The 57,671-nt window shown below is 54.9% G+C and carries 43 protein-coding genes and 10 pseudogenes; 15 read left to right on the top strand and 38 right to left on the bottom strand.

All coding sequences use genetic code 11. The features are described 5' to 3' along the window. Positions 1–221: 221 nt before the first annotated feature. The 5 genes from AD930_RS02905 to AD930_RS02885 form a co-directional block, all read right to left on the bottom strand. Complete coding sequence (locus tag AD930_RS02905; RefSeq protein WP_061505044.1) at positions 222–1,526, bottom strand: hypothetical protein; 1,305 nt, start codon at positions 1,524–1,526, stop codon at positions 222–224. Next, positions 1,519–2,523 carry a nucleoid-associated protein gene (locus AD930_RS02900; protein ID WP_061505043.1) on the bottom strand — a complete coding sequence of 335 codons (1,005 nt, stop codon included), beginning with the start codon at positions 2,521–2,523 and terminating at the stop codon, positions 1,519–1,521. The genes AD930_RS02905 and AD930_RS02900 overlap by 8 nt, the downstream gene beginning before the upstream one ends. A 382-nt stretch (positions 2,524–2,905) precedes the next feature. Then, entirely contained in the window at positions 2,906–3,691 is a 786-nt protein-coding gene (locus tag AD930_RS02895; protein WP_061505042.1) for a hypothetical protein, read from the bottom strand. Between the two features lie 187 nt (positions 3,692–3,878). Continuing rightward, positions 3,879–5,156, bottom strand: a complete 1,278-nt coding sequence (locus tag AD930_RS02890; protein WP_061505041.1) for a hypothetical protein — start codon at positions 5,154–5,156, stop codon at positions 3,879–3,881. Between the two features lie 413 nt (positions 5,157–5,569). Then, positions 5,570–7,015, bottom strand: a complete 1,446-nt coding sequence (locus AD930_RS02885; protein ID WP_061505040.1) for an MFS transporter — start codon at positions 7,013–7,015, stop codon at positions 5,570–5,572. 95 nt (positions 7,016–7,110) lie between these two features. On the opposite strand from AD930_RS02885, the gene soxR reads away from it, so the two are divergent. Continuing rightward, a complete protein-coding gene (gene soxR / locus AD930_RS02880) occupies positions 7,111–7,557 on the top strand; it encodes a redox-sensitive transcriptional activator SoxR (RefSeq protein WP_061505039.1) in 447 nt (148 codons plus the stop codon). A gap of 214 nt (positions 7,558–7,771) precedes the next feature. On the opposite strand, the gene AD930_RS02875 is transcribed toward soxR, so the two are convergent. Together AD930_RS02875 and AD930_RS02870 are read right to left on the bottom strand one after the other, a co-directional pair. Next, the gene (locus AD930_RS02875; protein ID WP_061505050.1) at positions 7,772–8,665 is read right to left on the bottom strand and encodes an alpha/beta fold hydrolase; all 894 of its coding nucleotides are present in this window, start codon (positions 8,663–8,665) and stop codon (positions 7,772–7,774) included. A gap of 60 nt (positions 8,666–8,725) precedes the next feature. Beyond that, a complete protein-coding gene (locus tag AD930_RS02870) occupies positions 8,726–9,280 on the bottom strand; it encodes a cysteine hydrolase family protein (RefSeq protein ID WP_061505038.1) in 555 nt (184 codons plus the stop codon). A gap of 101 nt (positions 9,281–9,381) precedes the next feature. On the opposite strand from AD930_RS02870, the gene AD930_RS02865 reads away from it, so the two are divergent. Continuing rightward, the gene (locus AD930_RS02865) at positions 9,382–10,371 is read left to right on the top strand and encodes a GlxA family transcriptional regulator (RefSeq protein WP_061505037.1); all 990 of its coding nucleotides are present in this window, start codon (positions 9,382–9,384) and stop codon (positions 10,369–10,371) included. 18 nt (positions 10,372–10,389) lie between these two features. Here AD930_RS02865 and AD930_RS02860 read toward each other — a convergent pair whose 3' ends face one another. Further along, positions 10,390–11,328 carry a zinc-dependent alcohol dehydrogenase family protein gene (locus AD930_RS02860; protein ID WP_244150472.1) on the bottom strand — a complete coding sequence of 313 codons (939 nt, stop codon included), beginning with the start codon at positions 11,326–11,328 and terminating at the stop codon, positions 10,390–10,392. Between the two features lie 459 nt (positions 11,329–11,787). On the opposite strand from AD930_RS02860, the gene AD930_RS02850 reads away from it, so the two are divergent. After that, positions 11,788–14,019: a TonB-dependent siderophore receptor gene (locus AD930_RS02850; protein WP_061505036.1), complete on the top strand. Its 2,232-nt coding sequence runs from the start codon at positions 11,788–11,790 to the stop codon at positions 14,017–14,019. Positions 14,020–14,113: 94 nt separating this feature from the next. Here the strand turns inward: AD930_RS02850 and AD930_RS02845 are convergent, their stop codons facing one another. The 6 genes from AD930_RS02845 to AD930_RS02820 form a co-directional block, all read right to left on the bottom strand. Next, positions 14,114–14,719: a flavin reductase family protein gene (locus AD930_RS02845; protein ID WP_061505035.1), complete on the bottom strand. Its 606-nt coding sequence runs from the start codon at positions 14,717–14,719 to the stop codon at positions 14,114–14,116. Between the two features lie 207 nt (positions 14,720–14,926). Beyond that, the gene (locus AD930_RS02840; RefSeq protein WP_061505034.1) at positions 14,927–15,655 is read right to left on the bottom strand and encodes a pirin family protein; all 729 of its coding nucleotides are present in this window, start codon (positions 15,653–15,655) and stop codon (positions 14,927–14,929) included. Beyond that, positions 15,652–17,244: an efflux transporter outer membrane subunit gene (locus AD930_RS02835; protein WP_082781642.1), complete on the bottom strand. Its 1,593-nt coding sequence runs from the start codon at positions 17,242–17,244 to the stop codon at positions 15,652–15,654. The genes AD930_RS02840 and AD930_RS02835 overlap by 4 nt, the downstream gene beginning before the upstream one ends. Further along, positions 17,231–18,307 carry an HlyD family secretion protein gene (locus AD930_RS02830; protein WP_061505033.1) on the bottom strand — a complete coding sequence of 359 codons (1,077 nt, stop codon included), beginning with the start codon at positions 18,305–18,307 and terminating at the stop codon, positions 17,231–17,233. The genes AD930_RS02835 and AD930_RS02830 overlap by 14 nt, the downstream gene beginning before the upstream one ends. Positions 18,308–18,382: 75 nt before the next feature. Then, positions 18,383–19,411, bottom strand: a complete 1,029-nt coding sequence (locus tag AD930_RS02825; RefSeq protein ID WP_244150473.1) for a ferritin-like domain-containing protein — start codon at positions 19,409–19,411, stop codon at positions 18,383–18,385. A gap of 131 nt (positions 19,412–19,542) precedes the next feature. Next, positions 19,543–21,192, bottom strand: coding sequence for an MFS transporter (locus tag AD930_RS02820; RefSeq protein ID WP_082781641.1), 1,650 nt, complete (start codon positions 21,190–21,192; stop codon positions 19,543–19,545). 247 nt (positions 21,193–21,439) lie between these two features. Here AD930_RS02820 and AD930_RS02815 point away from each other — a divergent pair, with 247 nt between their 5' ends. Together AD930_RS02815 and AD930_RS02810 are read left to right on the top strand one after the other, a co-directional pair. Continuing rightward, positions 21,440–22,396: a LysR family transcriptional regulator gene (locus tag AD930_RS02815; RefSeq protein ID WP_061505031.1), complete on the top strand. Its 957-nt coding sequence runs from the start codon at positions 21,440–21,442 to the stop codon at positions 22,394–22,396. Positions 22,397–22,441: 45 nt separating this feature from the next. Next, entirely contained in the window at positions 22,442–22,837 is a 396-nt protein-coding gene (locus AD930_RS02810) for a hypothetical protein (RefSeq protein WP_061505030.1), read from the top strand. Positions 22,838–22,855: 18 nt separating this feature from the next. Here AD930_RS02810 and AD930_RS02805 read toward each other — a convergent pair whose 3' ends face one another. Next, positions 22,856–23,563, bottom strand: coding sequence for a FadR/GntR family transcriptional regulator (locus tag AD930_RS02805; protein WP_061505029.1), 708 nt, complete (start codon positions 23,561–23,563; stop codon positions 22,856–22,858). 162 nt (positions 23,564–23,725) lie between these two features. Between AD930_RS02805 and AD930_RS02800 the strand changes: the two are divergent. The 4 genes and pseudogenes from AD930_RS02800 to AD930_RS02785 form a co-directional block, all read left to right on the top strand. Next, positions 23,726–24,121: pseudogene (locus tag AD930_RS02800) on the top strand (LysR family transcriptional regulator); the annotation flags it as partial. A 220-nt stretch (positions 24,122–24,341) separates the two neighbouring features. Further along, entirely contained in the window at positions 24,342–24,530 is a 189-nt protein-coding gene (locus tag AD930_RS17325) for a hypothetical protein (RefSeq protein ID WP_082781640.1), read from the top strand. Between the two features lie 13 nt (positions 24,531–24,543). Further along, positions 24,544–26,223 (top strand): recombinase family protein, encoded by a 1,680-nt coding sequence (locus AD930_RS02795; protein WP_082781646.1) that lies wholly within the window; start codon positions 24,544–24,546, stop codon positions 26,221–26,223. 174 nt (positions 26,224–26,397) lie between these two features. Beyond that, positions 26,398–27,576, top strand: a complete 1,179-nt coding sequence (locus AD930_RS02785) for a site-specific integrase (RefSeq protein WP_061505028.1) — start codon at positions 26,398–26,400, stop codon at positions 27,574–27,576. A 244-nt stretch (positions 27,577–27,820) separates the two neighbouring features. Here the strand turns inward: AD930_RS02785 and AD930_RS17320 are convergent, their stop codons facing one another. The 13 genes and pseudogenes from AD930_RS17320 to AD930_RS17620 all read right to left on the bottom strand — a co-directional run bounded on the left by AD930_RS17320 (position 27,821) and on the right by AD930_RS17620 (position 38,559). Continuing rightward, a complete protein-coding gene (locus AD930_RS17320) occupies positions 27,821–28,222 on the bottom strand; it encodes a very short patch repair endonuclease (protein WP_035353463.1) in 402 nt (133 codons plus the stop codon). Continuing rightward, complete coding sequence (locus AD930_RS02780) at positions 28,219–29,151, bottom strand: DUF4928 family protein (RefSeq protein WP_061505027.1); 933 nt, start codon at positions 29,149–29,151, stop codon at positions 28,219–28,221. The genes AD930_RS17320 and AD930_RS02780 overlap by 4 nt, the downstream gene beginning before the upstream one ends. Then, on the bottom strand, positions 29,148–30,011 hold the full coding sequence (locus AD930_RS02775) for a hypothetical protein (protein ID WP_061505026.1): 864 nt from the start codon (positions 30,009–30,011) through the stop codon (positions 29,148–29,150). The genes AD930_RS02780 and AD930_RS02775 overlap by 4 nt, the downstream gene beginning before the upstream one ends. Next, positions 30,008–31,156 carry a DNA cytosine methyltransferase gene (locus tag AD930_RS02770; protein WP_061505025.1) on the bottom strand — a complete coding sequence of 383 codons (1,149 nt, stop codon included), beginning with the start codon at positions 31,154–31,156 and terminating at the stop codon, positions 30,008–30,010. The genes AD930_RS02775 and AD930_RS02770 overlap by 4 nt, the downstream gene beginning before the upstream one ends. Then, positions 31,149–31,364: a hypothetical protein gene (locus AD930_RS02765; protein WP_061505024.1), complete on the bottom strand. Its 216-nt coding sequence runs from the start codon at positions 31,362–31,364 to the stop codon at positions 31,149–31,151. The genes AD930_RS02770 and AD930_RS02765 overlap by 8 nt, the downstream gene beginning before the upstream one ends. A gap of 160 nt (positions 31,365–31,524) precedes the next feature. Continuing rightward, a pseudogene (locus AD930_RS02760) lies at positions 31,525–32,034 on the bottom strand (efflux RND transporter permease subunit); the annotation flags it as partial. A 164-nt stretch (positions 32,035–32,198) separates the two neighbouring features. Further along, positions 32,199–32,774 (bottom strand): annotated as a pseudogene (locus AD930_RS02755) (ATPase, T2SS/T4P/T4SS family); the annotation flags it as partial. 146 nt (positions 32,775–32,920) lie between these two features. After that, a complete protein-coding gene (locus tag AD930_RS02750) occupies positions 32,921–33,367 on the bottom strand; it encodes a hypothetical protein (RefSeq protein ID WP_061505022.1) in 447 nt (148 codons plus the stop codon). A gap of 7 nt (positions 33,368–33,374) precedes the next feature. Next, positions 33,375–34,205: pseudogene (locus AD930_RS02745) on the bottom strand (type IV secretory system conjugative DNA transfer family protein); the annotation flags it as partial. Next, a complete protein-coding gene (locus AD930_RS02740; protein WP_244150471.1) occupies positions 34,199–36,025 on the bottom strand; it encodes a ParB/RepB/Spo0J family partition protein in 1,827 nt (608 codons plus the stop codon). The gene AD930_RS02740 and the pseudogene AD930_RS02745, both read right to left, overlap by 7 nt. Positions 36,026–36,568: 543 nt before the next feature. Further along, complete coding sequence (locus AD930_RS02735; protein ID WP_208598553.1) at positions 36,569–37,330, bottom strand: hypothetical protein; 762 nt, start codon at positions 37,328–37,330, stop codon at positions 36,569–36,571. A 375-nt stretch (positions 37,331–37,705) separates the two neighbouring features. Beyond that, positions 37,706–38,086 (bottom strand): hypothetical protein, encoded by a 381-nt coding sequence (locus tag AD930_RS02730; RefSeq protein ID WP_156476822.1) that lies wholly within the window; start codon positions 38,084–38,086, stop codon positions 37,706–37,708. 2 nt (positions 38,087–38,088) lie between these two features. After that, on the bottom strand, positions 38,089–38,559 hold the full coding sequence (locus AD930_RS17620) for a hypothetical protein (protein ID WP_156476821.1): 471 nt from the start codon (positions 38,557–38,559) through the stop codon (positions 38,089–38,091). Between the two features lie 309 nt (positions 38,560–38,868). Between AD930_RS17620 and AD930_RS18245 the strand changes: the two are divergent. Beyond that, positions 38,869–39,087: pseudogene (locus AD930_RS18245) on the top strand (phage integrase N-terminal SAM-like domain-containing protein); the annotation flags it as partial. On the opposite strand, the gene AD930_RS18240 reads toward AD930_RS18245, so the two are convergent. Both AD930_RS18240 and AD930_RS02720 read right to left on the bottom strand, forming a co-directional pair. Then, positions 39,018–41,531 (bottom strand): type I restriction endonuclease, encoded by a 2,514-nt coding sequence (locus AD930_RS18240; RefSeq protein ID WP_244150470.1) that lies wholly within the window; start codon positions 41,529–41,531, stop codon positions 39,018–39,020. The pseudogene AD930_RS18245 and the gene AD930_RS18240 sit on opposite strands and share 70 nt — an antisense overlap. 510 nt (positions 41,532–42,041) lie before the next feature. Continuing rightward, positions 42,042–43,346 (bottom strand): hypothetical protein, encoded by a 1,305-nt coding sequence (locus AD930_RS02720; RefSeq protein WP_061505019.1) that lies wholly within the window; start codon positions 43,344–43,346, stop codon positions 42,042–42,044. A 595-nt stretch (positions 43,347–43,941) separates the two neighbouring features. On the opposite strand from AD930_RS02720, the gene AD930_RS02715 reads away from it, so the two are divergent. After that, positions 43,942–44,385, top strand: coding sequence for a hypothetical protein (locus AD930_RS02715; protein WP_061505018.1), 444 nt, complete (start codon positions 43,942–43,944; stop codon positions 44,383–44,385). Positions 44,386–44,463: 78 nt separating this feature from the next. Further along, positions 44,464–45,186: a class I SAM-dependent methyltransferase gene (locus AD930_RS02710; RefSeq protein ID WP_244150469.1), complete on the top strand. Its 723-nt coding sequence runs from the start codon at positions 44,464–44,466 to the stop codon at positions 45,184–45,186. 365 nt (positions 45,187–45,551) lie between these two features. On the opposite strand, the pseudogene AD930_RS17305 reads toward AD930_RS02710, so the two are convergent. Then, positions 45,552–45,755: pseudogene (locus AD930_RS17305) on the bottom strand (integrase core domain-containing protein); the annotation flags it as partial. A gap of 185 nt (positions 45,756–45,940) precedes the next feature. After that, positions 45,941–46,723, bottom strand: a pseudogene (locus AD930_RS02700) (IS1380 family transposase); the annotation flags it as partial. Positions 46,724–46,807: 84 nt separating this feature from the next. Between AD930_RS02700 and AD930_RS17300 the strand changes: the two are divergent. Then, positions 46,808–47,874, top strand: a protein-coding gene (locus AD930_RS17300) for an IS630 family transposase (protein ID WP_110571345.1) whose coding sequence is annotated in 2 segments (ribosomal slippage) — positions 46,808–47,294 and positions 47,294–47,874 — 1,068 coding nt in all. Because the reading frame shifts where the segments join, the coding sequence is not laid out codon by codon here. Positions 47,875–47,885: 11 nt separating this feature from the next. Here the strand turns inward: AD930_RS17300 and AD930_RS02685 are convergent. From AD930_RS02685 to AD930_RS02675, 3 genes and pseudogenes are all read right to left on the bottom strand, one after another. Next, positions 47,886–48,491 (bottom strand): annotated as a pseudogene (locus AD930_RS02685) (transposase); the annotation flags it as partial. A gap of 272 nt (positions 48,492–48,763) precedes the next feature. Then, the gene (locus AD930_RS02680; RefSeq protein WP_244150468.1) at positions 48,764–49,288 is read right to left on the bottom strand and encodes a hypothetical protein; all 525 of its coding nucleotides are present in this window, start codon (positions 49,286–49,288) and stop codon (positions 48,764–48,766) included. 362 nt (positions 49,289–49,650) lie between these two features. Further along, entirely contained in the window at positions 49,651–50,331 is a 681-nt protein-coding gene (locus AD930_RS02675; protein ID WP_061505016.1) for a DNA methyltransferase, read from the bottom strand. A gap of 276 nt (positions 50,332–50,607) precedes the next feature. Between AD930_RS02675 and AD930_RS02670 the strand changes: the two genes are divergently transcribed. Both AD930_RS02670 and AD930_RS17610 read left to right on the top strand, forming a co-directional pair. After that, complete coding sequence (locus AD930_RS02670) at positions 50,608–52,047, top strand: DUF6880 family protein (RefSeq protein ID WP_061505015.1); 1,440 nt, start codon at positions 50,608–50,610, stop codon at positions 52,045–52,047. A gap of 269 nt (positions 52,048–52,316) precedes the next feature. Next, positions 52,317–53,111, top strand: coding sequence for a hypothetical protein (locus AD930_RS17610; RefSeq protein WP_156476820.1), 795 nt, complete (start codon positions 52,317–52,319; stop codon positions 53,109–53,111). A gap of 191 nt (positions 53,112–53,302) precedes the next feature. Here the strand turns inward: AD930_RS17610 and AD930_RS02660 are convergent. The 3 genes and pseudogenes from AD930_RS02660 to recD2 all read right to left on the bottom strand — a co-directional run. Next, positions 53,303–53,894, bottom strand: a pseudogene (locus tag AD930_RS02660) (transposase); the annotation flags it as partial. Positions 53,895–53,979: 85 nt separating this feature from the next. After that, positions 53,980–54,897 carry a hypothetical protein gene (locus AD930_RS02655; RefSeq protein WP_061505013.1) on the bottom strand — a complete coding sequence of 306 codons (918 nt, stop codon included), beginning with the start codon at positions 54,895–54,897 and terminating at the stop codon, positions 53,980–53,982. 290 nt (positions 54,898–55,187) lie between these two features. After that, a pseudogene (gene recD2 / locus AD930_RS02650) lies at positions 55,188–57,367 on the bottom strand (SF1B family DNA helicase RecD2). Positions 57,368–57,671 lie beyond the last annotated feature (304 nt).

Here is a 57,671-nt window from a genome sequence, read left to right as displayed (position 1 = left end):
GGATTGAGATGAGGCTGACTGTCGAACCACGCCTCGCGCAGTTCCGCGGCGTCGGGCCGTATTTGCTCGCTGGCATACGTTGTTTTTTGATGATCAAGGCAGCGCCAGATCATGCTCGGTGCGAAACGTCCCCCCATCCCGACTGTCATCTTGATGCTAGACCACCAATAGGAACCCTCTGCAATCTAGACTTTACGGAAAATACCCCAGAACGCTACCTATTACTTCGGAGTCTGAGAGGGTTTCTTGATTGTCGATATAGGAGATGGAGGAATTGTAGAATTTGTTTTTGGTTCTACTGACTGGAGATAAGAAACCGACTGAATTTTTGTTATGGGTTTACCCAGAACACAGTCGCGTGTCCTAACAGAAGTTAGGTTGGCGTAGGCGACTGACGCAAGGACAGCTCCTCCGAAGGCGACAATGCCGATAACAGAAAGAACACATCTATGCCAGCATATCCGGCGACGCAACTCATTAAAGATACTTAGGAAGTCTTTGCTGATTGATTCGAAATCGGTTTCAAGCTTTTTACGTTGCCGTTCAATTTCCCATTTGATCGAGGATAACGTCATCCATTGGTTGATGATTGCGATTAGCAAAAGCAAAACAAATATCCATGCCCCCGCAAGCACGGCCACGTTGCTCCAAAAACTTAGATCGCAGGATGCAGTGCTCTTGAGTTGAGAGGCTACAACAAACGTAGCAATAGGTATGCCTAGAAGCTGAGTTTGTATATCGATTATTGTCTTGTGTATTTTTGTGACAAAATCGACTCTGGCCGCCTCTACATCACTTTTAATTTTCGTGTAGGAGAATTGAGAGACGTACAGGCGATAGCCTTTTGCGACTTCGTCAGTAACATCGTCAATATTTTCTACCAGATAGGAAAAACGTGCTTTTGGGCCTAATGATTTCGTCAAATTCACGACGGCACTATCGAGAAGACCTAATTTTTCGTCTCTATGAAGTTCATCGTGAAACAAGGCAAGGAGCCTATCGGCTTCGGCCATTTTAAAACGAACAAAGATGCCTTCATTGTAACGAATAGGCAGGAGAAATTTATCTTCGTTAATAAAGACTAGCTCTTGCTTTTGTGGGTCAGAGTATGCCGCAGCCTCGGCGAATAATTTATATATCTCCAGAATCTTCCGGTAAGCCTGAATTGCAGGCGGAACCACAGCAGCGTTTTTGTCGAAGCGATTTTCAATGATGTAGTAGGCCTTCGGCTCTTCGATTAAGGCCTGCTTGACAAGTAGCAATTCGCTGACTGATCTTTTCAGATAACCAAGCGCAACCCTGGGGGCTCCTATATTGATCGTGACCACATCGTTGACCTTGGACGCAGCAGGGTCAAACGGTAATCCAATTCCAGAGTCGTCAGCCACTCGGGAATCGTCATTGATGCGGCGAAGAGTGTTCAAAATTTCAGATGAGGCAATAGTTAGCACACCTTCATCACCAGTCTTATTAAACCGGACGTTCCTATATATCTCCAAAAGTTGGGAAAACGCGATATTACTCATCGATTGTTTCGCGCTTCAGCTCCATAGCCAGTTCAACGGGAAGACCCTTGAATGTGAGAGTATTAGCATCGGCGTCGAATATGATGGAGCCATCTGTCAACGCTTGGCGATCAAATTCGACTGACCAAGATGATGTTTTACCTTTGAATTTTTTGAGGGGCACAAGGGCACGACGGTCAGGAATGAACCCGTCGTTTAATTTTCGCTCCGGACTACCTAAGACTTCACTTAATTCGGCAGGTGCACTCGGGAATAGTTCGTTGGCGAATTCTTCGAAATCTATCTCGCGCTGGCTGCTAGCCAAACGCTCACATATACCCTTTGCCTTGGTAAGAAACTCTTCCCTATCGGCGGCCGACATTTGCTTTTGGAGTGTAAATTCCTTCAACGTTTCAACAAGTTGGCTGGTATCCTGTCGAGCTTGGATGACGGTATCGCAGCCCAGAAACTCCTTAAAGTATTCTGATACGCTTCCTTTACCTTTCAAGAAACCGATATAGCGTTCTTGTTGGTCCAACCAAGCGGTCATGTTAATACGTCCGGCGAACCTAAATCCATCGACGTCCAAATGAACTACATCTTGGACGTCAAGATTCCCGGTTAAATTAGCACCGAGTTTGTCAGTAATAATAGCAACCAAAAGATATTGATGATTGTCACGTTCAAAGTGAGCAAAAAAGACGTGACCACCGGCAGCCGCATTTCGGGTTCTTGCACTGTTCTGAAGTGTTACCATCATCTTTGCAGTAAGATCTGCGAAACCGTCCGGTCCTACTGCAAGATAATCCCCAAGGTAGGTCTTCGTTTCCGAGTATGTTAGCTGATCCGAGAATTTTCCATAAGACTTAGATGCTCTACGAGCATAGAGGTCATGAAGTTCGTTGATAACCCGCTGGACGGTATGTGTTACAATCAGCTTATCCTGCCCCTGAACGATCTTGAAACCTTGAGGTCCCCGCTGAAGATCGTGCACTGCGGCGTTTATAATATTATTCACGATTAGGGTTCTTTATCCATGCCAGAATTCCAATTAAATATCTTAAATGCCTATAGTGGGCATAGCCATGTTGCCTTTCTCTAATGCCAAGTGAAAAAATTTAACACAGGTTCGGTAAGTTGTAAGCACAGCCATAGATCACCGACAGGTGATCCAATTGAACACCCGCTATTTTGCGGTCGAGCCCCTGAACCCAATCTTCTACTCACCTGATATTACTCTGCATTGCAAATTCCGTTTGCCCCTCGAAGCAGCAGACCCAGGATCGGTATAACCGTTTGAATCTCTAAGCCGGAGAGAAGCATCGCCAAACTGTTTCAAAGCGCTTAATTCATACTTTCGAAACATACTCTGATTATATATTTATGTTGATCTCCGCAGATTATTTAGTTGATCCACCAGTAATAAGTTCAGCCGATGCGGCAATTATTTGATCAGGCTGGCCATTCAAGGCTTTAATCTGACCACCTATTCGATAGCGCTCTCCAGGATGGAGTTGTACTGATGAGCTAGGCCGCATGTATATAGGCACCCAATAATGATATCCATCTGGCTGGAAGTGAAACGCATCTCCGACAAGAGCAACCTCACCAGTAAGATTACTTTGATGCGCATCTTTCACCATTATTTCTATTTCAGGTAAATTATATTGACTTTTTACAATCTTAGTAATCTGCCTCTTCTCAGAAGCTCGCCCTACGGCTCTAATCTCATGCTTTTTTTTAATTTTCTTTGCGATGGCCTCGTTCATGACAACTGTAATTTTTTCGTTCGTAACCACGCTAATCTCGGTTATCTGGTGCTTGTCTATAATTTCGGCACCAGCTTTTGCTATGGGCGTAACGTCTTTCGTAGGCGACATGAGCCAAATTATTGCGCCCGCTATAGCAGCAATCAGTCCAGTGACCTTCACGCTACCGTCGATCGGCTTATCGCTGAATTCCTTGATAGCATTCTGCGCGATCTTCGACCGAGCGATTGCCCTGAGCTTCACCACCAGGCTTCCTTCGTGAAGCCCAACGATCACCAACTCACCTCCGTGACGTCTAGCGACACTGGAGACCAGCTTCAGGAAATTCGCGAGAGCGTCCAAATCAACGCCCTGATTTCCCGCGAAATAAAGCGCGAACTCGTCTGGTTTTAACTCAATGTTTTTGATCGATGTCATTTAGTAAACCCTTAGACCCATTCGAACTCTATGAACAAAAGACAGCGTAGCGGTGCGCATATCCACACAATGAGATGGTCAAAAGCGGATATATCCATGGTAAATACTACTTAAGATAAATATAACATTCCTGCTTTCCACACCCAGTCCGGACACACTCTCTCCCCAACCGTTCCTATCATTAACATCATACTGGCGTAAGCAGATGGGATATTGCCTGGATAGGCTTCAGTCCGTAACCAAAACGCTTGATTGCCTCGCGATCCTTCTCAAGCGCCCCATAAGGCAGATACCGGACTTTCAGATCGGCTATCCTACTGAAGGCCGGCCGCCGTAATTGTTCCCGCACATCGGCTTCCCGCTTGTCCGGCGCGACAAGAAACAGTCCCTCCAGAGCCTGCGCCTCTGACCCGAGAGCAAGATCCAGCATTCGCACGATGCCGGAATAGATGGTCGTTGAATGCTCGACCTCGAAGGCTGCAACAATCCGGTGGCTGTCCCGGTCAAGCCATAGGACATCGATCAGACGCACTGACTCCGCTCCCTGCGTTTCCGTCGTGAACCCCGGCAATACCGACAGGCAGCCATCCCCCAGCTTACCCTCCTGCCATGGACGACTGCGATCATTGGCCGCAATCCAGACATCGTAACCCAGAGAAAGCCCCAGATCGCGAAGCCAGCCCTGAATCTCGGTATGGGTATGATCCGTTTCCCGCTCCGTGGCGAGGATCCGGGCCTCTTTTGCGCTTTGCTCCCTCACCTGATGAAGATCGGCTTCCCAGAGTTTTCGCGCTGTTTCGTCATCCTCAAGAGGCGGCGCTGTATAGCGTCCGCTTCCGAGGTCAAACAGCAGTCCTCCAATGGCGCCCAGATCATTGGACAGCAGCGAACGGTAGGTCGCATTCAGCTTCAGGATACTCTGCCGCATGGCAAGATATTCCTCCCATCGCCCCAGCTTCACCTTTGATCCGGTCAAGGCGTTGTAGCCGTTCACGATCGCCGTATTGAAAGGCGGCATGATCGTCGGATGCAGGAAATACAGCAGATTGGCGACGGCTGGTCCCAGCCCTTTTATCTTCCGGGCATCGATTGCATGAATGGCCGAGACCACATGCTCTTCGGTATTGCAGCACAGACAGGTATCGAGAAGCCTCCCGAATGCTTTCTGGTTGGCAGGATTTTCATAGATATCGGGAATGCGGAGCTTCGGCTTCCACAGGAACGCATGATCCGCACCCTTGAAAATCTGACGCTGCTCCGCAATCGAATGAACAACCGTTTCCAGCGAGGAGCCACGATAGGCGACCCCGAATGTGCCTTCGGCAATCTCGGCGACGACCTGCTGCAGACCGCGGCGGATAGAGCGAAAGTTCTTGAGGCGCTCATCCCACAGAAACCAGCTCTGATAGGTGCCTGCCGGATCGTCTCGCCAGCGAAGGATAAGGTCTCGAATAAGGTCGGTCATCAATCCAGAAGCTAAAATTACATTCGCTTCTGAGCCTGATTGTAACAGCGTCTCACGTCAATGCGGATAATCGCAAGTGGTTGCGAGGTAGGATACCCCCGATTTGAACCTCCCCCACCTAAATACCTGAAATTAAACAGCTTTTCATAATATGCCCTCGGTTTACGCATAGCAAAACCCTGCTAAGCCGTTGACTTAGCGGGGTTTCAGAAACTGCAAGTGGTTGCGGGGGCAGGCTTACTTCTCAAATTGCAGAAATCGCAGGTTGAGAACAAAGCGATGTTAATATACTGTTTTGATGCGCTTTTTTCTGCCCATGCATGAACTCTTACTGAAATAAATAGCCCCTGCCCTCATAAAATGTAGAATTTAAGTTTTCAGATCTACGTCAGATTCCTCACTGATACCGGATGTCATACTCCCCTGTAATTCCAGTGGCCTACGAGGACCAGACGGGAAAGAAAAACAGAACAAAACGGGATTACCGAAAACACTGCGAACACCCAGAAGGCGGCATTCTGTATTCCGGTTGTCCCACCCGGACTGGCCAGACCGGCAGCATTCGCGATGGTTCCGGCCACGGCTGCTGCGACGGCAGTCGTATAAAGTTGCACGGTGGTCAGGGACGCTGAAGCCACGCCCTGTTCGGATTGGGGTGTTGCGCGAAGAATACTGCTGAGCAGATGGGGCCATGCCATTCCTACACCGGTTCCGACGAGGATGAAGGCCAGGGCAACCGGCAGGATGTCGGTAACACCACCACGGACATCGTGCGGCACCCACCATGTCAGGAACACAATTGCAGCCAGCCCCAGAACAGGAGCCGTAGCCAGCAATCGACGGGCGTTTCGCCCGGATGCACTCGCACCGGCAAAAGAACCAACGGACCAGCCCGCGGCCATCAGTGCGGACAGATAGCCTGCGACCAGAGGCCCCTGATGATGCAAGGTCTGCAGGAATAATGGTGCAAAGATTTCAATTACCTCCACAGTCAGGGCCAGTCCACCCAGCAGCCCATAGAGAGGCAGAAGCGGAGATCGAAGATGGAGCGTACCCATCGGGAGCAGCCGACTGGTATTGCGGTGCTCACACCGTATGAACAGGATAAACAGACAGGTTGCCAATGCGAGCCCCATCACGTTTTCGGTGAGATGCGGCATGGCGCTGCCGATGGACAGAACCAGCACCGACAGGACCAGAAGCATCAGTTGCTGCCACGCCACGGACGACTGCCCCTTGCTGTCATCAGCAAACCTGTCTGGCAGCACCCGTAACGCCAGCAGGGCGAAGAGGCCTGCACAGAGACACATGAACCAGAAAGACAGCCGCCATGCGCCCGCCTGAGCGAACAGTCCGCCGATTGCGGGTCCAATCAGTGTGGCTATACCCCACATGGACGACAGCATGCCCATGGCACGGGTCCAGAGTTGTTTCGGGAAAATGAGACGGATAACCCCATAGGCAAGCGAGACCAGCATTCCCGCCCCGATGCCCTGAAAGATCCTGCCGCCGAGCATGACGACCATTGACGGTGCCAGCGCACAGAGAAGGGCACCTGCTGCAAAAATCAGTGCGGCAGTGCCATAGGCCCGGCGCGGCCCCAGGGAAGCAAGCAAGGCAATGGAAAGCGAGGACCCGACGATGGAGGCTGTGATAAACAGGGTCTCGTTCCAAGCATAATAGAGCATGCCGCCAATATCCCTGACAGCGGACGGAAGGACCGCCAGGATCATGTAGAGATTGATGGCATGAAGGGCGACACCCCCGGCAAGGACCACCGTCTTGATCCCATTCTGCCCCGAAAACAGAAGTTTCCAGTCATTGCTCTGTGCAACTGGGCTGACTATTGTACCGTCCATGATGAAACTCCGGAATGCCGCGGCGCCAATTCGCTTGCGGGGCTTGCCGAGACATGCCGGTATCTTTCATAAAACCTCATGTAAGGTTGAGGTCAATGGAAAAACGAACGACAAAATCTGGACTTCCTAAGGAGCTATCCGTAGGGGACGTGGCACGACGGTCTGGTGTTACCGTCTCAACGCTCCATTTTTACGAAACAAAAGGACTTGTCAGCGGATATCGTAATGCGGGGAACCAGCGCCGATATCCCCGTTCGATCCTACGCCGTGTTGCTGTCATACGGATTGCCCAGCGGGCAGGGTTATCTCTCTCTGAAATAAGGGAAGCCCTGAAAACCCTGCCGGATGGACGGCCACCTACGATGCGTGACTGGCGCCGGATGTCAGGCACCTGGCGCCAAGCACTGCAGGACCGGATTGAAAATCTTACCAAACTGCGGGATCAGCTTGATCTCTGCATTGGCTGCGGCTGCCTGTCGCTTACAGACTGCCCATTACGTAATCCGGGAGATATTAAAGGGAAAAGCCCTCAGATCATATAAGAAAGACCGCCAGAGACCGGACTCCGTTACGCACGTGCGCTAGGCCGACCGCTTTCTCCCAGCTTCCGGCCGTCATCATCATAGTCGGGCAAACAAATGGAATAGACTTTAGCCCATGACCAAAGCGCTCAATTGCCTCACGGTCCTTCTCAATGCCCCCATAAGGCCGATAAACTAAAATTACATACCTGAATTTCTTTTATCTAAAAACAAATCACAAAAATTCATCAAGATTAAGCAAGAATTCATCTGGTGCCTCTTCCTGCGGACTGTGGCCACAGTCAAGCGCATGCCCTTGAACATGCCTGGCTTTTTCTCTCCATGTTTCCACGACATCATAGAGTGCGCCCACGGTCCCACGTGCGCCCCACAACGCGAGCACGGGCGCTTCAATGCGCCTGTCGTCATCCTCCGCGTCATGGACAAGATCAATGCCTGCCGCTGCACGGTAATCTTCACATGCGGCATGTCTCATTGCCGGATCAGCATAGCAGCGACGGTATTCGGCCATCACGCGAGGATCAACCGATCCCGGTATCTTGATCTGTCCCGCTATGTGATTTTCCAGAAAGAAATCCGGATCAGCACTGATCAGCTTCTCCGGTAATGGATCGGGCTGGATCAGGAAAAACCACCAGAAATAACGCCGCGCAAACTCCATATTGGTCCGGGCATACATCGTGGCGGTAGGCGCAATATCGATTACGACCAGCTTCTCGACTGCCTGCGGTGCATCGAGCGCCAGACGATGTGCCACACGACCTCCCCGGTCGTGCCCAATAACCCGAAACCGCTCAAAACCAAGCGCCTTCATGACGCCTATCTGATCGGCAGCCATAGCCCGTTTGGAATAGTTGATGTGCTCAGGGCCTCCGTCAGGTTTCTCACTGTCGCCGTATCCCCGCAGATCCGTAGCCACGACCGTGAAGCGCTCCGCCAATGCTGGTGCGACCTTGTGCCACGTCAGATGCATCTGTGGATGACCGTGCAGCAGGAGCAGAGGTGGGCCTTTTCCGCCTATTGCGGTACGAATGCGGATTCCACCCACCTCAATGTCGCGCCACTGGAATCCGGGCAGTAATTCCGGGAACTCCCTGATGAGAGCCATCATCACACCAGCCTCTTTCTATGACCAAACAGAGCAACAGAATGCTACAGGAATAACACCTTATTCCGGGCTGTGGATTACCTCGCCTGTCGCCACAACTTTTGCATAGGCGAATGCCAACGCCGCCATATAAGCAGCATGCACCTGCTTTGCCGGCACGTCTGTTCCATTAAACTCCAGATCACGCGTGGCGATCGCGTCATGCACCACGGTCACGTCGTATCCGAAATCGACTGCGGCACGGACGGTCGCATCGATGCAGACATGGCTCATAGCACCAAGGACCGTCAGTTTTCTGATGCCCTGCCCGTCCAGAAGCGTTTTCAGTTCCGTATCCCTGAACGCATTGGGATGGTGTTTGAGCACGACCGGCTCTCCGTTCTCCGGCAGGACGCACTCATTAATCTGCGCGCCAACAGATTCCGGAACAAAGAACGGCGCATCGCTGGTTTCAAACTCATGCCGGATATGGACGACCGGCGTTCCGGTGTCTCGAAAACGCGCAAGCACGTGTCCTGCGTTAGTGGCTGCCTCTTCAATCCCCACCAGTGGCCACCGTCCGCCGGGAAAATAATCGTTCTGCAGGTCAACAATAATCAGCGCCTGATCCGGCATGGTCTTTCTCCTGTGCGCATGAAGCATCTCACTCGACGCTAACGCCGTTCTGATTACGTCCCCACTGGCAGAAATGACAAAAACAGGGTCATATCTGACAAATGAACCGTCAGCCCCCACTGGACATTGTTCTTGTCGCCTATCCTGCCGCCCAGAAGGCCGCCCTTTACGGGCTGACTGATCTGTTCGCTGTCGCGGACGAAGTGAGTCGCAAACGTCAGGAAAGGGCTGCTCCCGTATTACGGGTTTTATCCATGGATCCGGATCGGTTCACAGGCGCCAGTTCCGGCAGAGAGGGAGATAGCACTTCTCTGCCCGACGCACCGTCCGTCGTGATCATTCCACCCAGCCTGACCGGACCACCCAACCCGGAAACCGTTCCGGAACTTTTGACCTGGCTTCGCACGTGTCATGAAGGCGGTAGCATTCTGGCAGCCGTCTGTGCAGGAACATTCCTCCTTGCTGCCACGGGCCTTCTGGACGGAAGACCGGCCACCACGCACTGGAGTGCCGCCGCAAGACTGCAGCAGGCCTTTCCGGCCATCAGAATCGATCCGGATCGCCTGCTGGTGGATGATGGTGACATTCTGACAGTTGGCGGCATCATGTCGTGGCCGGATCTGGGCCTGCGACTGATTGACAGACTACTCGGCCCCGCCGCAATGCTGGAAACGGCCCGTTATCTGCTGATTGATCCGCCCCGGCACGACCAGCGCCATTACCGGCATTTCGTACCAGACCTGACTCATGGAGACCGGACCATTCTGAAGGTCCAGCACTGGCTGCGCACGGAAGCTGCCCGAAACGCTACGGTCGCGGACATGACATCCGTGTCAGGACTGGAAGAGCGGACCTTCCTGCGGCGGTTCCATAAAGTGACCTCCCATACGCCACTGGACTATCTGCAGCGCCTGCGCGTGGAGAAAAGTCGCGATCTGCTGGAAACCACCGCTTTGCCGCTGGAACAGATTGCATGGGAGGCTGGCTACCAGGGCAGTGGAGCTTTCCGAAAGATCTTCACGCGGCTTATGGGACAGACACCCGCAGACTATCGGAGGCGTTTTAGCCCGGCAGGCAGCAGTCGGGAATAAAAACAACCCAATTTTTACTTATGATATGTTGATCACGACCTTGCCCATGCCACGCGTCCCCGCAAAATAGTGATACGCATCTCTCGCCTCATCAAAGGGAAAAACGCGATCAATCAGCGGGTGCAGACGATGTGTCGCGAGAGCTGCGTTCATCGCTGCAAACATCTCACGGGATCCAACATTGACCCCTTCGAGCAACAGATTCCGCCGCATGATATTGGCGGGATCAATCTGGCCGCCTGTCAGCACACCGATCAGGTGAATGGCTCCCCCGAACCGACAGGCCTGCATCGAATTGGGCAATGTGCCGGCACCCCCGACCTCGACGACATGATCGACACCACCTTGCTCCCCAATGACCCGCCCCCAGTCCGGGTGATCGCGATAATTGAGCATCTCCTGTGCTCCCATGTCACGCATCCGCACGAGTTTGTCGTCGTCAGAGGACGTTGCGATCACATGCGCGCCCGCCAGAACGGCAAACTGGAGCGCAAAGAGTGAGACGCCTCCCGAGCCAAGCAGAAGGACGCGCTGGCCGGGGAGAAGCGTGCGCGAGCCACCAAACAGCGCATGCCAGGCCGTGAGGGCCGCACAGGGCAGCGTTGCCGCTTCCTGAAAAGTCAGGTGATCTGGAATCTCGATCAGGCCATCCTCATCAAACAGGCGATATTCCGTCAGGACCCCATCAACCGGACCACCAAGCGCCGAGGCCGCCATCCGTTCTGATAGCGCACCGCCGGCCCAGTTTTGAAAGAACAGGCCCGCGACACGATCTCTCACCACATGTCGCGTCACACCATCGCCAATGGCCACGACTTCTCCGGCACCATCGGAAAGCGGCACGAGATCGACTGTTTTGGCACGGGGCAACCGTCCTCTGGCGACGGTCAGGTCCCGATAATTCAGCGAGGCCGCACGCATCCTGACCAGAACCTGCCCATACGCAGGTGTAGGCATCTGCCTTTCTTGGAGAATCAGATTGTCGATATTTGCCAATATCGGAAATAGATAAGATTTCATGATGCCAAAGCCCATTCGATTTATCGGGTGCCATATCTGAATCTGAACAGACGCAACACACCGCCGTTTTCGCTGCACTCGTCGTCCGTCATAGCGCCAGTCTCCTTCATCTCCTCATCAGATTTTCCTGACGATGGTATCCTGCGCCTGGATAATCTCGCCATCTACATCCCGCACGATCAGCGGTGCCAGAGGCTCCCCCTTTTTCCGGTCGACCAGTTCCGAATGTGGCTCCCCGGGGCTGTAGCAAAACGCCTCTCCCCACTGTCTCAATCCGACAATGACAGGGAACAGCGCTTCTCATGACGCATTAAACATCCAAACATCCTATGTATTGACTCTGCGACCGCTTCGCAGTTACGTTTGATCCAACCTAATTCGTTGGACAAATTTTCAATGACCCAGTTGATATGCGAATGCGATCACACGAGCCATAAGCGCCGTTCTGGTAATATTTTTTATGACCGACGCAATCCATTTTTCTGCATTCTGCTTGGATGCGGTGTGGCTCTACCCTGTATTGGCCAAGCCACTGAAGAGAAAACTCACGACAGAAAACCGAAAACAGAAACCATCGAGGTGCGTGCGCAGTATCAGCACAAGGCGAAAGGATATGTTGCTTTCGACAGCAGTGCCGCCACCAAGACGGACACCCCACTCCGTGAAATTCCGCAGTCCATTTCCGTCGTCACGCGACAACAGATGGATGATCAGGTCACCCAAAACGTCGCGCAGGCATTGCGCTACACGGCAGGAGTTTATTCCGAGCCACGTAGTGACACGATATTCGATACAACATTTATGCGTGGGTTCGGTGGTTTTGCAACGTCGGCCAATTACGTGGGATTTCTGGACGGCATACAGTTACAACAGGGTCAAGGATGGGCCATTCCAACGGTAGATCCTTCAACTCTTGATCGGGTGGAAGTGCTGCGCGGCCCAGCTTCCGTGATGTACGGAGACGCCAGCCCCGGGGGCATCATCAACCTTGACAACAAACTTCCGTCTCTTTCAGCCCCTCGACAGATTGCAGTCGAAAGCGGCAGTCGCAACAGGATACAGGGCACATTCGATGTCGGCGGTGCCCTCACAGGCGATCAGACACTCCTCTATCGAATCAGCGGCCTAGGGCGTCGGGTCGATACCCAGATGCGGGACGCAAAAGAGCAGCGACTGGCTCTCACACCCACGCTGACGTGGAAAGCTACGCCACGAGTGAGCGTTGATTTCGTACTGAATGTCCAACGTGATCCGGACAATAACTTTGCAGGCTGGATCCCCGCACAGGGGAGTGTTCTGCCTGGCCCGCACGGGCGCATCTCCACGAAATTCAATCCGAGCCAGTCAAACTACGATGGCTACAACCGAACACAGATCATGCCGGAATACCGCGTAAAATATCACTTTCTTCCGGGATGGAACCTACAGCAAACCGTTCGCTACGAATATCTGAATACGAGTTTCAAGGGACTTGCAGTCAATTTCTCCAATCCCTACGACACTGACGGAAATCTCAATCGTTACTCGTCCTGGTCACGTGCTGATCTCAACGGTGTGGTAGCTGACACACGCGTGGAAGGGCATGTGACATCAGGACCACTCCAGCACCGCATTCTTGCTGGCGTAACATATGACCGCTCGGAATCCTCAATGCGCCAGTCCGCTTACGGGCTGGTCTCGGCACTTGACTATAGCGCGCCTGTCTATGATGCCAGCATCGTGCCTCCTGCCTTAGCCCAGAGCACAAGACAGGACTCACAACGTATCGGGGGATACATACAGGACCAGATCAGGCTCGGTCACTGGTCCCTGCTTCTGGGTGGCCGCCATGACTGGCTTACTATAAGGACGCGCGATCGGCTTTCCAATACGACAAGCACCCAACATGATTCAGCGTTTACCGGACGTGCCGGGCTTGTCTATCTTTTTGAAAACGGATTATCACCCTACGTGAGTTATTCGACGTCGTTCCAGCCGGTCGTGGGCGTCGATTATGAGGGGAAAGCATTCCAGCCAACCCGGGCCAGTCAGGTTGAAGGCGGCATCAAATATCAGCCTGTCGGTTATAGCAGTTTCCTGACGATCGCTGCTTACGACATCAATGAACGACACGTCAGCACCACGGACCCGGCTCATCCCTACTACTCCGTCCAGCGCGGTGGCGTGCGGTCCTGGGGCGTCGAATTTGAAGCCCATGCGGCGCTCACGGACAATCTAGGACTGATTGCGTCCTACAGCTACACGGATCCGACTGTTACACATGATCCGGATACAAGTCTGATCGGAAAGCGCCTTTATGCCGTGCCCAGACATATGGCGTCACTTTGGACGAACTATGCCGTCACCTGGGGACATCTACAGGGCGTCAACGTCAGTGGGGGCGTCCGATACGTGGGTTCAAGTGCGGGCGATGAAACCAACAGTTTTGCGGTTCCCGGCGTAGTGCTGTTCGACACGACACTGCGTTATGATCTCTCTCACCTGTCACCCAGCCTTCATGGATGGACACTGATGTTCAACGGCACCAACCTGTTCGACCGGAAATATGTGTCATCATGCTTCTCGGCGGGAGGATGTTTTTACGGAAACCGACGGACGTTCAAGACCGGCATTGCGTTTCAATGGTAGTATGAAGTGCGTACATTCTAATGCTAGGGTTGATCGATAGATTTTTTGATATCGCATTATATTAAATATATATTCCACAAATTATGCAATTTCTTCAGGAGCGCACTACACGGGCCATACGGCCCAGTTCAGGTCCGACACCGCGATAAGTCCTATAACTGAATATAAGAGGTTCCCATTTTGCCGGATCGATCTGACCGGACGTTTCATCGAGAATCCCGACCGCAGCGTGCTGTGCGACAGCTTTTGCGATAATAACAGAGAACCCCTCCGGGTCGTCCGAAACATCAGTCATGGTATTTACGATTGCCTCAATCTGGATCGGACACTCAGCAACGCGGGACGGTCCACCTTCGGTCGATGCGACCCGCGTCAGTCCCGCAGCTTTAAACTTGTCCCGACAATAAGAGAACTGTGCTGCTTTATGGTCTGGAACAGGATTTTTTCCTGTAAAGGTTGCAATTTGTTCTATCGATTTCCGCAGATCCGCAGAAGGAAGATTTACTGTCAGTCGGGGACGATGATGTAAGTTTTCGACAGCCTGGGACGCACATCCCAAGCCAAGCACCACAAAATCCCTGAGTGACCACGACGACGACATTGGCGTCAGATTGTCCGAGCCGTCACTGTTCTGCGTACAGACCAAGGCAACCGGAGTACCGTAATACATGCTTCGGGAGGGAATACGCATTCTCTTCATTATTATGACTCCTGAAGATACAGGTCGATTAGCGGAGTTCATTTGTTCGGGGCGCACTTTCCAAAATTATCGGGACTTCACGAGTTGATCCCTCTATGACGCGCCCCAAGTCTGGAGTCCCGCCTCCAAAAACTCCTCAACCTTTATGAATCAATTTGTTTCTGAACGAACTCTCACTTTAACATGCCCCCGGAAACACTCTTGACTTCAGACCGCATCAATCAGCAGGACGGTGGTATCAGTTTCTCCGTGCAGCCTTACCTCTGTTTCGTTGCAAATTGCCGCTCCCGCCCCGCTACTGACAGGCTGATCATTGATCTTTATCACGCCCGAAAGCACAACGAGGTAAAGCAGCCGTCCCGCTCCTGTGGTGTAGTGCGTCGTAACTCCCGACTGCAGGATCATGCCCATGATCCGCGCAGACGCACGAAGCGGAACTGGTTCGTCTGCTTGTCCGCTATCGGTGTCTTCGGGTGAATCCTCGGCGAAGCCACTCGCCAGAATGGCGAGCGCATTTTGCCCATGCCGAACCGGGCGGTGATGAACCACACTCTCCGGCACCCCGCCCTCCTCGTCCGGCAGCAACCATACCTGCACGAACGAAGATCCCGGGCTGGCAGCCCACCACGTTACGCCCTGAATTCCCTGCCCTGCACTGAGAAGATGGATGTCACCCTCTTGAAACTGGAGCGGCTCCCGACCGTCAACCTCGGCAAAAAAAGTGCCTTTGAGAACAATTGTGACAATATCCTTGGCATCCTCCTCCCTCAGCCGGAATTCGGCAAACGGCTCGAAGACAGCGGTATTGATTGCACGAATTTGCCCCCAGTGGACGTGAGCGGGATCGCGATATTCGGCGAAAGAGAAATGACAGCTAATGGTCACGCCAGGCTGCGTCACCGTCCCCAGATCCCGGGCAGAGCGAAGGGTGATCATGATTTTCCCTTTGGCGCTGATGTCGAGTCAGCAGCGTAACGTCGCTCCTGAACTGGGAACTGCCGCTCCCATCCCCCACCGAGCGCACGGTAGAGACGAGCCACCGAAGTGGAGACGTTGGTTGTGGCCTGCACAAGCTGGTTCTGGGTCGCCAGAAGCGCATTCTGCAAGGTCAGGACGTTCAGGAAGTCGGACGATCCCTGCACATACTGGGCCTGAGCCGTTTGCACGGCAATCTGGTTTTCCTTGACGGCTTCAGCGAGACGATCCCTCTGATTCTGCGCCGCCGAGAGATCAGCCATGGCGTCGTCGATTTCCTGCCAGGCTTTCAGGACTGTGCGCTGAAGCATGACAGCGGCCTCCCTCTGCTGCGCCTTGCGCAGGCGAAGCTGCCCCGTCAGGCGACCGCCTTCGAAGATCGGTAGTGTCGCTGTCGGTCCGAACCCGTACTGTCGCGATGCCCATGACCCTAACCCGCTGAACTGGAGCGCCTGCACATCCAGACTTCCCGACAGCGTGACACGAGGGAAGAAGTCGGCGATGGCCACACCGATATTGGCCGTCGCGGCATGCAAACGCTCCTCAGCCATACGGATGTCCGGCCGCCGTTCGGCCAGCTCGGACGGCAGACCAACCGGCACAGACACTGGCACGGGCGGAACCGGCGCAGGTTTACCAAGCTGCGCCGTGAGAGCACCCGGCTCGCGTGCAACCAGAAAACTCAGCGCGTTGATCAGATGCACTTCTTGGCTTTTCAGAACGGGAAGACGGGATTCAAAACTGTACAGTTGGCCCGTGGAATCTGCGACATCCAGGCGGGTCGCCGCACCTTGAGTAAAACGTAAAGTCGTTAGTTGCACGCTATGGCGCGCGATCCCTATGTTATTTTCGACAATCCCGATCTGGGCCTGCACCCCCCGCAGTTCGAGGTAGTCCTGCGCGGTTTCCGCCATGAGCGATACCAGCACGTCGCGCCGCATATCCTCGGTCGCGTGCATGGCCGCTGTCGCAGCCTCGACCTGTCGGCGGACATGACCCCAGAAATCCACCTCCCACGAGGCATTCATACCATATTGCGGCAGGTTGAAGGATGAAGCGCCTGCGGCCCCCGGAAGGCGTGTGGGACCAAATCCCTGCGTTCCACTCGCGATTGACCCTGCACCCTGCTCTTCCATGGTGCCAAGCAGACCCAGCACACCATTGGGACTGGCCCGCTCCCGCGCATAGGAGGCATTGGCTTCAGCGTGCGGGAACTGGGCAGCGCTCGCAATCCTGCGCTCCGCCATGCTCTCGGCGAAGCGATAGGCTGCTGCACGCAGGTCAAGATTGGCTCCCGCCACCTGCTGTTCAAGTGTGGTCAGGACGGGATCATTATAGATGTTCCACCATTCCGGATCGAGCGGCGCCTGTACCGGATGACTTTCAGCGGACACGACACTCTGATGCCAGGATGTTGGCGAGGCCGGTGATGATTTATGGTAATCAGGTCCGACCGTGCATCCTGCAATGGGTAGGCCGAGAGCCAGCCATGCGGCCAAGCGAGAACTTACTAGACGCACGGTGGCGATCATCGTCTTACTGCCAGACATAGCGCTCGTCCCTGGCCTTGCTGCCTTCCGGCGTTGAGGACGTATCGATGCGGACCTCAACGGACATGCCCACCCGCACACGAGCAGCCAGGGGCTGACCGGGATCAAAGGTTACACGAACCGGCAGACGCTGGACGACCTTGGTAAAGTTCCCGGTGGCATTGTCTGGCTGGATGGGGGCAAACGCTACACCGGTCGCGGGCGGTAAGCTGTCCACATGGGCGCGGAGCGAGTGACCAAGGAACGTATCCACCCATACCGTGGCTTTCTGTCCCGGCAACACATGAGTCAGCTGCGTCTCCTGAAAATGCGCCACAACAAAGGCATCCTGCACGGGCACCACGGCCATGAGAGCGGTCCCGGCATGGACGTAATTGCCGACGCGTACGCCACGCACACCTACAACACCATCGATAGGCGCAGGAATCGTGCAGTAGGACAGATCCAGTTCCGCCTGACGCAATTCTCCCTCTGCCCGGACGAGACTTCCTTTTGCCCGGTCAAGTTGTGCGGTCAGGACTGCTACCTGGTCTTTCGCGGCCTGGACACCAGCCTCATCCCTCGCCAACGTCGCGACTGTCTGCCGCGTCCCGGATGCTGTCCGCTGGCGCTGCTCGACCGTGCCAGCACCTCCTGCGGACAGATTCCGGTAACGCGCTTCATCCTGACGGGCGAATTCGAGGGCTGCCTCGTCGGCCTGCACTGTTGCGGCGGCTGCCGCGATGACTGCGTTCTGTCTGTTCAGTTCAGCCTGCAAGTTGGCGATATCTGCCCGCGCGACCGCGACGTTCCCCTGCGCAACTTTTAGTGCGGCACGGTAATCATCGTCCTCGATATGGGCGAGTTCTTCACCCGTATGGACCCGCTCATTGTCCCGCGCTTGCACCTGATCGATACGACCCGAAACCTTCGGGGCAACCAGCGTGGAGTAAGCCGTAACGTAAGCATCGTTGGTTTCGACATGGACACCGTCACCGAGAATGAGGTGGTCCGCGAACCAGGCGGCGGCGCCAAGAGCGACGACGCCTGCGCCGATCAGCATAAGATTTCGTGTACGTGGCATTTCAGCTCCAGAAATCCTCGGCAGCGTACTTGAACCGGTGCGTCAGCGAGGCAGGCAGGATGTTGGAAAGCGGGGTCACATCGTCCGCGCGTAAAGAACGAGAAGACCCGCAAAGCATAGGCCACCGATCTTCTCGACCAGGTTTGGTCGTGATGCGGCGACTGTGGGAGGCTTTGAACGGGGAAGAACGTAGCGAAGGCATCGGGAGAGGCCCGGCATCATCCGGGGTCGGCGCAATCTCACGTCATACCCAGCAAACCGTCGGTTGTTTTCGACGAGGCAGATGCCCAGAAGCTCCCGCAGGCTGACGTCGATGCTGGACACGTCTTTTGCTCCCGATACGGTGAAATTCGCGTCCTGCTCGCGCACATTTCCGTCGGCATCCATGCTTCTGACCATGCCGATCCGCTCCCATGCGAGGAACAGCCAGACACCGACCACACGGGCCTCGAACCATGGGCGCTTCCACAGCGGCACCGTGGCGCGATGCCACGCCAGCCAGTTGGCGAACAGGAGAATATGGCGACATTCTTCCTGCATGACCGGCTCGAACGTCTCGACCAGTTCGGCGGGAAAGAACCCGGAGCGCTTTGCCAGTTCGAACAGTCCGAAAGCAAAGAAGCTGTCTACGCACTCGGAAAAACCTGTGACCATATAGGCCCATTCCGTGTCACGCGGGGTGATGTACGGCGGCTCCTTGGCCATCGGTATCCCATAGGCCTCCACCAGCCGGGAGAGGACTTCCTTATGGCGATTTTCCTCCCACGCATTCCGGGCGATGGCATTCTTCATGTCAGGGTCGGCAATCGTCGCAGCGTAGGCCGCCATCCTGAGACGCGCCTTACCTTCGGTTTCAACCGCGACGTCCCAGATCGGCAGAGATGAGATGCGTCGCAATGTATCAGGATCAAGCCGGGGCCAGTCGATGACGGAAGGCCGGTACGGATTGAACGTATCGCGGAACATGCGCGACACCGCCCGCTTATGAGCAAGACTGCCCGGCTTCAAGGGGCCCGGTTCGCTACTCTGCCAGTGCCGGCTACGATAATCTGCATCGGCGAGCGCCTTGCTCCCGGCCTGCCCAATATCGCCAGCCTGGGGCATGTTCCCATAAATCCGCTCAAGATCAGTCCTGAATACTTCGATACTTTCATTGGGTGATAGGATGTTTTTAAACTCAGGAGTAGAGCGTGACACGGGATGCATCCTGTCTGACATGGTTTCGATCCTATGGCTTATTTGGCCGGGGTGCTGGCTGACGGCGCTCGTGGCGGATAAACCCGCTGGGGCAGGACCAAATTGAGGACAATGAAAGCGGCGCAGAGCCCGATCATCATGTAATAAATGTCCGCGCAGGCCAATACGAGGGATTGTTCGGCGACCTTGCCGTGGAGAAGAACCTGCGTATTCCACGTCAGGCGATCAGGATCGGCGATGTGGGGGGCCAGCAGCGTACTCGTGGGATCGCCCATCCCGTCCAGGGCATTCTGGTTATAACCGTAGATATCCAGCAACATGGTGGAGTGGTATTGCTCCCGCCGGCGCAGAAGCGCCGCGATGACTCCAGCCGCAATCGCATTGGCAAATCCCTTGGTCATATTAAACATGCCTGAGATGAAGGGGCCGTCCGCTGGTCCCAGCCCCATGGTGGCCAGCATCAGGATCGAAATGACCATCATCGGCTGGCTGACGACCTGCATCAGCTGGACAATATAGAAATTCTCACGCACCCAGTCTGAATCGATCCATGTCCCCAGCCAGTAGGATGCCCCCTGTATGGCCAGCCCGGCCATGAGGACAATCCGGCAATCAACTTTGCGAATATTACAGAGCGCAGACACCAGTGGCAGCGCGATCAGTTGGGGAACCGCCAAAATCAGCGCGATGGGCGCAGTCTGGATGGGCCGGTATCCCCTCACCTCTTCAAGGTAAACCGAGGGGATCTCTATGGTGACAACACAAAGAACGAGTACGGCCGCCAGGGTCAGCAGGGAGTCCGAGACATTTCTCTGTTTGAGCAACTGAATCCGGAAGAACGGCAGTGGATGGAACCATTCATTGATAATGAAAAGGATAAACAGAAAGCCACCACCACAGAACAGATGTGTAATAAGCGGTGAGCGGAACCAGTCGAGCCGGTCACCCTGTTCGAGAGCAATGACCAGCGAGCAGATCGCAGGCAGACCGGTCAACAGTCCCCTCCAGTCGAACTGCCTGAAGCGCTCCAGCCGCAGCGGATCCTGCGGTAGCCCCCATGCCACACAGATCATCGAAATCACGCAGAGCGGAACGATCTGCCAGAACAGGAACTGCCAGCCCACATATTCGAACCAGAAGCCAGCCAGTGGCACGCCGAGATTGGGACCGAACGTCGCCGTCAGCGCATAGGCGCCAAGACCATAAATCTTGATGTTGGGAGGGAGGAAGCGCAGCGCCACCGTCATGAGCATGGGAGGCAGGCAGCCACAGGCGAACCCCTGCAGGGTACGCAGAATCAGAAGAGCGCCAAGGTTCGGCATGAAAGGAGCCACGAGCCCAAGCACCCCAACCATTCCTGTCATGACGATAGTCAGACGTCGTATAGAGAACGTCACGGAACACCATGGCGCAAAGGCCATCGCTGAAATATTGAAGGCCTCGAACAGGGCAATAATCCACGTTCCCTCGTCGTGCCCGATATGGAGTTGCCCCTTGATATCGGCCAGTGCCATTTCGGTTGTATGCTCGTTGAAACCGGCCAGCAGCACGGCCAGCAACACACCGATCAGACCGGTGGCGAGACGCAGGCCGAACGCCGGACCTTTCGGAGGCGGTGGAGGTGGCGACGGCGCAGCAGGTATCGGTGCAGCCACCGCTTCCGCAAGGGGAAGGTCGATCCGGGTCAAACGACGCCTCTTTTAGTTGCAATAGGGATGTCTGCGGCGACTGTGATCGCAAAGACCGGGATCGGGAACACTCAAATATGAAAACATGACTCTCACCAACCGTAACGGTGAGAACGCATAAAATTATTGCAGCATCCTCATGCTTCTGGCAGGGTCACTTGTCACAAACATCCTATGTTCCTATCTATTTGGATACTACCAAGCAGATGGGTATGATCCGCCTTCAGTGCGCGGGAGGACTTTATTGATGACGCGTGGCTACGACCTGAACCTGTTACACGCCATGAATGTGCTGATTGAGGAATCGAGCGTTACGGGTGCCGCCCAGCGTCTTCAGGTCAGCGCGGCGACAATCAGCCGCACCCTGTCCAAGATCAGGGCAACCTTCGATGACCCGATCCTTGTACAGATGGGCCGCAACATGGTGCCGACCCCGCGCGCACTCCAGATGCAGCCGCGCATCAGCCGTATCCTCGCGGGCATGCATGACCTGATGCGCAGAGACGAGGAACTGGATCTTACGGGCATAAAACCTATCTTCACGATCCGGGCCGCAGATGTCGTCGTGGGACCATTCGCGACGAAGCTGCTTCAGACCTTACGGGGAGACTGTCCAGATGCTGCCGTTGTTTTTGCCAGTGAAACCGACGGAGACGATAGCGATGCTCTGCGGCGTGGGGCGATCGACCTGTATATCGGTGCAACCGAAAACCTCCGTCCAGAAATTATGCGACAGACACTATTCGAAAGCCGGTTTCATGCGGTCGTGCGCGCAGGCCATCCGATCCTGCTTGGTGAGATCACGCCCCAGTCCCTGGTTCAATACGACCACATCAGTGTGTCACGGCGCAGCCGGCGACATGGTCCCATTGATGACGCGCTGCAGGAAGAATTCGGCCTCAGCCGGAACGTGGCCCTTCTCGTCCCCTCGTATTACACCGCGATGCAAGGCCTGCACCGGACTGATCTGATCCTCCCGGTGCCCGATGTCGCGATAGAGCGTGACACACTGGACCGTCTTGGGTTGTACGCTTTTCCCCTTCCGCTCAAGCTCACACCCGTCAACGTCTTCCAGGCATGGCATCCCCGCCACGATTCAGATGTGGTGCATCGATGGCTGCGCCGCACAGTTCTCACTGTGACGAGTGGATGGCGCAACCGCTCACATGAGACCGTCCCGGAAGGAGACGTCTTCGTTCATTAAAAAAGGTCGGATGATCTGCCCTTTAACATCTTATGGAGAATAGACATGACTACTTCAGATGCTTCGAAAGTATTCGATACAACCGGTTTTCCACTGGTCTGTCTGAATCCGGACAAAGTAGTCCCAGGTTACGCGGCAAGCTGGAAAGGCGAGATGACCGCCCTTCTGGAGCGCGGCACCCCGTTTGCCCTGATTTACCCACCTGCTCCAGAAGAGGATCACGATGACAGAAAGGAGCGAGGACTCTGGCTTAAGACAAACCGCGAGCCCCTTTCCAGATTATGCAGGGTCATGATCCTGATTGAGCCCGATGCGACACGACGTTCGGCTCTGGAAGAGATGTTTCCGGGCGCGGAACGCGCGTTCGGTGTTCCTCAGATGGCCACCGCGTCGAAGGCAGAAGCCGAAATCCTTGCCCACCATGTTCTGGCCAGCAGGTAGATGACCGTGGCATGCGGCTCAGTCCCTGTTCCCAGTATGATCGGAAAGGGCCTGCACGAGCGGCCGGACGACCGCGCTTGCCGCACGAGCCGCGCGCGTGCCATCTCCCTGCTCGATTGCCCGGAATATCCGTTCATGGGCGGCGTATCCGGGTTCAGGCAGCCCATGCTCTTCCATGACGGCACGCCCTGCCTGACGCGCCGCAACAAGAAAGTATCGATAAAGTTCAACCAGGGCTTCATTATGGGTCGCTTCGGCGACCGCCAGATGAAATGCCGTATCCGCTTTGAGAAACCGATCAAGGTCACCGCCCGCAGCCCACTCTCCGCGCACCTTGAGCGTTTTCTCCAGCTTCCGAATATCCCTGGCGGTCCGATGTCCTGCAGCCAGTCGGGCCGCTTCCGTTTCCAGAATGACACGCAGTTCAAAATGATCCCGGAGGCTGGATCGCGTGACACGCCGCATAACTGCGGCAGGGTCAAGTTCAAAGCGGACATAAGTTCCGTCCCCCTGCCGGACTTCCAGCACGTCAGCATGGGACAGGACACGAATAGCCTCCCTCACCGTATTCCGCCCAACCTGCAACATCTCGGCAAGTTCGGTTTCTTTTGGGATACGCTCTCCGACGGGCCAGGCCCCGCTTTCGATTTTTTCCCGCATGGCATCAATCGCGCAATCGACGAGGGAAAGACGGGGAAGTTGGGAAAGTGAGGATGATCCAGACATAGGAGGAATTATAGCCTGAAATGATATGTAGTCCTATGGGTTATCGCCCAGTTCTGAATGGATAAAGCAAAAGGTTACAAAAACATGAGAAAAAATGGACTTTGCAATGCCGATCTAAAATATGTGTTACGACCACATCAGAGCAAGACGGTGTGACGGGTCATGCGCCGCCCGCCCTTCGATCTGTGGCAACTGCTATGCGTGCGGGCAATCGCCGAGCACGGCAGTATCCATGGCGCGGCGCGTTTCCTGAACACCCGCCAGTCGGCCGTCAGCCGCTCCCTGCACAACCTGGAGGAGCGGCTTGATGTCAGGCTGTTCACCCGCTCTCCGGTCGGTGCCGCACCAACTGCGTTCGGCCAGGAATTCATCCGCTGGACCCAGACGATCCTGGATAATGTGGCGAGCATGAACGCCCGAGCACGACGGACAGGTAAGGGCGAGAATGGCCAGATTTCCATCGGCATCCAGACCTGCGTCCTGCCTGGACGACTCTCGGATTTCACAGCGGAGTTCCGCGCTACACATCCTAATATCGTGTTTCGCTATTCCGAGGGTATTCTCATATCATTCATGACTCGCCCTCCCCTCCCGTGCCGCCGTCATACGCCAGTATTTGTGCGACGCGCCTGTATCCGGGACCACCCATAACTACGATTCCGCACGCTGGAGCCCGCGCGGGCACGACTTCCCGTATTGCGTATTGCCATTGAAATAACAGTCATCTGTCCGGATCGTATGTCTGTTTTCCTTGCCTTGCGGTCGGAAGAGAGCAACGATGACGGACAGACCCAGCCAGTCCATTGCCCCGGCGTATCGGCCGCCAGAGCCCGAGTTGCGGCTCGTCCTACGGCCCAATACCCCCGACCCGCGCCTGATAGCGCTGGTCCGCCTCATGGCCCGTCGTGCGGCACGGGACTGGTTCCGGTCGCAGCAACAGGAGCAGCGCCGCCGCTCCGGACCGTAAGGGATACCCCGTCATGAAGGTCGCGCTCTACGCCCGCTATTCCTCCGACAACCAGCGCGACGCCTCGATCGCCGACCAGCTTCGGGTCTGCCGCACCCACGCGGAGAAGCAGGGCTGGAGCATCGTCGAGGAGTATACCGACCACGCCATCTCGGGTGCCTCCCTGATGCGGCCCGGCATCCAGGCGCTGATCGCGGATGCACAGCGCGGACGGTTCCAGATCGTGCTGGCCGAAGCGATGGACCGTTTGTCCCGAGACCAGGAGGATATCGCCGGCGTCTTCAAGCGCATGAACTATGCCGGCGTGCGGATCGTCACTCTCTCCGAGGGCGAGGTTTCCCACCTCCATGTCGGCCTCAAGGGCACGATGAACGCCCTGTTCCTGAAAGACCTGGCTGAGAAGACCCATCGCGGCCTGCGCGGCCGGGTCGAACAGGGCAAGTCCGGTGGCGGCAATGCCTACGGCTATGATGTCGTACGCAGGCTCGACACCAATGGCGAGCCCATCCGGGGCGACCGCACCATCAATCCAGCGGAAGCCGAGGTCGTCCGTCGTATCTTTCGCGACTTCGCAGCCGGGCTGGGACCGCGCGCCATCGCCTTCCGTCTCAACGACGAAGGCATCTCCGCACCGGGTAGCAGTGCCTGGGGTTTCTCGACCATCAACGGCAACCGGCTACGCGGCACCGGCATCCTCAATAATGAGATGTATGTGGGCAAACTGGTCTGGAACCGGCAGCGCTTCATCAAGGATCCCGATACCGGCAAACGCCAGGCCCGACCCAATCCGGAAGCCGAATGGGTGATCCAGGAGGTGCCGGAACTGCGGATCGTCGACCAGGAACTATGGGACGCGGTCAAGGCGCGGCAGGCCAGCGTCAGCGCCAGCCGGGACACACGCGATACATCCTCGCCCGATCATTTCCGTGAGAAACGCCGTCCCCGCTACCTGTTCTCCGGCCTCAGCAAATGCGGCTGCTGTGGTGGCGGCTATTCGATGATCTCCGGCACCTTGCTCGGCTGCTCGACGGCCCGCAACAAGGGCACCTGCGACAATCGCACCAATATGCGCCGCGAGGAACTGGAACGGCGCGTTCTCGACGCCCTGCGTCATCACCTTATGGACCCGGACCTGTTCGCCGAATTCTGCACAGCGTTCACCACTGAGATGAACCGGCTGCGCATGGAGGCGTCGGCCGACATCGGCGCGGCTGAGTCAGAACTGAAGCGGGTCGAGCGCGACATCCAGCGCCTGATGGATCTCTATCTTTCGGAAGCCATCTCGATCGAGACGGTCAAGGAACGCGGATCGAAGCTCGAAGCCCGTAAGGCGGAGCTGACGGAGTTTCTTGCGACCGCCGAGGCGCCCCCGCCCCTGCTCCATCCCCAGATGGCGGAATTCTACCACCGACAGCTCGCGCGCCTGCACGACATGCTGCATTCCGAGCTGGACGAGAAACGCCAGGAGGCGGCCGAGGTGATCCGTTCGCTGATCGAGGCCATCATCCTCACGCCATCCGACAAGGGACTACAGATCAATGTCCGGGGCGATCTCGCCGGCATCCTAACGGTTGCGTCGGTCGGACAAACGAAAACCCCAGTCCGTTTCCGGACTAGGGTTCGTGATGCGTTGGCATCGCAAGTTCAGATGGTTGCGGGGGCAGGATTTGAACCTGCGGCCTTCAGGTTATGAGTTTGACAGCAGGGCCTACGCCACACCGCGAAATATCCGTATACCCTACGCCAATATACGACTATCCTATTATTTTAATTGCATAAATCGTGCAATTCCGCTCAACTTCCTACGCTCGCTCACGCTGACGTTTCAGTCCCATTTGCATCCTATACGCATCCTGCGGAGGAAGCCATGCCCCGGATTTCAAAGCGCATCATCGCAACCCTTCAACCTGCCGAGAAGGACTACATCGTCTGGGACGATCAGGTCGCCGGCTTTGCCTTACGGGTCTGGCCTTCCGGCCGGATGAGCTATGTGGTTCATTACCGGACCAACGGCAGATTCCGCCGTTATACGATCGGCCATCATGGCCCGTGGACGGCGGATAAAGCGCGGGATGAGGCGATCAAGATTCTCGCCCGCGTGAAGGATGGCGGCGATCCCAACGTCGAACGCGGAGAAGAGCGCTCCTGCCCGACCGTCAACCAGTTCAGCAAAACTTTCGTCGAACGGCATGTGAACACGCATCTGAAACCCACGACTCAAGCCGAGTACAAGCGCGCGATCGACCTTTTCATCAAGAAAAAGATTGGCAACCGGAAGATGGCTGCCCTTACCCACTCCGATGTGGTCGCTTTCCATCATGCCTATCGCCACATTCCATATCAGGCCAACCGGACCCTGGGCGTTCTGTCAAAAATGTTCTCGCTGGCAATCCTGTGGGGCGTCCGGAAAGATAACGTGAATCCCTGCCGGGGCGTGAAACGCTACAAGGAGCTAAAACGTGAGCGTTACCTCACGGCGGACGAACATCAGCGCCTTGGCCAGGCGCTCAATGATGCTCGCTCTACGATGCCTGAAGCCGTCAATGCGCTCCAGCTCCTGCTTTTAACCGGCTGTCGCCTGCGGGAAATCCAGCGCCTGAAATGGGAATACGTCCATCTGGACGAAGGGGTAATAAGGCTGCCGGACACCAAAAGTGGTGCCCGCACGGTTCAGTTGGGCGAGAGTGCGATCGGCTTGCTTGGAGACATCCCAAGGGTCGAGGGCAATCCCTATGTTATCACGGGACGGAAAGACGGTGGCCACCTGACTGATCTGGAGAAGCCGTGGCGGCGCATCCGAAAGGAAGCCGGGCTGGAGGATGTCCGGATTCACGATCTCCGCCATTCCTTTGCATCCGATGCGCTGGAACTCGGCGAGGATCTGATCATGATCGGGAAACTGCTGGGTCACCGGGATCTCAAATCGACCGCACGTTACGCCCACCTCAAGAAAGAGCCCATCCAGCGCGCGGTCAAAGGGATCGACCTAAAAATTTCTGCTGCCCTTGCCCTACCCAGAGAAACACTGGAGGCTACGATTGATTAGCCTGCGTCACGCAAAGTGGTGTCAAAACGATTAATGATACCCCGACCGTGCAAGCCTCTGTCAGACGTTCGCGAAACAATCAAGTCGTCTTTGCACCAGTACGAATAAAAGAGAACAGCACCGTCGCGTCCAAATCATAAAGGAGAGAAACGACGACGATATTCAAATCCACGAGACCGCTAGAATTATACAAATAATACTTTAAATATACATCATTAATATACCTCTAAAGGCCTAATCCATTCTATAATTCCATGAGACACTTGATATTTACTTCAAGGCGTTCCCTATCCTTAATCTCACATTCCCATATAACATGGACACGCCAACCTAACTTCTGCAATGCGATCAGCGTCTCTTTATCTCGCACGCGATTGCGTTCAATTTTTTTTGTCCAATACTCTGTGTTGCTTTTCGGAATCCGTGCTCCTCGTGGACAATCATGCCCATGCCAAAAGCATCCATTCACAAATAAAGCCAATTTTCGACCTGGAAAAACCAAATCTGGAGAGCCAGGAAGATCTTTACGATGGAGCCGAAACCTGTATCCCATTGCATGGATAAGCTTTCTTACCACCAATTCCGGGCTCGTATTCTTCGACTTAACTGCCCTCATAGTTCGTGAACGAACAGGATCTACTTTCATCCATCAAATTCAATTCTGAGGCTTGGGTCGCTCTCGCACTCGGCGATAATTTTATTATAATGATCGATAATATCCCTCACCGCCGTCTGTCTGGCGTCCCGTTCAAAGGTACTCCACTCATAAACATTCGTCGCTAAAAATTGCTCGATTTCAATAATATCAAGGCGATCGTCTACTCCAACCTGCTTGGCGAGTGCTTTGGCGCCACCTACCCCATCTTCTGTAGTCACAATAAGAGGACGTAAACCGGAACTGAGATTGTCCTGGCATTTCCGAATAAGCGCTTCTCCAGGCGCAGTTGTGACATGAATAGCCACATCTCCGATCAAAAAATCTCCTGAGCGATTAGATGGCGCATCCGCAACCGAAAAACCGTGATGACGAATACTACCTTTTGTGATCACATTTAGTTTGGCTCCGACCAGATGCTGCATAACAGCGCCCGCATACATGGTGCCGGAAACCTCACGTTGACGTTCTACGGCCTGCGCCAAAAGATCTCTTACACAAGCCCGTAAAGAGCGTGATGGATCAAGTTTGAAAGTAAACGGAAGAGCATCAAAATACGCCTGAACACGCTCTACCCAATATTTCTCCGCAGCGTCTAAATCCAATAAATTGTGAAAATGCAGATCGTTTAAAACATCAATGTATGCATTCATTCTCTCCATATTCCCTCGACTGGTTCTACCCCCTTCACTAGAGAGAATACGCTCAATGCCATGGTCTTTAAGTATTTTCTTTACCGCCCCACCACCCAATCCGGCGACTTGCCCACCTTTTGTTGTTACGAACGAATTTTTATCTAACGGGAACTGCTTCGATGCCGCATTCCTCGTTAGGATCAGAGCAAGAGATAAAGACCCTTTTGACAAGCCAATATAATCATCGTCAAACGCCGCCAATACTGCTCGTTGTGATAACATCATAAATCTTTCTCAACTCGTCGAATTGCCGTCATTTCTGAGACCTGTTCTATCGTGCCAGCACGTCGCACAACTGTCTGACGCATCAACTCACTTCCTCGCATTTCCATCCGAAAGTCGACATGATGGATTTCCTCGGCATATCCACCAAAAGCAGCATTAAAAGCCGCGAGAATTTCAACTTCTCCAATATCCCGTCCTTTAACGAAAGGAATAGAAATTGAAGGGATATTCTCAGGAAACAGATAGATACACGGAGGAGGCACACAAAAAGGACCAAGATTGGTCAACCGATCACCGTCTACGGATTTTGGGCAAGGTCTACCAATTGTCGCACAAACCATATCCCACAACAGCACCCCATCCACCTGCTGGTTCCGCGCAATCATTTCAGCGCTAAGACGTGTGTGAATGCCCGACCAAGCGTTTCGTTGAGGATCTGCACCAGGATTGGAACAGATACTCCAGATCACAAACTCATCAGCGAGTGGCGGTCGTTCAAAAATATTCGTGTTATTCCCATCAAGACAGCCCTTAAGGTCAATAACAGCAACACGTCCACTATTTAGACGAACAATATAATCATTACGGTTTGCATTATCTGTCAGATCCCATCCAGCAATAAAACCGCCGTCTTCCATATGATTCAGCGCATGCTGAACAAACTCTCGTTTGCCACGCATAGTGGCCGAAAACTGGCCACGGACACGCTCTATCGCGCCACGGAACAAACCAGACTGATAGAACTCTCGCTCACCTAAACCATGATCGCCAAGTTTATGTGCTTCTGTTTTAAGTGTTTCGGCAAATCTCTCGATTTGATCGCGCAATCCCTTGTTCTGTTTACAGGGAATAATGGTCATGCCGCTTCCTGTTTCCCTTCGGAAACCATGCCAAGTAGCGGTTCCAGGATATGCTGCGCCAGATGACGAACGACAGGCACAGCTACGCCATCCCCTGTCAGGTGATAAGCTTCATTATAATTCTTAGGCAGCTTGTAATGATCTTCGAGCCCCATCAGCCTTGCTGTTTCACGAGTGGAGATTAGCCGCGACCGAACCTTTTGGCCGTCAACAACAATAATCGTCTGACGGCTTGAACCTCCTGCCGGCGTCCGAAGACAACCAGCGATATCGTCAAACCGCACTTCAGCACGCTGAACCTTCGCCCCGTTTTCATCAAGACGTGTTCGTCTATAGATGGCTCCCACCATGCGCCTGCCCGCACGTTTTGCAGCATTTACTTTGGCAAGATTGGTGGCGGACATCATCGAAATCAATCTTTCGGTTTCGCTGGCTGTATGCCAAAGCACTCCAGTAGGCGCTTCCTCAATCAGATCAGCGAAAGTTGTATGCCGATGCGATGGAGTGGGGATATTCCACCACAAAAATTGAGTTTGCGCCTTTTTTGATATTCCCTGAACAGCCCTCTTCAATCCATTGGTGTGAAACGGGTCAAGCGGTTCAGGAGATAACAATGAAGGATGAATTTCCACATCCTTATGCACCCCGATCATGAACAAGCGAGGACGTGACTGGGGCACAAACAATGAGGCGTTGATTACGAGCGCTCCATACCGATATCCGGTCTCGACAAGAGCCCGACAGATAGCGTCGAAGTCCTGTCCCCCATGAGAGGTCAGCGTGCCAATGACATTTTCAAGAGCTATAATTTTCGGGGATCTTCCCTCTGAAACGAGCTCTCTCACGACATTCCAGAAAGGATAGAAGGTGCCAGAACGCTCTCCTTTGAGACCTGCGCCCCCTCCAGCCAACGACAAATCCTGGCATGGGAATGAACCCCATACGAGATCCGCAACACCAGGTAAGTCTTCAACACGGACATCATTGACGTCCCCAACCCGCAATTCTCCTCCCGTCCCCCAGTTGGCCTGATAACTCAGACTTTTTTTATGATCAAAATCATTGGCGAACAGACACGTCCAGCCGGCCCCCAGTCCCGCACGGGCCATCCCGCCGCCAGCAAAAAATTCGTAAAAACTAGGCATTGGCTGCAGACCTGACGGCATCTTCTTGTAACGACACCACCTCACGCGCGAGCTTTTCTTCAATCGCTTCCGCTATCCAAGTGTTACGAGACACTCTTCCAGCCCTTTTTGCGCGCGCGTCATCAATCGCACCAAATGTCTCCGTAGAGAGACGCAGATTGATCCGGTCCATCGCGCGAACTCCCGAATTTTCTGTAGCATGGGTCATGGCGCCATGATGGCGCCAAAATATTCGTATGTCCAGACGAATGTTCCTGACTTGTTCTCAAAAATAAACCTGAAAAAGAAATCATTCGTATCAGACGATATCGACGATCTATCGGAGCCTATCAGACGTATATGTAGTGATCGTGGCAACAAAGAACCTATTAGTAAGTGCGAAAACGATTTTTTGCGGCCCCCCTTGCCACCAGCAGATAGAGTGCTGGCGTTGTGAACATGGTCTGGGCCTGACTGACCAGTAGACCACCGATCAGCGCGATGCCCAGCGGCTGGCGCAGTTCCATGCCGTAGCCCCCCATCAGCACCAGCGGCAGTGCCCCAAGGGCGGCAGCAAAAGTCGTCATGACGATCGGCCGCAACCTTAGCAGGCAGGCCTCACGAATGGCCTCCCGTGACGTCAGGCCGCGTTCGCGTTCGGCATGGATGGCAAAATCCACCAGCAGGATCGCGTTCTTGAGCGAGATACCAGTCAGCAACAGCATGGCGATCACCGCCATGCCCGAGAACGGCAACCCGAAGAGATCGAGGGCCATGATGGCCCCGATCCCGGCCGAGGGAATGGTGGAGAGAATGGTCAGCGGATGCCACACGCTTTCATACAGCATGCCCAATGTCAGATAGACGGCAAGCACAGCGCCGATGATCAGGATCTCGCTGTCATGCGTGCTTTTGCCAACATCCCCTTCATCACTCTGCAACTCGCCGGTGACGGTCTCGATCACCACAATGGCGTCATCCACCACCAGGCCCGTGACCACCGTCAGCGCCATGAGCGAGAGATTGTCCAGCCCGAACCCCGCCAGACGCATCGGCCCGAGGCTGCGCGGCATTGCAGTTCGCGCATATCCTCAATCAGCACGACCCGGTCGTCAGTTTTCGCGACCTCGGCCAGCAGGGCGTTGACCAGAGTGGTCTTGCCGGTGCTGGTTCCCCCAGCGACCAGTATGTTTTTTCGGTCGGATACAGCCCGGCGCAGGACATTCGCCTGGCCCGCTGTCATGGTCCCGGCTTCGACATAATCGTCGAGCGTGAACACAGCGACAGCGGGCTTGCGGATCGCGAAACTTGGGGCGGTCACAACGGGCGGCAGCAATCCCTCGAACCGTTCGCCGGTTGGCAACTCGGCCGAGACACGGGGTGCTGCCTCATGCACCTCAGCCCCGACATGGTGGGCCACGAGACGCACGATGCGCTCGGCATCGGCTGGCGTAACCCTGTCGCCGGTATCGCCCAGCCCCTCGGACAGACGGTCGATCCACAACCGCCCATCGGGATTGAGCATGACCTCGACCACGGTAGGATCAGCGAGATGCCGGGCAATCGCTGGCCCCATCGCCGTGCGCAGCATGGACATGCCGCGTACCGTGGCCCTTTCATGGATGCTGGAAACCGACATGCTTTTCCCCGCTACGGGCCGAACGCGATGCGCGGACAGCAACGGGGACAATTAAGAAAGGCAGGAAACCACGCGGTTCAACAGGAATTCATGCGTCGTAGGACGGTAGGGGAACGCAGGGCAAAAATACTTGCAGGGTGCGGAAATTACGAATCCGGTTCATCCTGTATGGCAGGATCGGAAACGTCGTCTGGAATTTCCTGCTGGAGTCTCGGTCCCTGGGCCAGCCTACGACCAAGGGCCGCGACAAAATTATCGTAACGCGCCGCAGCCTGTGCCCGCGCTGCTTTCGCGGCCGGTTCGGGCAGCTGTGGGGTCGTGGTCAGCCAGAAGCGGATGAACAGCGCCAGGGTCTCCACCGTGATGCCAATATCACGCTCCAGCCGCGCAAGGCGCCGGTCCTGCCGGTCGAGGCGCTTCGATGTTGCAGCCTCGCGGCGCTCCTCCCCGTCGGGCGACAGGAAGGAGGCGACAGCGGCCTCGACGATCAGCGACATCGGCTGCGCGCGTCGCGCGGCATAGGCGGAGAGGGTCTTCATCACCTCGGGATCGAGATAGACGGAGATCTGGGCTTTCTTTTTTGCCATCGCCATACTTGCCTCACAGTTCCAACTCGTCGCCACGGTCGAGCGATGCCTGTCGGGCGACACCGCGCATGAGATCGTTCATCCGGTTGTTACGGGGCGCGATGTCGTCGAATTCGTCAGTCGGGTCGGGTGCGAATTCATTTTCCATCGGCTCCTTCTTCTCGACCGTTCCCTCACCCAGTTCTGGCTGGCGACGTCGGACAGACTGCTTCGGGTCTTCTTCATCGTCGTCCATCACCGCCGCTTCAGTCGCCGCGTCTGACGCAGACGGTCTGGGCGGAAGAGGGTGGTTGCTCCAGTCATCCGGGCAGCCATCTTTGGGACGTGTGGTCTTCGGCGGCGGCAGAATACGCTCCTGAAAGCGGGCGTCCTCGAAATAGCGGGCCTTCTTCGCGCGGATCGGATAGAGGCCGGAGACCATGACGATCTCGTCCGCTGGCGGGAGCTGCATGACTTCTCCCGCCGTCAGCAGCGGGCGTGCCGTCTCCGAGCGCGAAACCATCAGATGGCCCAGCCAGGGCGAAAGCCGGTGCCCCGCGTAGTTCTTCATCGCCTTCATCTCCGTGGCGGTCCCGAGCGCGTCGGAGACACGTTTCGCCGTCCGCTCATCGTTGGTGGCGAAGCTCACCCGGACATGGCAGTTGTCGAGGATCGAATTGTTCGGCCCATAGGCCCGCTCGATCTGGTTGAGGGATTGCGCAATCAGGAAGCTCTTGATCCGGTAGCCCGCTATGAAGGCCAGCGCCGATTCAAAGAAATCCAGCCGACCAAGGGCCGGGAATTCGTCGAGCATCAGCAGGAGCCGCCGCCGCTGAGCCGCCGCATCAAGATCCTCCGTCAGCCTGCCTCGACCAGATCGAGGCTGAGGGCTGCGGCCAGACGGTCTGCCCGCTTGAGGCGCTCGGTCACGCTGCGCTGGGACACCGCGCCATAGGCGGGCATGCGCTCATAAAGCGCGTTGACCCCGAAGGACAGGCAATGGGCCAGTAATGCCATGCGACTGGCGTCGTCCAGACCGTCGATCCAGCGCCACAGCGCGTCCTCGTTCTCCGGCAGATCGTGCTTCCAGCCCTCATTGCGCTGGCGCAGTGCATGCGCTGGCAGGCTCCCCGGCATGTCAGGCGAATGGACCGGCAGCGGGATTTCGCGGACATAGGCTTCCAGGCAGTCCGCACCCGGTGTCTGCCAGTACACGTCACGCACCAGCGTATGCAGCAGTTCGGTCAGGGCGATGTGCGGTTTACTGGCAAACGCGTCCCGCAGGGCCAGCGTGCGCCAGGCTGTCAGTTCGGTGAGCAGCCGGTCAGGCAGCGGCCTGATCCCGTCTTCCTCCTCGGGCTCGACGTCGGGGACAATGCTATCGCCCTCTCCGCCTTCGTCGCCACCATAATCAGCAATACGTTCCTCTCGCCCATCATACGTGGGGTGATCGTATTCATCCGAACCATCCGCATTATCGATCACTTCCGGCTCAGCCGGCATGTCCTCGGGCAGTACGAAACCCCGCTCCACCTGCAGCGTGCCATCGCTGTCGAGGCTGACGAAGGCGCCTGCCCGCGCCATGTCAGCGGGATCGAACGCCAGTGGCCGTTCTTCCAGGGCAAGAACAGCCTGTTCGATCTCGCCCAGCCTTGCATCCACCGCGTCCGGATATTCGTCGGCCTGGGCATATTCGGCCTCGATGGTTTCCTGCTCGCTATGCAGGGCTTCGAGACGGGCTGTCTCTTCATCGGTCAGCGGCACTTCCGTGCCATCGATCTCCGCGAACTGCCGTGTGTGGCCCCATGGAAAAGACAGGGCAGTTTCAACCCACTTCCAGCCCTCGGCGCGGAGCTGTTCAGCCGCCTCCTGCAGCTTTTCCATGACCAGCCGGTCCAGAACAGCCGGATCCTGCAGCCAGCCGCCGTCATCGACCTCGAACAGGTCGCGCATGATAGGACCACCGGCCGCGATATAGGCCTCCAGCCCGACAAAGCGCACGCGACGATCCGAGGCCCGCACGGTCTTTTCTGTCAGCATGCGGCGGATGACATAGGGTTCGCGGTTATGGCTCTGGTTGACGATCTCCCAGACCTGTTCCTGACGGGCAGGATCATCGCTGATGGAAAAGGCCATCAGCTGTTCCAGCTTCATGCCATCCTGCTCGTAGATATCCAGCAATTTGTCCGACACGGTCATCAGCCGCAGACGCTGTTTGACCACGGTCGGTGCGACGAAGAACGCTGCGGCGATTTCTTCCTCGGACATGCCCTTCTCCAGCATGTCGCGAAAGGCCCGAAACTGGTCCAGCGGATGCAGGGCCACCCGCTGCACGTTCTCGGCCAGGGAATCATCCTCGGCAAGAATGGCCGATCCGGCCTCGCGCACGACGCAGGGCACCGGGGCGGTCTTCGCCAGTTTCTTCTGCTTCACCAGCAGTTCAAGGGCACGGAAGCGCCGACCGCCAGCGGGGACTTCGTAAGTGCCGGTCTCAGCCCCGGTGTCGTCGAGAACGGGACGGACATTCAGGCTCTGCAGCAGCCCGCGGCGCTCGATGTCGCGGGCCAGTTCCTCGATCGACAGACCGGACTTTACGCGCCGCACGTTAGACTGGGACAGCACCAGACGGTTGAACGGGATATCGCGGGACGAACTCAGGCTGATTTTGGGAATAGCGGTCGCCATGGCGAAAAACTCCATGACGGGCGGACAGGAGACTCTCTCCCACCCTCTTAACCCGTCACGAAAATCCCCGCAGCCCTCTGACTCTAAAAGCCCCGGACGCGCCCAAAATCCGCAGCCTTTTCCCGGCAGGAAACGACGGCAATGGGGGGCAAGCGGAATGTCTTCTTTTGATCTCCACAATCAAAAGCCAAGTAATCTACCATTATACTTAACGTCGACGATCATGTTTTGCTGTGTGATAAAATATCATAAACAACGATATTAATAGTATTGGATCAAATGAATAAGTCCAGTTTGCCGGGTAAATATCATGATGGTTGGCTGATATTTTGATTTCGCCACGTGGAAAAATTAGCAATTGATTTTTCCACGAGAAAATCATTGGAAATATGCTTCAAAGCAGCATGCCAGAAAACCTATTTTCCCCAGCACTATATCAGTAGCACAGACACAAAGGTCGACTCCCTGATAGAGAAAAACATGTTTTCCATGATTGACATGAGGCGCATACTGCCAGCGTAATATTTTCTAATAACATCACAATTACGAAATATTAACGTCAAGGACAAAAGCAGGAACTTCCTTTGATGGAGACCCTCCACTCGAAGACCAGTTTCCATACACCTTGCTGTTGCAGATGAACGTTTTTCTTACAAGCCTAATTTTAGCACCGCTTGCAAAAACAACTTCTTTCTCGTTCCCCTTTTCACCGTCTAAGCTTAATATATAAGCTTTTGATTGTGGTTGGCAAACTCGAACAACCATCAGATTTATTTCACCGGCATTGTAAGCTTTAGCATTCCATTCCGCATTCCTTAACGCCACTTGCGGACAGAATGATGTCGAAAATGGACGTGATGTGGTGATGACTGTGTCAACAGGATGTCCCCAAAAACCTCCATGAAACAACATTTGGCCATCCGCCAACGTGACTCCACACTGCTTGATGGCAATGTCAGCCGCAGCCATATCCTCTTTTGTGAATTTATTTTGGTATGCGACGAGCGCATCGGGATCCGGTTGCGGCATACGTCGGCGCAGCGCAGCGTATTCTGCGCTTTGAGCAAGAGCCCAATTAATATGGTTTTCCAAGCCATTATCAACCCCTGTTCGCAACATGGATGATGCGGCTTGAAATGGATTGGTAACGTTAGCCTCCAGAGTATCCTGTACGTACATAGCCTCCGCAAAATGAAGACCTGAACTCATACAGGAGGAAAACTCCACATCTGTCGCCTCGCGGCAAGACCATCGCTCATATGGTTGGGAGAATACATCCACGATGCCTGACGCTTTGATCACCATTGTGACTCTTTCTTTGAGGGTCCTATTGAAGAATAATTGTTAAGGGCTTTTTGCTGATTGAGCTAGTCGCCGACCGAAAGTCGACAGTTCGCTGTCCGCAACGGTACTCTGCTTATGTCCAGTTTCTGGAGTGTGAGCTGCTACTCCCTACGTCAGAGTAGAGGCGTCTGCCGTCTGTCTGCTCTGTTTATGTGTCTGTTGAGTAGACAGGCGAATTATGGAGGCGCAGACAGTTTGTATCAAACTTGATGAGCTAAGATCATTATTCCTTTCATACCGAGTTTGTAGCGACCATGGAGCATGTTTCCCCCAAAACTAGTCTAGCTGGGCGATTCAGATTAATAAAATATTCTATGTTAAAGATGTATTTTATATTTATTCGGTTTCTCCAATAATATTGTATCCGAATTCCTCTTCTATTCTATCAAGAAAATCTGGATTTTCTTCTTTTAAAAACCATGCTTTAAAATTTCTGAAATCTCCAGCATAATACGCGGTGAATAATGGTTGTTTTTCTCCGATATTTAACCTGGAAAACACAATTTTATATGTGTGCTTTTTAACTTTAATTATCTTATCATAGTAAACATTATCTTCATGGAAAACCTTTACTTTATACTCATCCTTTAGTCGTTTATATTTATTTTTCAATATATATAATTGTCCAACAATATAATAACCATTTTCTGAAGATTCTATTGCGGTTATCAATGATCCATCCAACGGAGATCTCTCAAGATAATAAATATTTTCCATAATCAAATTATACCATGACCATCAAAGCAATCAGGTATTTTATGAAAGTTTAAGTATGATTGCGAATTTAATGTTTGAAATTTCCATTGCTTGGCGCAATAATATCTTGGGTTTCCAACTATGAAACCTCTAATACAATCATGCGCACCTATAGAATTATTCCACATTTTTTTTCTCTTAATTTTACCAAACATTCTTTGAGATGCCGTTAAAGTCAAATCATTATTTGAAAGAAATTTCTTGTATTTAGTTTCATCAACTTCAATAAAAAAAGTGTTATTTCTCATCCTCATTGCACTATTTGCGGTTCCAGATATTCTGTGGGAAGCATGATATCCTCTTCTTTTTGCCAACCTTTTACTGGTTCCCATATAAAACCCTCGACCAAATTCACCTCCACCTAATGTAATATCAACGCAACCATTGTTAAGTTTTGTAGCCGTTTGAGGGTCAGTTCCGTGGAATAGCTTCATGTGTCTTCTCCTTTCTTTGCTATTTGAAACGAATAGTGTTTTCGAGGCAATACCGTTGCGGGCTGGAGCTTTGCCTTACAAGCCCTCCCCCTTTCCAAGGATATGACTGCGTTTATAATTGAAGACGAAGACTTACACGTCTGCTATGAGGCGAAACCGGTAAGTCCGCTTAGCGCGTGATAGAACGAACCCGCTGCGCGGGATTGGTGCGGTGTGCAGGTCTGTCACCACGGCGTGAGCGATCTGTTTTATTTGGAACTGTCCTGATCGGGCCAAGCACTCTGGCTTCTTCCCACCAGAAGGAGCCGGATGATGACAGAGTCCCTGTGCATTGCTGCAATCAGTCCCCTTCGCCAGCGCCTGCTTGATGACATGGCGGTGCGGCGGTTCTCCCGGGAGACGCAGCGCAATTACCTTCGAGATGTCGGCCGTTTCGCCACGTTTCTGGGCCGCTCACCTCACACGGCAACAGTCGAGGATGTGCGCCAGTTCCAGATTGCGCAGAACGCGGCTGGCATGCCGACACCGACCATGAATGCCATCGTGTCGGCGCTGCGGTTTTTCTTCACCCAGACGCTCGACCGCCCCGACCTTGCACGCAAGTTGGTCCGGGTGGCGCAGCCCCGCAACCTGCCCGTCGTGCTGAGCCGCGATGAGGTTGCCCGTCTGCTCAACGCGACCGTATCCTCGGCCCACGATGCGGTTTCCACGTTGGCGGAGGATGCCAACATCCGCAGAGCAATGCCTAACCGGGCTGTGAGATGGATGCTGTCAAGCTTCATAGCGGCGTTGATGAAGGCCTCCTTATCCTCACAACATTCTGTACTTAGGTATTTAAGCATCGATTGCGTGATCCCTTCCGTGATGCCGGCCATGTGGCACACGAATTGCCCGCCATCCTCGGTATTGTGCGTGGGTAGGCCATCCATTAGGAGGTCATTTCGCGGCTGGCGAAGCACGAAGTCGGCCGTCCCGACCTTTAGGAGTATCTGGGGATCGAGCCGCACCGGGCTCCCGTCGCATTCCACGACAAGTTGACAAGACGCCAACTGTGCCAGAATCAGCCAACCATGGATGTTGTCATAGATGCCGCTTTCATGTCCCGCTTCTTCAACAAGGTGGTCCTCTCCGTCGACGGTCAAGATAGCCGTGCCATCTTTCTGTGGACGGATCTTGTAGGAGCCAAGGCCTTCAACCCATCCCATCAAAACTTGGCCAACTTTGACGACCTCGCGCTTGGGACGCATCTCAAGCAACGTGTCCAAAAATGTCCAGGGCACATGCTCGTTGCCTGCTACGAAATCGAGAACCGTCTGTGCCGCGATCACATCCCCGAGCACGAAATTGCTGGCCGCACCCACAAGCCATTTAGCGGCTAGCTTCGGATCATTATCAACTATCGCTCGCAGTTCGACCGCGAGATGGCGCGACAGTTCGCTCGCCAGAAGTTCCGGAAATGCGACCGTCACGATCGGGGTATTTTCCTCACCGATCGACGGTGTGAGGTAGCCTTGCCTTAGAAGCCAATCCACGTCCGTCGACTGCAGCATCGCTTCCATCGTCGCTCTACGAACAAAGAAGTGGTTCGTCAGCTGCAGGGCCATTCCATCGGGCTTGGACTGATCCTGCGCGTCGGCTGCCATGGCACGCGCCAGCGCACCGTACCGTCTGCGCAATTCGGGGTCATCGAAGTGGGCTCGGGCCTGAGCAAGGACTTCCAGCCCAGGCACAGAGGGGAGCACCCCGAATTCCTCGCGTTTAATCCCGGACAGGCGAGCGGCCATCGCTTGAAGAAGCCATGGTCGTCGTAGATCCGGGCTGTGTTGGCCGCCGTGCATAATGCCCATGCTCAGCACCGCTAGTGTTTTGACTGCCCAACGAAATTCCAGCTCGGCGAAATCTGAAACCTCTACCACTTCGGCCCGGCGGCCTATCGGCGATTCACGACGGCCATCAGGACTTCGCAAGACCTGACCCATCACGCCTTCGTCCAACCCAACAATCACCCGCAGCCCCGCTCCGAAGGTGCTAGACGTTAGATCCTCAATCATCCGGACGTCCTCGCCATTCTCTGGATCGAGCTTGTCGATAGCGAGAACCAAGAGAGGACTATTACTCTGAGAAATGGAGCTTACCCAGTTTCGTGCGGCCTCCGGGTTCACCGGCCAATCAAGTGCATCGGCCAACAGATCGGCGATCATCTGAAAAACGTCGTGGGCAGCACATTCGAGGAACAGCCCGCCAGCGACTTGCGGATTGAGCATACGGACGACCTGTTCGAGGACATTTGTCTTCCCGCTCAACGGGGGGCCTGACACAAGCACGAGCCGGCCTTCTGCCGCAAACTTACTGACGGCTTCGCGCGCTGCCAGTCGTGGAACCTTGAGCGGTCCAAAGGGACGTAGTGGACAGTCGGCGGTGGCGGTCAGTTCGGCGATCGCACCTTGTGATGCAGTGATTACGGCGCTGGTCCAGACTTGCGGATCCGATCCCATGAGTGTGGCGATGGCCGCATGGCGATCGGCCGCAGCGACCTTCGTCGCCGCGGTAATAAGGGCCTCGAATGCTCGCTGGTCTGGTGTTTCTGGAGTCCAGGTCTTGCCCGAGAAGGTTTCAATGATACGAGTGCTCTTGCCATTGGTCACGACCACGAACGGAGCCATCGTTGGCAACAGCCGGGCGTAGGAAATACCCTGGTCGTCATCATCCGCCTGTAACGGTAACGCTGGCCTCTTGAGTTCAAGTATCGCGAGCGGCTTATCGAGATGGGTGAGCAAAATGTCTGCGCGACCGCGTCTAATCCAGCTCTCGCGACCATTCGCGGTGATCTCGGCATGGCCGAGCCTGATCGTGAATTCAATCTGATGCTTGATATCCGCAGAGCGGAGACGAGGAAACGCAGTGGAGATCGCCGCAGTGATCCCGCTCTCCAGATCCGACTCTGTTTGGCTCTTCGCGGCTTTGCCTCGCATTTTCATCCTCGCAACTGAAGCCCACCGTTGATGCCCACAGTACTCCAAACATGATGGGCCGTATCAGCGAACTCGGAGCCGGATCACAGGCAAGCGTAACATAGCTCGTTGTGGCGTGGTTGGAAGGTAATGGAGAATCTCGCGACAGGACAACTCGACCTTGCGCTGATCTGGGAGGAAACTGGACAACACGCTGAACGGACGTTTCTCGTCGATCTCCCGATGGTGTGAGTCGGACCGGAAGAAGGCTTCATCCACAATCCTGATAAACCTCTTCCTTTAGTTTTTTTTGGCTCCCTGTATATTCAGACAGGCGGCAGCTAAAGCTCTGGATGCTGCAGATATATCGTGGCGGATATCTAGGAACCATATATTTAGCTTGGCGGGGCATCGAAGGTTCTACTCTCAAGAGCTACTTGCAGACCTTAACACACGCTTTCATGAAAAGCGGGCATTCAACTTCTTCCCAAAAACGTCTCACTTGAGCAGATGCCCAGCCTGCTTAATCTGTTACTCGACAGTATTCTCCCGGGCGGCCCCGGGAATGCGTAGGATGATTCCGTCCTGCGCGTCCGGGCGCTCGATGCACAGGCGGGCAAGCTCGTGGGCCAACTCCGGATGCTCACATGCAAAATCCGCCCTATCGCACATGTTCCTTACGTTAAGGGCAATATCGGCGAGACGCTCTACATAATGGGCAAGATTCTCGATGGGCAGCTTAAGGGTCTTGACAGCCAAGATACTGACATCGTCATAACGCTCTCTGTCATCGCTTATGACATAGCCGTCGTCTTCTGCAAGAACAACCACTCTGTTCCCGTTACAATCGGTGTATTCCTTGATAATTTGACCGCGTCGGACAAAAGTGAACTCGCTCACCCACCGGTTGAGAACCGGTAGTGTTCTATCCACCAAAGCCAACTTCTCGTTCGATGACCTGAACTTGCCAGTCTCAGTGATCTTTATGCACCTAACGAGTTGTGTGCACGCAGGGAGATGTGGCATGGACCAGTAGCCGTCCAAGAGGCGGTCAGAAGGTGGTTTAGAGTCGATAGTTTCGAGAACAGCCAAGAGTTTGCCCAACCCGTTTTTGTCGGGTACCGCCTTGCGCAGGTCGACACCCTCAGTCCAATCGGCAAGTAGTTCAGTGGCTTCTTCCACGAAGTTGGTCTGTATTTCATGCAGAGTTTTAGCTGCTTTTTCACGAAATCCCATCAACAGAAGTATCATAGACTGATACCCGCCGAATGTTGCTAATTGGTCCAACAGTGTGAGTCGACGGACATCGGACTTTCCAAGTTTGTCGAGCGACGTCTTTACCAGAGTCTGGAGTCTTTGCAGTATCAGGTCGGCGTTTGAATAGACTAGACGGATGTGGTCATGGGCTTCCGCCTGCGGCAGAGATAATGCGAGGAGAAGGTTGTGTCGGACAAACTCGATGCCGGCGGTGAGTTGGGCATCTTTCCATGCTTGGAGTTCTTGAACGCCATCTATTACGCTAGCAAGTTGCTTGTTGGTTTCCGCAACGTGCTTCTTTATTTCGGAAACCTCGTCGGTGAGATGGCCGAAACAGTCGATGAACTGGTTAAAGAAATATACACCCGGATGTAACGACGCACCGCTTACGGCCTTGTGGATGGCATCCAACTGGCGGAGCGGCACCAGACCGCTTTCAACCTCACGCATTGGTCCCATCCATTGCCCCTTAGGCCCGCGGAGCATTGGGCCGGATTTGCCGTGAGGCTTCCATCCTTTGGGTACTCCGAACAATCCGAGTGTGCCCTGCTCGATTTCATCATCACTATCGGCGCTCATGATCTCGCATCCTAGTTCACCATCTTGATGCTATTGTATATCGATTTCGCGTTATTTTGACAGACGAGACATTGCTGCGTCCGCTTCACCATTCCCACGCCTGACAGCCACTACATCGGGTTTCTGGCAGGCCTGGCAGTGCGCTGAACGCCCAGCTTGCGTCGGGATACCCAAAAATAGACCGTTAGGATTTTCCCTAACCGCCCAGTGGGCGACCACGAGTGTCGCCAATACAGCATTTACCCAAGTGGGCGTCACGATCTGGCTGGGCCCTGCTGACAGTCCGTGGACAGGCGTCCCTCGGCAGGTTCGGCCGGAAAGGCGGCATCCATGGTGGCTAATGTGAATGACCGACTCTGGTCGGTAACCGTGATGAACGCTAACGCTGCGAATAGCAGACTATCTCGTCATCCTCCGGTAAATCCACACTGCTGTGACAAGCAGGTCAAATCAAGATGCAAACAAAACCGATCAATTATTCTTTACATTTCATCTAACTCACGCTTGACTGCATGTGTCTATTCCTTGAGGCGCAGAAAGCGCTATCAAAGCAGGTTAGCTGGAATCTGTCCTACTGAAAATTGAGGAACTTATTATGCAAGTAACGCTCACACTCAATGATCTCAACGCACTTTCTGACAGGGCGCGACAGGAAATTCAGGAACTTCTGTTTCCTAAAGGTGCAGGGAAGCCTGAAGGTTACAAAAACTATGATTGGAATAACGTTTATGATCTGACGGAGAGCCAAATTGAAAGACTAATAGCCGGACTTGGAGAACCTTCACGTAATGCATTGAAGGTGATTGCAAGTAAAGGTCCTGCTGTTGATGCTAGAGAATTGGATAAGACAGGAGTTTCTAGCTACGGGTCTTTTCAGTCCGGTATTCATCGTCGCCTAAGAAAAATTACAGGAGATGATGACGCCTGCTTATTCACTTTTGACGATTGGAGTGAAAACGAAGATGGTATCGGTCACTTTGTTGTTTCGTTGAAAACTTTTGAATCTTTGAAAAATTATTTCAAACAACAAGATGAATAACAACAAAAATATAATTTGAACCATCCGTGCTCGATTCTGAGTATAGCATTCTGATGGAGAAGTGTAATGCTAAAGCGAATGACACCCAAAGACTATTCAGAATTTTGGGATCGCGAATCACTCCAATTCCAGAATGATAAAATTTATGAACGCCTTAGCGAAATAGTTCCTCCTTTACCTACTCTAGAAATAGGATCCGGAACAGGGTGGGGCACATTGGCTCTTTCTAGAAACCGACCAGTCTTGGCCTTCGACAATAATCCCGATCTAATTCGCCTTGCTCAAGCCCGTTTACAAGATTATGGGGCCAATGTTGAGATCTTCCAGTCCGACTTATTCGAACCGTCGCCTCAACTACTCAGCGCAATCCAGGCGTTTAAGCCTAAAGTCGTCGTGGGATGGTTCATCGGTTCTCATCCCGACGATAATGACATGCGAACTTCACCTAACCTCACTACGAATCAAAAACCAAAAGAATATCGGGAGAATGTTGAGGATAAGTTGGTTGCTATGCCTTTATGCGCACCTTCGGTAGAGTGGATTCATACTGCCTTTAGAGCTCACATTCCATACGGGATCAGTGAAGCCGAAATCATAGAGGGCAATAAGAAAGAGTATGAAAGTTATATGTTTAAAGATACTGGGTTTTCTGTGACCGATGTTCAGGTTCTCGATTGGAACCTTGAGGCCAGTTCATTCATGTATGTCCGAACTTCTAATTCCAATTTCTCCATGGGGGGCGCACCGAAGCCCGCAATTATTTCCATATTGGCCAAACGCACAGTCAACCGGCGGCCTTGAAAACTAGGCTCAATCGACATTCAGGTTTCCTAACTATTTTGATTGTGGTTTTATAAGTTTCTGTGTTGATGCACGAAGCGGATGCATGTCGATTGAGCCTAATTACATTTCTCAAGAATATCCTATTTTTTATGTTCCTTGAGATCGGACATTCCGCTGCCCCCTATTATCGTCATCTCAACAGAGCTTTCATCTCCGGGGTACACGCATACCCCCCGCCTGAGACCTCGATCTCCCCTTCCCTTTCTTCTTCGCCCGAGTACGCCCCGGCACGCCGGAGCCCGCGCTTGTACGTCCGGGTACAGGAGAGTTGGTTGCGGGTGTCATGGACCCCGATTTGAACCTACCCGAACATGCCTTCAGATTTAAGTTGGGGTCTGTGGGTTGCAATATGCCGTTTTGGTGTGCTGAGCGAAAGCCTCTGGCGTCATGCCATTGAGGCTGGTGTGGGGTCTGACAGCATTTTAGTCGGGCCGCCAGGCGTCGATGACCGTCCGAGCGTGGGCGAGGTTGCGGAACAGGTGCTCGTTGAGGCATTCGTCGCGGAACCGGCCGTTGAAACTCTCGACGCGGATTTCTCACACTTGGGGTAATTTCAGGTTATTTTGTAGAATTCAGTCATCCCACAGGAGTCCGATCTGGAATATCGACGATATTCTGCTTCTGGCGGCGGGTTCTGAACGCAGTAAGGGTGTCACCGCGTGAGAAGGCAGTGTTGGTGGGGGGCTATATGGTCTGTGCGCTGTCTGTTTCGTCAGGACGCCTGCCGGAGCCTTCGCAATCGTGCATGAGCGAGGGCGAATTCGTGCTGGCAAGGGAACATGTCCGGCATGGACAGGACAATTCGACGCACGCTGACCTTTACGACTGTCGCGATTTTGAGCAGTCGTGCGCGAATTGTGCCACAGGTTGCTTTCTCCAGACTGGTCTGGCCGAGGGCCAGTCTTTGCAGAGCGGTCAGCAGGACATAGGCTGCGGCCGAGAACCACAGCCGAAGCTGGTTGGCCCGGATGGTGTGGGACGATGTTCTGTCGGAGAACAGATCCATCTGGCATTCCTTGATCCGGTTTTCCATATCCCCGCGTGCGCAGTAAATCTGTTCGTAGAGATGGCGGGGGGCTGACGTTCCCTGCGGCAGAGTGGTGACGACAAAGCGATGATAGCGGTTGCCATGGCGCCACTCAGCCTTGGCCACGACCCGTCTGCGGCGTGTCCAGCTGTCCTTTGTGATCCAGTCAAAGGAGACAAAACCGCGCGCTGCCTTGCCTGTGCTGGTGGCTTCCTCACGGACCATGGTGGACAGCGTATCAATCCGGTCATACAGGCGGGTGTTGCCTGCAAGCCCGAACAGGAAGTCAACATGGTTGTCTTCGCACCATGTCATCAAAGTGTCCCGGGTGAAGCCGCTGTCCCCGCGCACCAGAATACGCACCCGGGGCCAGCGACTTCTGATCTGTTTCACGATCCGGCTGATGTCAGCCAGCGCTTCCTTCCCCGGATCCCGGTTTGCCGTGCGCAGGCTGGCGCTGAGGAGATAATACCAAGGGCTACTGTCTCTGACTCATCTGTGAAGTGACGCGAAGGGCCTGTTCTGATTCTGTCGTGAGAGGGAGGATCGGGAATGGCTGGTGCGATTGCCTTACGGACGGATTATACGGCTTCTGCATTACGGCGTCTGGCCTCTCGTACGCGGGATGCGAATGTTGCACGGCGCCTTTTGTCTCTGGCTGCGGTGCGCGACGGTGCCAGCCGGGGCGAAGCAGCGCGGATCGGCGGGATGGACCGGCAAACCCTGCGGGACTGGGTGCACCGGTTCAATGCTGCGGGGCCGGATGGCTTGCACGATCAGTGGCGCAACGGGTCGGTCTGCCGCCTGACAGCGGACCAACTGGCAGAATTATCGGCGCTGGTCACGACAGGGCCTGACCGTGCCCGGGACGGCGTGGTGCGCTGGCGTCGGGTCGATCTTCAGCGGGTCATCGAAGAGCGTTTTGGCGTCTCCTATCACGAACGCCATGTCTCCGCCCTGTTGAAGCGGCTTGGGTTCAGCCACGTCAGCGCGCGTCCGCGTCACCCCGGACAGGATCCGTCCGTCATGGACGCGTTTAAAAAAACTTCCCCACGATCCTGAGCGCCCACACCGGGCATCTGCCCAGAGGCAGGCGGATTGAACTCTGGTGGCAGGACGAGGCCCGCATCGGGCAGAAAAACGGTCTTGTCCGGCAATGGGCGCGGCGTGGCACCCGACCACGCCAGCCTGCCGATCAACGCTATGAGAATGCCTGGCTGTTCGGCGCCATCTGCCCCGCACTCGGCAAGGCGGCAGGCCTGGTGTTGCCGTTTACCGGCACGGCCAGCATGCAACTGCATATCGAGGAAATCTCACGCTGCGTCGCACGCGGAGCGCATGCCGTCGTCCTACTCGATCGTGCCGGCTGGCATACGACACCCAAACTCAGACTGCCGCGCAACGTCAGCCTGATCTTCCTGCCGTCCCGCGCGCCCGAACTGAACCCGGTCGAGAATATCTGGCAGTTCCTACGCGCCAACTGGCTGTCCAACACCGTGTTCAGCGGCATCGAACACATCATCGAAGCCGCATGCACCGCATGGAACAACCTCACCGCCCTGCCACAGACCATCCGATCCATCGGCCTCAGAAAATGGGCTCATATAGGTCAAAGGTGATAGCCCGTAGTATAATCCCCGCAGAAGACATACAGGGGCAGATAGCAGTTATGGCCGTAATACCCATGAAAGGCCCGGCCTTCCTGATGACCATGGATACGGTCATCAGTCGCATCCACATCCAGAACGACCCGGGCAGGAGCCCGCTCATGCTGGTCCATGAAGAGCGTGACGAACAGCGCGGCCAGAGCTTCATGATCAGCAATGATGCGGCAGTAACGGTCTGCCTTGTGGCCACTGCGCTCCAGCCGGTTCAGTGTGGATTTTCCGGCCAGTGCCGCACAGTTGGCCCGGCCTCCAGACAGACGGCCAGACGCCAGGCCAAAGATCAGATCATGACGCAGGGCATCATGATCGTTCAGGTCTTCGTAACCCAGAGCCAGCCCCATGATCCTCTGACGGACAAGGTCTTCAACCCGGTATTCCACAAAGCCGGGATGCCGTTCATCGCGAAAACATGCAGCAAAACGGCGGCTGAACCCCAGACGATCATCGACCTGCTTTAGCAGGATGACACCGCCATCCGAACTCATGCGACCCCCGTCAAACCGGGCCACAACACGCCGTCCACAGGAGGCTGGAAAATCATACGCGCCTGCGCTACACTGTGTCTGCATCGGGTTTTCTTATTCTTATGGAAACTTCTTTTTTAAAAAACAGACTTTTCATAATCTAACCCGATGCACAACCCTTCCGTGAGAAATCCGCGTCGAGGAGATATCCGTTTCCAGACAGAATAGCAGGTCGAACCGTATCCCTCGCCGGGATAATCCGCTGGCCGGTACCATGTTCCCCGCCCTTCCGGCTCGACAGACCGGACGTTGACGCTGAGCCGCCAGTCACGCCGGCAGAACGACATGCGTTTTCCACACTGAAGCTGACCGACGTTTCACTCCGGCCGTGTCTGTGCCAGACTTCTCTCGCAGAAGGAAAGGCACTGCCCTACCCTGAGCCCTGGTCTGGAGCCGCCAGCGCCCGTGTAACGGGGACTGAACGCCACGCTGACCTTTTGGACCTGGCCGCAACTGTGCTTCTGCCACCGGGAACTTACGCAGGCTGGATGGCGTAAAGCCGGAACCATGCCGCTCCACCCACGCACAGCGCCCCGAAGGTCGCGAAAAGGTGGGCCGAAATAGTGCCCATGTCGCCCATACTGCTGAACCCCAGCGTCATGCCGAACCCCGCCAGTGCGGCCGGAAAAGCAAGCAGCGCTGAACATCACAACCAGCAAGGCGGGATCGCGTGAGGAGGCGAGAATGGCATGGCCGCCAGACAGCACACCATGATCGTAGAGCATGGTGCAAACTATCGCCGACACGAACAGCGGTGCGGCATAGACCGCACAGAGAAACAGCAGCCAGCACAGAAAGCCGATACTGGCGAAGCCAAGGACAATACCGAGACCAAGCAGCATGGATCGCGTCCTTTCCACAACGAGGAACACCACACACATGCCGCAACGATTCAGGAATATCCACGAAATAGCATTGGACTTTCCTACACTGTTTTCACGATCAGGACATCGCGCGGAGCGCGCCGGGCTATGACCGAGGCGCAACCTGTTGGCGCCTTCCGCTCGCCCCGTGGACGCGGCGCGTTGTCCTGGCAGCGTTGTAGCCCCGATGCCAGGAACGTTCTCTTTCCGGCCACACTCTCCGCGAGCCGGTCCCGCCGGCGAGCGCCGCACGCGCAGGATTGCAGCGCGTGCCCGCCGCCGGTCCATCAGGACCGGTGCGATTTTCCAGCCGTGTCCGGTAATGGGAAAAAGGGGGCGGCTTACGCCGCCGCCCTCCCCGTCCCGTGCCAGGCCAGCCGACGGGTTGCCGTGGCCGCGTGATCCGGATCCAGTTCCATGCCCAGCCAGTCACGCCCAAGATGCTGCGCCGCCACCAGCGACGAACCGGAACCCGCGAACGGGTCCAGAACCAACCCACCCACCGGGCAGAAGGCTTCCACCAGGGGAAGGAGTGCCGCCACCGGCTTTTGCGTCGGGTGCAGTTTATTGCCCGAATAGGGCATGTCGATCACGTCCGGGATGGGGCTTGCCGGGGGTGTCACGTTCCCCTTGGCCAGCAGGTAGGCGCTTTCATGTTCATACCGGAGAAACCGGGAAGAAGATGAATAGGACTTGCGAAAGACGATATGCCCGACCATGCGGAACCCGGCCGCCTTCCAGGCATCGGCAAACAGGTCGATACGGTTCCAGCCATAGAACGAAACGGCGAACCCGCCCCATTTCAGGACACGGTGCATCTGATTGAAGGCCGGCCGGAGCCAGCGCACATTATCGTCGTTGCGCACCTTCCGCCCGTCCCTGCCCTGATAGTTCACCAGGTAAGGCGGGTCTGTCAGGATGAAATCCACCGCGTTGCGAGGAAGTGCGCGCATCAGTTGCACGCTGTCGCCGTTGAGGATGATATTGCGGAAATCGGTCGCCGTGTTGGTATTGCCGGTCATGGTCTCTGCCCTTTGTTCCGCGAGGAACAGCCCCCGCTGTTCCTCTGCCTCGCGGCGAGCAGCGGGGTAGCAACGGCAAGGGCGACCGATGGGGAGGGGTATCGCCAGATCTGCACGGAGCGCAGCGCAGGAAGATCGGGGACACCCCATCGGTCGGCGTCAGCGCGCTGACGCGAACCCTTGCCGGCGCAAGGGCGGAGCCATTAGCTTTTTTCTCCTTTTTCATGGCAACGGCATTTGCTTGCGCCCCTGAGGGCACGGTCATAATCTGGATTCATGGCCCGCACTCCTTCTACAAAACCTGTCACCCGCAAATCCGCCGCATCCGCGAAAGTCGGCACGACCGTCACGAAAGACAATCTGAAAGCCCTTGGTGCGGATCGGCTTGCAGACCTTCTGGTCGAACTGTCGGAACAGGATACCGTGCTCACCCGGAAGCTGCGCATGGCGCTGACCGCCGCCCATGCGAAAGACAAACTCGGCAAGGAGATCGAGAAAAGGCTGCGAACGATCCAGCGTTCCCGTGGATTCCTGCCTTGGGATCGGATCAAACCCCTTGCGACCGAACTCGATGCCTTGCGCCAATCCATTCTCGATGATGTTGCAACGACGGATGTCGGACAGGCCATTTCCGCGATGCGTATTCTCGTGGAACTTGCTCCTTCCGTCTATGAGCGCTCTGATGACAGTTCCGGTTACCTGTCAGATGTGTTTCGCGAAGCGGCCTCCGACCTTGGCACCCTCTTGGGACGACAGGCTGGCCGGGATCCGGCTGTCACCGTCAGGGATCTGCTCACGCTTCTCGATAACGACGGGTATGGCACCTGTGACCACTTGCTTGTCTCATGCGGTGAAGCACTGGGGAAGCCGGGCGCGGCGATGCTCAGAAGCACGCTTCTTGCACGATTGCACGACCTTCCCGCCTCAAAGGCGAAGGGAGACTATCGTACCGACATCGCGCGGATGCAGACCCTCGGTCACCTGAAAGATCTGGCCGATGCGATGGACGACGTCGATGCCTATATCGAAGCAGTCAACCTGAGTGAACGTCAGTCCGCCTCTATCGGGGATGTTGCACGCCGCCTGCTGGACATGAACCGCCCTCAGGCGGCGCTCGAGTGGCTCGACCGGGAGACCGATGAGACATCCCGGTTCCGCTGGGAAAACGATGACCTTCGGATCGAAGCATGCGAGGCCGTGGGCGACCGCGACCAGGCCCAGTCCCTGCGATGGAAAGTCTTTCAGGAACGCCTGAGCCTGCCGCACTGGCAGGCATACCAACGCCATCTCAGCGATTACGATGCGATCGATGCTGAAGAGCAGGCACTCAATCACATCCGTAATTTCCCGGTCAGGGGCGTAGCCCTTTCCACTCTTCTTGAATGGCCAGCGCTCGACGCTGCTGCCCGTCTCGTGCGGGAGCATACGGCAGAACTGGACGGACGTGATTACGGAACGCTACGTCCGGCTGCGGATCGTCTGTCTGAATCGTATCCCAACGAGGCCACGATTCTTTATCGCCTACTGGTCGAGGCCGTGCTGGATAAGGCGCTTTCCCGTTATTATTCCTATGCAGCGAAGGATCTCGCCTCCTGTCGACTGCTTGCGCTAATGCTGACAGCGACAAACGGCATGGAAACCCATGAAGCCTTTATGACCCGCTTGAAGGCGCAGCATAAGCGCAAGCTGGGTTTCTGGTCGCTGATCGGTGAATAATTAAAGACAACAATGGGGGGGAATGCGGAAGGTCCGGTTTTGGATGAGTTCACGACAAAGACGACTTTGGAATATTGTCAAAATTGAATGTGGGGATATAAAATATTTTTTATATCGACAGTCAAAAATCATTAATTCAACAATATGATAAAGAGTAAAAATGGTAGTTTTATCAAATTTCTATCACATCCCTCGTTCGTCTTGACGTGAACCAATCTTGGTTCATTATCTTTTTAGAGTGATATCTAGGAACAGGTGCCGCATTCTAAATGACAAATGATCAGAAGAAAAAGAGCGAAATAGCCGTAGCTGAATTGGCGGCTATTATTGTGCAGGAACCGTGGATTCTGTCTCCGGATGAAGAGCCTGATTTTATCGTTTCCACCCCTGACGAAAGATTTGGCCTAGAACTTACCCAGTGTTTTTCAGGAGATTTTAAAAGAGGCGGATCTGTTGACCGAAAAGACGCCGCATTCAGACAAAAAAAATTGAATGAGATAAGAGCCCGTTGTTTGATCAAATTTCCAGAAATCGAACATTGGAACCTACAATATATATTTAAGTGGAATGACGACGTTGAAACCCATATTGTTAATGCAATAGAACAGGCGCAAGTAGACCAAGGTAAACAGGTTGGCTACCCCATATTCCCAGAAGAACAGGGCGATGTGTTGCCGCCATTTATTTTTATTCAGAAATGTCCGAACTTTGTCAGGGGTGCTCCTTGGACAATTGGAGCTGATCACGCCCCTCATGTAGTAACTTCTGATGCCCCCCTCCAGAAAGCAATTAACGATAAGAAAGGGAAAATCCCAGCTTACCGTAAAAAATCTGACGACATACGTCTTCTTGTCTACGCCAGCCCATTCAATACTGCTGAAAATGTCAGTCTCCGAGAAGTAGAGTTGCCAAATCTCTGCGGTTTTGATAAAGTTTATTTCATGCATATTCCGAATTATGTTGTGGAATTTTCGTCTGACCAAGATGGTTCCGTAACTAAAAATATTCATACTTTTACAGGTAGGACACCTCAGTCCTTTAAGATACCGACTGAGTCACACTGAAATCTTTTTCTGGAAAAGTGGTTTCTATTTGAGTACAGTGCATGGACAGAGATGGAAACATCGAATGGCCATCTAGCACTACAGTTGCGCTTTCGTTTTAAGGCGTGAGGGATATGCTGCTGCCTGATGGGTTCGTCGAAACACGGACCGGCGGAGGATGTGTGCGATCGGAATCTGGGCCTGGATGATCTTCACGACGAGGCGGCGGATTTCCTGGATCGACCATCGGATGAGCTTCTGTGTGTTGGCAGGGGGCTTTTTTGAGCGCGTTGGCCCGGGAGCGCACGGCCACCATCATCGCGTATGCGAGCATGACCAGCGAGACATGGCGGTGCCAGCCGTGCTTGGATCGTGTTTCGTTGTGATCGAGACCGAATTCGTTTTTGGCGGTCTCGAACCTCTCCTCGACCCGCCAGCGTGTGCCTTCTACCCGCACGAGCGTCTCGAGCGGCGTCCCCTGCAGGCACCAGGTCGTGAAATATCTCAGATCCCCATCGGCAGGATTGCGGCGAACCAGTAGGCCCCGCTCCATGTCCCAGTGAGTGTATCGCCGAACCCCGATGCCTGAAGGTCGGCCATCGGGCAATATAGCCAGTCATACAACAGCTCGCCCTTTGTGCCGTGTCCGGCCGAACGCTGCACCCAGGCGTCATTGGGCAGCGTTTTGATGATCTCGCGCGCCTCGCCGACCGACATCACGTCGGGTCGCCATGAGTGAAACCAGTGACTGGCGTTCACGCCCAGCACGAACCCCTTTCCAGCTCGGCGCAGAGCCATCTGGATGGGTTCTAAAAACCCCTATTTTGATGTTTCCACTAGTAGAAATATCAATGAGTTACGATTTTTATACAGGCGGAAAAGGGGGTTTTTAGAACTCTTCACCTCCAAGAACGAGCAGCGAGGTACGCTCTGCGGCCCCCTCACTCCCAATATTGTGCCGAGCAATTTGGTCAAAATATACAGCGCAAATGGCAGGAAATGCGTTTGGTACGATACGATAACTTTCTATTGAGATATTTTCGACCAACGTCCTATTTAGGGCGGTCATTAATTCCGCCGGATCGTCACAGTCAACCTCGTCGGCTGTTGCAAAAATATATTTTTCATATTCACTATGTGTCATTACTGAATCGCCATTAAGGGCTCGAAAAATCAATGTGAGAGCAAGGCCCGAGCAGCCGGGAGGAAGTCCGTCAATTGATCGGCGAGCTTCTAGAAGTAGAAAATCGCGTGAGCACAATCTCCTAGTCACGGCCACATCTATTTCGGCATCGCTCATTGAAAAGAAACCGAAAGCGGACTCAGGTAAAATAACCTTTAAGCCCTCATAATCTACGAAGCTGTTAATGAGCGTTCGCAGATGATCGCGATGAGCAACAGCGTTGGCGCACAGCACCAAATACAGCTGATTGACTTTCGCCTCCTGCCGAGCCTGTGTGTATTGGTTACGAATATTAGCAATGAAGTGAGGAGAACGCCCATTTTTCCAGTCGACTATCTCTTTTTCACTTTTGATCTGCAGACCTAAGCGAACTAAGCCTTCATCTGTTTGCACCCTAACAATCACATCGACGCCTTTGTCCTGAAAGCCTTGGATGTCATGTACGTCAATGCGGTGCTTTTCATACGTATTAAGAACTCGCAAAATTCGATCTCGAAACCCAGGACAGAGATCTTTGTTATGGCGATAACGCTCAAAGTGCCATGTTTGATCCTCGGCGACAGATTCGCCGGCCAACAAATCCGAAACAATTGCAAGTGGACCAATTTTTTCAGTAACAAACATACTTCGTATCCTGCTGCGTCGATATAATTCTTTGATTATCATGGATGTATTATAGTTTTATTAGATCCTTCAAGAGTCTCATTCACAAGCACAAGGACGGCAATCGAGCCTGGAGAATGTCCACTTATGCCAGCTTCGACCTGAAACTTGCCCGTCTGCTGCGGGCCCAATTTGACCATTCAATGTCGTGCAGGTTGCGTCCGCTTAGCGGAAATGCCTCTTGGCAAGCTATATGACTGCGATGAGGCGGAAGCCGACATGGAGACACACCCTTCACCCCCACCACTCCATCATGCGACGCTACCGGCCAGCCACTCCCTGAGCTTCGACCACCGTCGCCTGCCACCCTGATTGCGCACGGCAATAGCAAGCGCCTTCTTCTGGCCCACGAGCACGACGAGCTTCCGCCCCCGTGTGACGCCGGTGTAGAGCAGGTTCCGCGCCAGCATGGCGTAATGCTGCGTCACCAGCGGAATCACCACCGCCGGGTATTCCGAGCCCTGGCTCTTGTGGATGGTGGTGGCGTAGGCCAGCACCAGTTCGTCCAACTCGCCGAAGCCATAAACGACATCCCGTCCATCGAATGAGACCGTCAGTTCGCCCTCTTCCACATCGATCCTGCCGATAACGCCGAGGTCTCCATTGAAGACATCCCGGTCATAATCGTTGGCGATCTGCATCACCTTGTCACCCGGACCATAGGTCCAGCCGAACCGCTCGACCTTCACGTCGCCTGCCGGGTTCAGCGCCTGCTGCAACTCGATATTCAGCGACCGTGCGCCCAGCCCACCCCGGTTCATCGGGCAGAGCACCTGCACATCCCGAACCGGGTCAAGCCCGAACCGCGCCGGGATGCGATCCTTCACGACGGCAATCAACTTGCGCAGCCCGATCTTCGGGTCAGGTGCCTCCACGAAATAGAAATCCGATCCCTCTTCCGCGCTCAACTCCGGCATCTTCCCTTCGTTGATCCGGTGCGCGTTGGTGATGATCCGGCTCTGCGTCGCCTGGCGGAACACCTCGGTCAGCCGCACCACACAGGGACAGCACCGGAGCCGATGATGTCGGCCAGCACCTGTCCCGGTCCAACAGAAGGCAACTGGTCCACGTCACCGACGATCAACAGGGCTGTACTGTCGGGCAAGGCGCGCAGCAGAGAGCGCATCAGCAGCACATCCACCATGCTGGCCTCGTCCACGACCAGCAGATCGCAGGTCAGCGGGTTGGTGTCGTCCCGCTTGAAACTGCCAGTCGCCGGATCGGTCTCCAGCAGGCGGTGGATGGTCTTGCCTTCCAGTCCGGTGCTTTCCGACAGGCGCTTCGCCGCCCGGCCGGTCGGGGCGCAGAGCTGCACGTCCGTGCCCTTGGCGGTCACGATCTTGAGGATGGCGTTGACGAGCGTGGTCTTGCCCACGCCAGGACCACCCGTGATCACCAGCACCTTGCTGTTCAGGGCAAGGCGCACCGCCTCCTGCTGGCTGGGCGCCAAGGCAAGCCCGGTCTTGCCTTCCACCCAGGTCATAGCTTTTGCAGCGTCGATGTCCGGCCAGGGCGGTCGACCCACAGCACAGGCGCGCAACCGCTCGGCGATGCTCTGCTCCGCGCGATAGAGACCAGCAAGGAAGATGCAGCCCGTCTCTCCCACGCTGTCGGCAACCACGTCACCGGCTTCCAATTCCAAAGCGAGAGCCGTCTCGATCAGGGGTGCCGCGACCTCCAGCAGTTCGGCGGTGCTGGTCAGCAACTCCCCGACCGGCAGGCCGCAATGCCCTTCATCCATGGCCTCGCCGAGCGCGTAGGAGATCCCGGCCCGCACCCGGATCATTGCGTCGGGTGCGATCCCCATCTTCCGGGCAATCTGGTCAGCGGTTTTGAAGCCGATCCCCCGAATATCCTTCGCCAGCCGATACGGGTTCTCACTGATCAGTCTGACCGCGTCCTGCCCGTAGGTCTTGAAGATACGCACCGCCCGCGAGGTGCCGACGCCGTTGCTGTGCAGAAACAGCATGATCTCGCGGATCACCTTCTGGTCCGCCCAACCGGCGACGATCCGTTCGGCACGCTTGGGGCCGATGCCCGTCACCTCCCGCAGGCGTCCAGGTTCCTGCTCGATCAGATCGAACACCGCCTCGCCGAACGCTTTCACCAGCTTCTTCGCGTAGACCGGACCGATGCCCCGGATCATGCCAGAGCCAAGATAGCGCTCGATCCCCTCAACCGTGGTCGGCGGACTGGCTTTGAGAAACTCCGCCTTGAACTGCAACCCGTGGGTGTGGTCGTTGAACCAGCGCCCCGACATCTGCACGAACTCGCCTGCCGAGATCATGGCGGCATGTCCGACAACAGTGACCAGATCGCGCTGCCCCCGCACCTTCACCCGCAGGACGCAGAAGCCGTTCTCGGCGTTGTGGAACGTCACCCGCTCTACGAGGCCGGCCAGCGTCTCGGAGGATGCAGCCGCGCCACTCAACGGGAGGCTCCTGTCGATGCGGAATCGAGAGGGTCGGAAACCATGATCGATCGTAACACAGGATCGTGCTGCCAGCCGTATCGCCGTGCTCCAACACGCCTGACACGTAGTCGTGAAGAGCCCCGATTCAGCCCAAACTACGCTGGGCTTTCACTCCCATCTGCATCCTATACGCATCCTGCGCCGTTTTCCGGGCACAAAAAAAGCCACCCTTATGGGTGGCTTTTCTGTTGTCTTTTCAGACGTTTATTCATGGTTGCGGGGATAGGATTTGAACCTATGACCTTCAGGTTATGAGCCTGAC

It is taken from the genome of Acetobacter malorum (assembly GCF_001580615.1).
In the GTDB taxonomy this organism is placed as follows: Bacteria; Pseudomonadota; Alphaproteobacteria; order Acetobacterales; family Acetobacteraceae; genus Acetobacter; species Acetobacter malorum.
Note: the sequence above shows the minus strand (reverse complement) of the source record. Positions and strands in the feature narration are given on the sequence as shown.

Bases quoted from the DNA above. Each gene is read 5' to 3' on its own strand.
- AD930_RS02905 (WP_061505044.1), bottom strand. From the start codon at position 1,526: ATGAGTAATATCGCGTTTTCCCAACTTTTGGAGATATATAGGAACGTC.
- AD930_RS02895 (WP_061505042.1), bottom strand. From the start codon at position 3,691: ATGACATCGATCAAAAACATTGAGTTAAAACCAGACGAGTTCGCGCTT.
- AD930_RS02890 (WP_061505041.1), bottom strand. From the start codon at position 5,156: ATGACCGACCTTATTCGAGACCTTATCCTTCGCTGGCGAGACGATCCG.
- AD930_RS02885 (WP_061505040.1), bottom strand. From the start codon at position 7,015: ATGGACGGTACAATAGTCAGCCCAGTTGCACAGAGCAATGACTGGAAA.
- soxR (WP_061505039.1), top strand. From the start codon at position 7,111: ATGGAAAAACGAACGACAAAATCTGGACTTCCTAAGGAGCTATCCGTA.
- AD930_RS02875 (WP_061505050.1), bottom strand. From the start codon at position 8,665: ATGGCTCTCATCAGGGAGTTCCCGGAATTACTGCCCGGATTCCAGTGG.
- AD930_RS02870 (WP_061505038.1), bottom strand. From the start codon at position 9,280: ATGCCGGATCAGGCGCTGATTATTGTTGACCTGCAGAACGATTATTTT.
- AD930_RS02865 (WP_061505037.1), top strand. From the start codon at position 9,382: ATGAACCGTCAGCCCCCACTGGACATTGTTCTTGTCGCCTATCCTGCC.
- AD930_RS02860 (WP_244150472.1), bottom strand. From the start codon at position 11,328: ATGCCTACACCTGCGTATGGGCAGGTTCTGGTCAGGATGCGTGCGGCC.
- AD930_RS02850 (WP_061505036.1), top strand. From the start codon at position 11,788: ATGACCCAGTTGATATGCGAATGCGATCACACGAGCCATAAGCGCCGT.
- AD930_RS02845 (WP_061505035.1), bottom strand. From the start codon at position 14,719: ATGAAGAGAATGCGTATTCCCTCCCGAAGCATGTATTACGGTACTCCG.
- AD930_RS02840 (WP_061505034.1), bottom strand. From the start codon at position 15,655: ATGATCACCCTTCGCTCTGCCCGGGATCTGGGGACGGTGACGCAGCCT.
- AD930_RS02835 (WP_082781642.1), bottom strand. From the start codon at position 17,244: ATGTCTGGCAGTAAGACGATGATCGCCACCGTGCGTCTAGTAAGTTCT.
- AD930_RS02830 (WP_061505033.1), bottom strand. From the start codon at position 18,307: ATGCCACGTACACGAAATCTTATGCTGATCGGCGCAGGCGTCGTCGCT.
- AD930_RS02825 (WP_244150473.1), bottom strand. From the start codon at position 19,411: ATGCCCCAGGCTGGCGATATTGGGCAGGCCGGGAGCAAGGCGCTCGCC.
- AD930_RS02815 (WP_061505031.1), top strand. From the start codon at position 21,440: ATGACGCGTGGCTACGACCTGAACCTGTTACACGCCATGAATGTGCTG.
- AD930_RS02810 (WP_061505030.1), top strand. From the start codon at position 22,442: ATGACTACTTCAGATGCTTCGAAAGTATTCGATACAACCGGTTTTCCA.
- AD930_RS02805 (WP_061505029.1), bottom strand. From the start codon at position 23,563: ATGTCTGGATCATCCTCACTTTCCCAACTTCCCCGTCTTTCCCTCGTC.
- AD930_RS17325 (WP_082781640.1), top strand. From the start codon at position 24,342: ATGACGGACAGACCCAGCCAGTCCATTGCCCCGGCGTATCGGCCGCCA.
- AD930_RS02795 (WP_082781646.1), top strand. From the start codon at position 24,544: ATGAAGGTCGCGCTCTACGCCCGCTATTCCTCCGACAACCAGCGCGAC.
- AD930_RS02785 (WP_061505028.1), top strand. From the start codon at position 26,398: ATGCCCCGGATTTCAAAGCGCATCATCGCAACCCTTCAACCTGCCGAG.
- AD930_RS17320 (WP_035353463.1), bottom strand. From the start codon at position 28,222: ATGAAAGTAGATCCTGTTCGTTCACGAACTATGAGGGCAGTTAAGTCG.
- AD930_RS02780 (WP_061505027.1), bottom strand. From the start codon at position 29,151: ATGATGTTATCACAACGAGCAGTATTGGCGGCGTTTGACGATGATTAT.
- AD930_RS02775 (WP_061505026.1), bottom strand. From the start codon at position 30,011: ATGACCATTATTCCCTGTAAACAGAACAAGGGATTGCGCGATCAAATC.
- AD930_RS02770 (WP_061505025.1), bottom strand. From the start codon at position 31,156: ATGCCTAGTTTTTACGAATTTTTTGCTGGCGGCGGGATGGCCCGTGCG.
- AD930_RS02765 (WP_061505024.1), bottom strand. From the start codon at position 31,364: ATGACCCATGCTACAGAAAATTCGGGAGTTCGCGCGATGGACCGGATC.
- AD930_RS02750 (WP_061505022.1), bottom strand. From the start codon at position 33,367: ATGGCGATGGCAAAAAAGAAAGCCCAGATCTCCGTCTATCTCGATCCC.
- AD930_RS02740 (WP_244150471.1), bottom strand. From the start codon at position 36,025: ATGGCGACCGCTATTCCCAAAATCAGCCTGAGTTCGTCCCGCGATATC.
- AD930_RS02735 (WP_208598553.1), bottom strand. From the start codon at position 37,330: ATGGTGATCAAAGCGTCAGGCATCGTGGATGTATTCTCCCAACCATAT.
- AD930_RS02730 (WP_156476822.1), bottom strand. From the start codon at position 38,086: ATGGAAAATATTTATTATCTTGAGAGATCTCCGTTGGATGGATCATTG.
- AD930_RS17620 (WP_156476821.1), bottom strand. From the start codon at position 38,559: ATGAAGCTATTCCACGGAACTGACCCTCAAACGGCTACAAAACTTAAC.
- AD930_RS18240 (WP_244150470.1), bottom strand. From the start codon at position 41,531: ATGCGAGGCAAAGCCGCGAAGAGCCAAACAGAGTCGGATCTGGAGAGC.
- AD930_RS02720 (WP_061505019.1), bottom strand. From the start codon at position 43,346: ATGAGCGCCGATAGTGATGATGAAATCGAGCAGGGCACACTCGGATTG.
- AD930_RS02715 (WP_061505018.1), top strand. From the start codon at position 43,942: ATGCAAGTAACGCTCACACTCAATGATCTCAACGCACTTTCTGACAGG.
- AD930_RS02710 (WP_244150469.1), top strand. From the start codon at position 44,464: ATGACACCCAAAGACTATTCAGAATTTTGGGATCGCGAATCACTCCAA.
- AD930_RS02680 (WP_244150468.1), bottom strand. From the start codon at position 49,288: ATGCTGCTTGGTCTCGGTATTGTCCTTGGCTTCGCCAGTATCGGCTTT.
- AD930_RS02675 (WP_061505016.1), bottom strand. From the start codon at position 50,331: ATGACCGGCAATACCAACACGGCGACCGATTTCCGCAATATCATCCTC.
- AD930_RS02670 (WP_061505015.1), top strand. From the start codon at position 50,608: ATGGCCCGCACTCCTTCTACAAAACCTGTCACCCGCAAATCCGCCGCA.
- AD930_RS17610 (WP_156476820.1), top strand. From the start codon at position 52,317: ATGACAAATGATCAGAAGAAAAAGAGCGAAATAGCCGTAGCTGAATTG.
- AD930_RS02655 (WP_061505013.1), bottom strand. From the start codon at position 54,897: ATGTTTGTTACTGAAAAAATTGGTCCACTTGCAATTGTTTCGGATTTG.